The sequence below is a fragment of the Paenibacillus sp. FW126-R14 genome (genome assembly GCF_058789495.1).
The window spans coordinates 1-51,781 of record NZ_JBYTBS010000052.1 but is presented as its reverse complement, the minus strand read 5'-3'; the positions used below and the strand labels follow the sequence as shown (position 1 = coordinate 51,781).

The window sequence follows — 51,781 nt, the reverse complement described above, 5'->3', positions numbered from 1 at the left end:
ATATAAATATATATTAGCAATATTTTTGTTGACTTGCTACTGCATTTCATTTTAAATTAGTAATATGAATTTTAATTCATTATAACTAATATTTTATGGGGGAGAGAACAAAGAATGAATAAAGCAGTAATTGTTTCGGTTATTATGCGTGTGGTGATGGGAATTATATTTATCGTTCACGGGATTACGAAGCTGCAAATGGGACTTGGCAATGTGGACGCATGGTTCAGCTCAATAGGGATTCCTGGATTTGTAGCCTATCTCGTTTTTGCGCTTGAACTTGTTGGGGGCATCATGCTGATCTTGGGATTGTTCACTCGTTATGTATCGGCATTGTTTGTACTCATGCTAATTGGCGCTACGCTTACGACGAAGCTATCCGCCGGACTGCTTGGCAATGACCAAATGCCCGGCTTTGAGCTGGAAATCGGTTTTATACTGATTTCGTTGTATCTGGCCGTTGCCGATAAGTCGCCTTTATCGATTGACCGCTTCATGAAAAAGCGCAGCGCATAATTCTAACTAAGGAGATTCTGTCATGCACTCCATTTTTCAATACGACGTTCATATGCCGCCTATTATAGCCCCGGACAAAAAGTATCCAGTCATCTTTACGCTTCATGGCAAAGGCTCCAACGAACAAAATATGTTCGGTTTGGTTGCCCCGCTGAAGGATGATTTTATCATTATCGGCATTCGCGGCCATTTACCGCTAGGAGCAGGTTATCAATATTATGAGTTGAAAAGTCTGGGCAATCCTATCCGCGAAATGTTTGACCATGCGGTTGAGCAGCTGAGTGCATTCATTCATGATGCCACCGTGAAGTATCCGATCGATCTTGGCAAACGATATTTGCTTGGCTTCAGCCAAGGCGCAATCCTGTCCATGACCCTCGCGCTTACGATGGGAGATCAGTTGAAGGGTATCGTTGCGATGAACGGGTATGTTCCAGAATTTGTGAAGACGGAGTATCCGCTGCGCAGCGTGAAGGACGTATCTGTATTTATCTCGCACGGCGAGTTCGATTCGGTATTTCCGGTTAGAATCGGTCACGAGACAGCGGCGTATTTCAAGGAACAAACGCCCAGCCTGACGTTCAGATTATATCCAACAGACCACGGAGTATCCGTAGAGAATCAGCATGATATTCTAAATTGGCTTAAGCAGGATGCCGATTAGATTTGGACAATGGCGAGAGGAGTAGGGGTTGACATTTCGATCCGTAGTAACTACAATGATTACAACGGTGGTGATGCTAAGTGAAACAGATTAGTAGCAGATTTTCGATTGCTGTCCACATCCTTTCTCTAATCGCCATTAGTTCCAAAGATTGCACCGGCGATTACATTGCAGGCAGTGTGAATACGAATCCTGTCATCATTCGCAGAATTATGGGGATGCTGAAGAAAGCGGGGTTGGTAGACGTTCGTCCGGGAGTAGGGGGCGCTTCCTTGCTGAAGGATCGCGATAAGATCACGCTATTGGATGTGTACCGCGCCGTGGAAGTCATTGAGGACGGTGAACTGTTTAATTTTCACGATGAACCGAATCCGCAGTGCCCGGTTGGCCGGAACATTGAAGCAGCTCTTCGTTCGGAAATGAAGGAAGCTCAAGCTGCGATGGAACAAAGGCTGGCACAAGTGAGTTTAAGCCAGTTGGCAGATCAGTTTGTGGAATAAAAAGCTCTTAGAGCTTTTTTCATGCCTGAGTTGTAACCAAATCAGTTATAACAGTAGGGTAAAAATAAATGAAACTAAATGGAGGAATTACAATGAAAATTTTAGTAACAGGCGCAACAGGGAAATTAGGATCGATTGTCATTGAAACGCTATTGGAAACCGTGCCGGCTGCGAATTTGGCAGTTAGCGTACGTAATCCGGAGAAAGCGGAGAGCCTTCGCGACCGCGGCGTAGACGTACGGTACGGCGACTTTGACCAGCCGGAAACGCTAGACAAAGCGTTCGCAGGTATCGACCGCCTCTTGCTCGTGTCCACGGACGGCGATAACGAGACGCGGATCCGCCAACATGCCGCTGCCGTAGCAGCAGCTAAGAGCGCAAACGTCGGTTTTATCGCGTATACCAGCTTAGGGAACGCGAGCGAGAATACGATTTTTCTTGCGCCGGTGCACCGTGCTACAGAGGAAGCGATCATAAACAGTGGAATTCCGTATGCCTTCCTGCGCAACAACTGGTACTTGGAGAACGAGACCGCAAGCATTCAAGCGGTCCTTGGCGGAGCGCCATGGTTGACATCTGCAGGCTCCGGCAAGGTCGGTTGGGCAGCCCGCCGCGATTATGCACAGGCTGCTGCAGCGGTATTAACTGGCGAAGGCCACGAGAATACCGTGTATGAGCTGTCCGGCAAGCTTACTACGCAGGAAGAGCTGGCTTCGATCCTTGCCGGAATATTAGGCCGGGAAGTTCCCGTTCAACAAGTGGATGACGCCACTTATGCCGGTATTATGGGCAGCGCGGGCGTACCTGAACCGGTCATCCCGATTCTGGTAGGGATTCAGAGTGCAATTCGCGATGGCGCATTGGAAGTCGAGAGCAATGATTTGCAGAGCTTGCTAGGGCGTCCTGCAACGCCGATCGATGAAGCTCTCCGTCAAATCGTAAACGAAATACAGGCATAATTTAAGCTTGCTTAACAATTAAAGAGGTTATTCCAGAAGGTCGAAGTTGACCGGAGGAATAGCCTCTTTATGTTTACCATTTTATTCGCTTGATTAAATGAATAATCTCTTCCTGTTCCTCAACGTTTAGGTGCCAAGTCCGAATTTCATTTATTATTTTATCCATGTTGGTATAGCCTTTGGACAAACCGTTTAAGCGTGCAGCCAAGGTGGCGTTCGTCAGCTCTTCCTCTGCCCGGTATAAAGTCTTTAGTTTGTCGATCGCATCCGGGAACCGTTTCAAATAATATTTCTGATGTCTATCCTCGGCGATATAGAAAGCGGTAAAGGGAGCAACCTCCGTGTCTGGTAGGCCATTACCTTGTTCATCGGAGCTCTTCATAACCTCCCGGATGATACGGAGCTGCTCGGGATCGCGGAACAATACCAAGGATTTATACTGCCTGCCTTTGTAATCATTGATATTGACGGGATTATGAGCGCTCCAGAACACCTGCAGGATGGTCTCCAACTTCACAATATCTGAATCAAAATCCACTTCGACCACCTCGGTGTGATCGCCAAGCTGCCGGTAAGTCGGATTTTCTGTCGTCCCTCCAGCAAAGCCTACACGAGTTCGTAGGATACCGGGTAGTTGTCCGAACAAAGCGTCCGGGCTCCAGAAGCAACCCATACCCATTGTTACACTTTGGATGTTCCTGCTTGTCATCGTGGTCACCTCTTTTTTATTATATCAAAAAGGAGGGAGGAACCACTATTCGACGCTAAAATAGTATGGTATTGTTTTATACATTCCCATATATAAGGAGGTCTTTCCCTTTACATGCTTCGCTGGCTGAAAGAAACCTGTTTTACAAATTTAGAGCTAGAAGCGCAAAAAAATCGACTGCTCTTTTTTTTGCTATGCGGGCCTATTTTTATTATGGCCGAACTGAACATCTCCACGTACTATTCCTTGTTTGATCCAATTAACGGGCGGTTTTTACTCGTTATTCTCGTCTTTTTCGCAATTCTCCTTTCGTTATTATTTGTACCTGCCGCTGAAAAGAATTATAAGTATTATTTTATGACCGGGATGCTTCTCTTTTCCATGTACCAACTGTGGACATTCAACGATAATTCGTTAATCTATCAAATTATGTATATAAATCTAGCGCTCTCGCTTGTCTACCTTAACGGGCAGCTTATTATATATACCGGAGTGACAACGGTTATTTTAACAGCGCTTGGCTTCTTTCTGGGGAAGGATCTTTTCTTTCCGCATATGGACGGCGCAACGGTGAACGGCTCCATTGTCATTGTTATGCAGACAACCGTTGTTTTGTGGGGAGTTACCCAAATCGGCAACCGATTTCATTATTTCATCGATCATAATAACCAAATGAAGATGCTCTTGGAAGACAATGAGAGCCAGATCCTGCTTATCCACGAGCAGAACCGCGCATTAACCGAATATTCGAAGCAGGTGGAGCAGCTGACGATCGTCGAAGAAAGAAACCGGATCTCGCGGGAGCTCCATGACACGATCGGACATACGCTGACTTCCATGATTGCCGGGTTGGAGTTGACCAAACGTGAGATCGGTATGAACCAGCAAGAAGCAGACAAACCTATTGAACGATTGGATACGCTGTTGCATCTCGCGAGAAGAGGCCTGGAGGATATACGCGATCATGTTCATAATGCGGATACGATCGGCCTTAACGAATCGCTGGTTGACCGGATCCGCAGACTGGGCAGCGAGCTATCCGTGAATACCGGCATTATGGTGGAGTTCCACTCAGAAGGAGTCGTTTATCCTCTGCCGCAGGTGCAGCACCTCGCGCTGCTGCGATGCGCACAGGAGTCGCTTACGAACGCGGTTCGTCACGCAGGAGCCAATCGAATTCGCATCGACCTTCGATACCAAGACGATAAGGTCCGCCTTGAAGTCAAGGATAACGGTACTGGGGCTGCGGAAGAGAAGCTCCAACAAGGTTTCGGGATTAAAACGATGAAAGAACGGATTGCCTCGGCGCTTGGAACTGTGGAAGTCGCCTCCGAATTCGGAAACGGTGTCCGGGTAACCTGCGAGATTCCTGTAAGAAAACACGGCGGCGCGAAAAATATCCGGCTGCTCCTTGCCGAGGATCAAGAGTTAATTGCAGAAAGCTTCCGGATTTTGCTCAATATGGAGCCCGATCTGCGGGTTATTGGGGTGGCCGGGGACGGACGCAGCTTGGTGGACCTGTGTGAGCTGGAAGCGCCAGATGTCATCTTACTGGATATACATATGCCAACGATGTGCGGAGTCGAGGCGTTAAGCATCATCAAGCAGCGTTGGCCGGAAATTAAAGTGATTATCCTGACCACGTTTCAGGATACCGATACGGCGGCGGAAGCGATCTCGCTCGGAGCCGAGGGTTATCTACTGAAAAGCGTGCAGCCCAAGCATTTGGCCGAAGCCATTCGGATCGTTAACAGCGGCGGTTCGTTAATCTCGATGGAGACGGCCAGACTGCTGGCCGACACCCGTAAGGAACAACGCCAGGTACTCCAAGACGCACCGAAGCAAGAAGCGCAAGGAATCATTGGGCTGCATGGGCTAACCGAGAAAGAACTTGAAATTATCAGGTATCTCTCGGATGGGATGAAATATAAAGAAATTGCGCAGAAAATGCACTTTTCGGAAAGTACGATTAAAAACTACGTATCCATCATTTATTCAAAGCTAAATGTGGAGAATCGGACGCAAGCCGTTAATAAGGTGCAAAACTTGTTATAACTTCCGAAAGCAAGCGCAAGGCAAGAAATTCGGTAAGTATGCCCGAAAGTTAAGTACTTTTTTCCCTAGTTATCCGCATGATGCTTCTCTATACTTGAGCTAAAATCATGGCGTGTACAGGGGAGTTAATTAGAATGAAAACAATTTTCAGAAATGAAAGCGGAGCGAAGGAAGTTTATATTCAAGCGTACGATAGAACGCTCCAAGAATGGGATGTTCCAGTCGAATCGACATATGTAGATACTTCTTTTGGGAAAACACATATCCTAATTTCAGGACCGGCAAATGCCGAACCACTTTTTCTGTTCCACGGATTTGGATTTAGCTCTACAATGTGGATTGAGAATGTGAAGCCGCTAAGCAGGTACTACCGCATCTATGCCGTGGATTTCATCGGTGATATTAACAAGAGCGAAGCGATTCGGCAGATTGCAAGCAAGGAAGAATGCGCAAGCTGGTTCCGTGAAATCTTGAGCGGCCTTGGCATTGACAAGGCCCATGTCGCAGGGCTGTCCTATGGCGGATTTATTTCGTTGGTTTTGGCCGTGTACGCTCCGCAGCTTATTAATAGAATGGTCGTCATGTGTCCTGCAGCTTCTTTTCAACCGCAGAGCAAGAAATTTTTCATCAAGTGCCTCCTTGCCGGCATCTTCCCGACAACCAAACGATTGAACAATTTAATGGACTATATGATCGGCAAGGGAAATCAGGTGAATGAGATTTTGAAAGACCAATTCATCACAGGCATGCAGAATGCTTTGCCAACCAACAAGTTGTTTCCAAGCTGCATGAAGGATGATGAGCTGAAAGCCATTCAATGCCCGATTCTACTACTGATCGGAGATCAAGATATCCAGTATGATCCTCAGAAAGCGATTGCCCGAGCGAAGCGCCTGGTTCCGCGCATCCAAACGAAATTAATTGCAGATACGGGACACGGGCTGGCCATGGAACGGCCGAAAACGATTAATGCATTGATGATTACATTTTTCAAGACTTCGGCAAATCAAAAATATGGAGCTGTATGATGATAACATTATCGGAACGTCTAGGCGGATTATCATGTGTCATATCCGGAGTGCTTCTTTTTCTCGCGCATGCATTAAACCTTGGGGCAAGTAACGGTATAGGAACCACGCTGGGGCAGACACTAGTCTTGTCCGCTCATCTGCTTCTTGTATTTGCTTTCTTTTGGTTATACTCGGCGTACCGAAGTCAAATCGGCTTCCTCGGTCTGTTGGGCATGATTTTGAGCATTATCGGTACCATTCTTGTTACGGCCATTGTTTTTGTAGAAGTTGCCAGCGTATCCGGCAAGCAAGTGGGCGCTGTTTTTGAGACAAGTGTAACCAGGAACCTGCATACCTTTGGTCCATTGCTATTTGTCCTCGGAATGATCCTTTTCGGGCTTTCGTTTCTTCGGGGAAGGGCAGTTCCTCGCGGTGGCGGGCTGCTTTTGATCGTGGGAACATTGGTTTTTGCAAGCGGGAGTTTGGTTGTGGAAGCTGAAGCTTTAATCTCTACGATTGGTGCTGCCCTAACGGGAGCCGGTTTTGTGTGGTTGGGGATGAGAACGAATAGATCGTCGCACGTATAAAATATACAAATAGATCTGATTTTAACCGGAGTCAGGTTCATATTGCCTTGATTTTCTACGCTTTGTAGAGAATCAAGGCTTTTTTGCGCGAATTGGCACTTTCAGCATACATTCAGTCAGCTTTCATATGCCTATCAGCCAAACTTAATCAACACTTCAGGTTAGCACTCTATACTAGTATCTATCAGCAGCAATCAAATAAATGATACATGAAAGGCGGTAATCGCATGAACGAAGATATGAAAAACACAGACAACACTAATGATATAAAAATAGAAAATAAGCCGCGGAGCACAAAATTGAAATCTACGTTTACAGCTTTTATGGCTGGCGCACTCGTCGTCGGTGGGTTAATGTTCACCTCAGATAAAATGGATCTGTTCGGGTTAAATGCGCAGCCAGTTCAATCAAGCGTTGCTGCAACGTCTAACTCGGGAGGTGCTGATGTCCAAACGGCTTCGTTAAATCCAAACGGGACGAACAGTATCTCATCCATAGCCAAAGCGGCGAGTCCAGCTATTGTCAAAATCGAGACGAAAGTAAAACAGACACAGAGTGGACAGAATAGAAGAAACGCCTTTCAGCAAGGGAATCAAAGCGGGGATACCATTGAGAATGGGATTGGATCAGGCTTTGTTTTCGACTCAAGCGGTTATATTTTAACGAATGAGCATGTGATCGATGGCGCTGATGAAATCAACGTCTATGTACAAGGCTACGACACACCTTTTACGGCAAAACTTCTGGGAAGCAGCTACGATCTAGACTTGGCCGTACTCAAAATTGAAGGAGACAAAGCTTTTCCTGCTCTGAAAATCGGCAATTCCGATAATACGGAAGTAGGGGACTGGCTTGTCGCGATCGGCAACCCGTATGACTTCGATTACTCGGTAACGACAGGCGTATTAAGCGCCAAAGAGCGTGAGATCAGCATCGATGATGAGCAGGGTACGCGCGACTACAAACATTTGCTGCAAACAGATACAGCGATCAATCCGGGCAATTCCGGCGGTCCGCTTTTAAATATGAATGGCGAAGTTATCGGTATCAATACAGCTGTCAACTCTGAAGCGCAAGGCATGGGCTTTGCAATTCCGTCAAGCACCATTAGTTCGGTTGTCGATAAGCTGAAAAATAATGAAACCATTCCAAAAGAGCCAGCACCATATATCGGCGTAGCCTTACAAAATATTTCGAATGATATGCTGGATGACTTAAAAATCAACAGTACAAAAGGTGCCGTAGTGACTGAAGTGAAGCAAGGCACGCCGGCTTTTCAAGCGGGAATTCGTCAGTACGATGTGATTTTGGATGTAAATGGCACTGCGATATCAAGCACGGATGACCTTACCAAAGCTGTGAAAGCCGCGACAGTGGGAGATAAACTGAAAGTAACAATCTCACGTGATGGTGAAACGAAGGATGTTACGGTTGAAGTTGGCGATAAAAACGCAGAGACTAGCTATCAAAGTTAGTAAAAAAGATTGCCTATTATCCTGCCTTCTGGCTGGAGGTAGGCAATCTTTCTGTTTGGATGAACATATCGGAGAGATATATGCCTTTCCTTATGCTACAATTATTCGTAGTGCTCCATTAGATTGTTCAAATGGACCTCTTGTTCATTCTCCGGGTCATTAAGCGGATAGATTCTTGCGGTTTCATTTTGCTCGTCTACATTTTGAATGTAAACCGGGACTCCGTCGCACGTTACATTTGCCATTACTGGCGAAGCAGCAATTTGTTGGGCACGTTGTGTATTCATTTCAATACCTCCATATGTTTCTAACGATACTAATGTTGGCTTTGTATTCGTTTTTTATTCTTCAGAACGGTAACATGACTTAGAAAGGTTGGATATGTTTTGGGCAGCAGTAACATTTATTTAAGGAAGTTTGAGATGAAGGATGCAGGCGAACTTCTTGAACTAAAGCTTAGAAATCGTAATTTTTATGAGCAGTTTGAGCCCATCAGAGATGAATCGCATTTTACGCTAGAAGGGCAGGAAAAGGAGATTGCGATCGGCATTCAAGGGGGAGCCAGCGATCAATCCTATATTTTTGGAATTTTTAAGACAGAGACGGCTGAACTTGCAGGAAGAATAGCACTAACGGGTATTGCGCGAGGTGCTTTTCAGAATGCGTACTTAGGCTATTTTATTGATGAAATACATAACGGTAAAGGCTATGCAACAGAGGCTGTTACTTGGTGTGTGAATTTTGCCTTTAACGAGATAGGATTGCACCGGATTCAAGCTGGGGTGATGCCTAGGAACATTCCATCGATCCGGGTTTTAGAGAAGGCAGGCTTTAGACATGAAGGTTTAGCCCAAAAATATTTGAAAATTAACGGCACATGGGAAGATCACGCATTGTTTGCGATAACTGCTGAGTAACTAGAGGAAGCGTTCAGGCGAAGTGGGAATAATTGATCTGTTGGGGGAGAGATTGTATGGGTTTTATTAGCGTTCTTCTTATTCTTCTGGGATTAATCATGTTGTTTAGACCCTCATTCATATGGACCGTTACGGAGAGCTGGAAGTCTAATGATGCAACTGAGCCATCGGACTTGTATGTATGGTCAACCCGTTTTGGCGGGAGTATAGTTGCACTTGCAGGTTTGGCTGGTGCTATTGCGATTTGGTTTTTGTAACCGGAGTAAACGTTTAATAGACAGAGGTCCCTCAATTGCCGTGATACGGCTTGAGGGATTTTTTGCTAATTCACCCCCTGAAACCGACAAAATTCGACGAATGTGTATAAGAACTAACCATAAGGAGTGAATCACGATGGCGAATACTTACAAACGCTTCATACAAAATCAATTCGAAAAAGTGAAGTCTACCGCATCCGAATTCATTTCTTCAAGAAGTGAAGAAGATGAGGATGAAAGCCTGATAGAACTCAATCCGCAATATTATGCTGAGCTGAAAGAAATCGCCGATATGCAGCATACGACCGTGCAAGCGATCGTCAATGGCATCATTGTCCAATACCTGACAAGCGCCCCGCACGAATTAGCACCCATTTCAGTTGCTCAAAAGGAAGATAACCCGCTTCTGTACTTGGATGGTATTTGCAAACTAAAGAACTAAGGAGTGCTGACATTTGGATAACCACTTGAACATTCAGGAGGCTATTTTTCTGGATGAAACTGCTTTAGCCGCTTTGATGAACCCTGAAAATCCCCGATATTTGAAAGCACGTTCTCTTTTTCTGGATTTGCATGATCTCGAACGTAATTACGTAACGACCAATTCCATTATTTTTGATCTACACGAATGGCTGCGCAATGAATACAGCTATGAGCAGGCGGAATATTTTCTGAATGCGATTGATAAAGCCGTGAGTAAAGGCAAGCTGGCGCTCATCTCTGGCGGCCCCGAAATTGAAGTCGAATCGCGCAGACTGCTTATAGACAGGCCCGAGCTCCGGTTCTCGCTCAGCGAAGCATACACAGCTGTAACCATGTCCTATTACCAGGTAAACCGTATCTTTACTTTCAATCGAAATTTCCTGATGCTTTCCAATTTGGACAAAAATATTCGCCTTATTCCATCCGGTTAAAAGCATTTCCCCAATCGCCTAAAAATACGAAAGGCTGTCTCAAAAGCAGAAAATTCTACTTTTGGGACAGCCTTTTGTGGTTTAAAACTTGTAAATGAGCGCCTCATGCGGACGAAGCTTGAAATTCGCGGCGCCGCTGTCATCTCCGGTTACATCCGGATAATTGGCAAGCATCAGCTCTTTCTTCCGGCCACTGAAACCGTCCGGTAGCGTGAAGGATGTTTCATGGTCGGCGTGATTCAAAATAATCAACCAGATTACGTCCTCTAAGGTTCGTGTGTACATGTAAAGATGCGGATCTCCCGCAGAAAGATCTTTATATTCTCCGTATACCATGACATCATGTTCTTTACGCAGAGCAATTAACCTCTGGTAATATCGGTAAATGGAGTTCGGGTGCTCCAGATCCTGCTTCACATTGATCTCCTTATAGTTCGGATTCAACTTGATCCAAGACGTTCCTGTCGTGAACCCGGCATTCTCCGAGTCGTCCCACTGCATGGGGGTACGGGAGTTATCGCGGCTTAGAGCCTTCAAGCTTTCAAAGACGGCTTGAGGATCTTTGCCGCTGAGAACCTCTTCCTGATAGCGATTCTTCATCGCGATGTCGTCGTAATCTTCAATAGAGGGGAAGCGAACGCCCGTCATTCCGATTTCTTCGCCCTGATAAATATAAGGCATGCCCGGTAACGTATGCAGCATAGTTGCCAGCAGCTTTGCTGACTCTCTGCGATATTGCTTATCGTTTCCATAACGCGTTACCTGACGGGTATGGTCGTGGTTGTTGAGGAATTGCGAATTCCAGCCTTTGCCTTTTAACCCTTCGTACCAACGGGTTTGAATGTCTTTGAATCGCAGCATGTCCCATGTTGGCATCTCGTCCGCCACTTCGAAGTGAAACAGCGTATGCAGCTCGTCTCGATCTTCTCCCACGTATTTCAAGCCTTCTTCAGGGCTAACGAACGCAGCTTCGCCAACTGTCAAAATATCAAAATGACGCAGCACTTGTTCATTCATTTCTTTCAAATAGGTATGTAATCCCGGATTGTTGGTCAAATACCGGATATCCTGCGGATTGTCGGCATCGGGGTAACCCTCCGGCTTAGCCAATAGGGCAATGGCATCCAAGCGGAAGCCGTCGATTCCTTTTTCCAGCCAAAAACGCATCATCGCATAGACCGCTTCGCGTACTTCGGGATTTTCCCAGTTCAAATCGGGCTGCTCTACGGCGAAGGAATGAAAATAATATTGTCCGGTCTGTTCGTCCCATTCCCAAGTAGACGGAGAGAAGTAGGAACGCCAGTTGTTCGGTTCTTGTCCGTCTATTGCATCCTTCCAAATGTACCAATCACGTTTGGCATGATCACGGGAGGAACGAGATTCAACAAACCATGGGTGTTGATCGGAAGTATGGTTTACAACGAGGTCCATAATCAGTTTCATGCCGCGTTGATGGATTTCTTGAAGCAGCGTTTCCCATATTTCCATCGTTCCGGCTTTCGGCATAATACGGTTGTAATCGGAAATATCGTAACCATTATCCTTATCGGGCGATTCATAGGCCGGGTTCAGCCATATAACATCCACACCGAGTTCTTTAATATAGTCGAGTTTCTCGATAAGCCCTTGAAGGTCGCCATAGCCGTCACCATTCGTATCCAAAAAACTGCGCCAATAGACTTGATAAACTACAGATTCCTTCCACCAAGTACGTTTCACTTCCAGCACTCCATTTCTCTAAGTAGATCAATAATCTTATTAAAACAACCGTTTTCTATTATTACTGAAAAGCAGTTGATTTGCAAAAATCATCGAGAACGCCTTAGCGAGTACTCTCGCGCACAGCCAGGAAAATGAAATGTTATGACTTTTCCCCTGTATTTTCGTCCTTCGCTCCCGTTTTCGTGCCTGCCAAATTCCAGTAAGCTAAATCATGTAAACACTTTCATTACAGAGAGAGCTTAAGTAGCGAGCGGATAGGAGGAGAACGGATGGAACCGATAGCTGCCAAGATGACCACCGCCAAACAAACATCGCTGTCGAGGCAGATAAGGAGGATATGGACATACAAATTGCTTTACGTTTTGCTGCTGCCCGCATTGGCTTGGGTTTTCATTTTTGATTACCTGCCGTTATACGGAATCAGCATTGCTTTCATGGACTATAACGCGATACAGGGGTTCTCGGGTAGTCATTGGGTTGGATTAAAATATTTTCAAATGCTGTTTGAATCGGATATGTTCATGAATGCCTTCAAGAACACTCTGCTCATCAGCTTGTACAAAATGATCAGCGGTTTTCTGTGCCCCATCTTGTTAGCGCTTGCACTAAATGAAATTCGTGTCGTATGGTTTAAAAAGTCGCTCCAAACGGCCGTCTACTTGCCGAGGTTTGTATCATGGGTCGTTTACGGTGGGATTATCACGCTGCTGCTTTCGCCCGAAACCGGAGTCATTAACAAGATCATCGAGTTCTTCGGCGGCAATCCGGCTTATCTGCTTGTTGAGCCTGCTTATTTCCGGACTATTCTGGTCGTTACGGATGCGATGAAGGAGATGGGCTGGGCGGCCATTATCTATATGGCAGCTATCGCCGGACTTAACCCGGAGGTCTACGAAGCAGCCACGATGGATGGCGCGACACGGTTTCAGCGAATTTTCCATGTAACGCTCCCTGGTATTACCGGAACCATTATCGTTATCTTCATCCTGAGGGTCGGATATATCATGAGCGCAGGATTGGATCAGGTCATCAACTTGTACAATCCGATGGTCTTTGAAGTCGGTGATATTCTGGATACGTACATTTACCGTGTCGGCATCGAGCAATTTAATTTGAGTCTTGCTGCCGCAGCGGACGTGATCAAGGGTGTTATTGGACTAGTGATGATGCTGGCAGCCAATCAAATTGCCAAGCGAATCAATGATTCCGGTATTTTCTGACGAAGGGAAAGAGATGCGATGAAGCTAACAAGAGGCGAGAGAGCCTTCGTCACAACGAACTACGTAATTCTGACGATCATGACGATTATTATTGTCATTCCTTTCTGGTACGTGATTTCCGTTTCCGTGACACCGTATCATATTTTCAGCGAGCAGAACGGATTGATTTTGTTTCCCAGCTCGTTTAGTTTTGAGTATTATGCGTATTTGTTAAAAGAGGGCTCGCTGATCTTCAAGGCCTACGGCAATACGATCCGGAATACAGCGGGCGGCGTTCTGCTCGCCTTGTTCCTGACAACAACAGCCGCCTACGCGCTTGCAGAGAAAAGACTGCCTGGTAGGCGAATCTTCATGCTCATCTTCGTCTTCACGATGCTGTTCAAAGGCGGCATGATCCCTACCTATATCACCATCAAGCAGTTAGGGCTGTTAAACACCAATTATGTGCTTATTTTGGTCATGGCTTACAGCGCTTTCAACATGATTATTATGAAATCGTTTTTCGAAACCATTCCCGAGAGCCTGCGAGAATCGGCTTCCATGGATGGCGCCTCCGAGTTCAGAATCCTATGGCAGATCGTGCTGCCGCTATCCAAACCGGTAATCGCAACGATCGGACTGCTATACTTGGTTGTCTATTGGAACGATTTCTTCAATGCCATGCTTTATGTGACGGATTGGCACAAAGCGCCAGTGCAACTCATCCTCCGCACGATTATCGCCAGTTCCAGTCTTCCGCCGGAGCTGCTTGAAGCGGCTGGCTCGACGCCTCCGCCGACCATCGGCATCCAAATGGCCGCGATTGTGATCGTGGCGCTGCCGATGCTCATCATCTATCCGTTTATTCAAAAGCACTTCGAGCAAGGAATGTTAATCGGCTCTGTCAAAGGCTAATTGATTTATTCGTTCTTGTCATTCCCATCGGCATGAAAATAAAATATAATTCAAGGAGGTCAATATTTTATGTCAAATCATGGTAGAGTTTGGTCATACAGTGTGCTTTCCACCCTCTTGGCAGGAACCGTAACCCTCGCAGGGTGCAGCAAGGCTGGTGACACGGCACCTTCTGCGGCAGCGCCATCGGCAAATACAGTCGTTTCGGCAGCACCTAAAGTTGAAGAGCCTTACGAACTTAAATGGTTGAAGGCCCAGGATATATCCAAGCCCTATGATCCAACGAAGGATGCCGTCAAACAAGCTGTAGAGAAAAAACTGAACATCAAAATCACGGCGGAGATGGTGGACGTTCAGCAATATAAAACGAAGCTTAATCTCAAAATGTCCAGCGGCGATATTCCCGATGTCGTCCGTATCGATTTCGCCGACGATTTCCAAAAATATGCGCAGCAAGGCGCTTTCGTAGATCTCACGAATCTGATTAATGAGAAAGATACGCCGAATATTCTCAAGGAAGTGCCGAAGGAAGTATTCGAGCAGGCGAAAGTTAACGGTAAAATTTACGGGATTCCTTATCAAGGAGGACCTGGCGCCGGCTATCGCTGGAATGTCGTGATGCGTAAGGACTACGTGGAAGGCATGAGCGCCCAAATCCCAAAAACGCTGGATGAGTACTACAATTTGCTGAAAAAAGTAAAAACAGAGAAACCGGACGTCATCCCGCTCGGCGGCTATACGGCACAGATTGGCCAGCAGAAATATGCGAACAATTCATTTGATCATATTTTTGGCGCATTCGGCGTAACACCAGGCTATTTCACGGAAAAAGACGGCAAATTCAGCAATTATGATATCGATCCGAAAATGAAAGAGGCCCTGCAGTATTTGCAAAAAATGTACGCAGAAGGACTTATCGATAAAGAATTCGCAACGATCAAGGAGGAGCAGCTGCGGGCGAAGCTCTACAGCGGCAAACTGTTCTCATGGATGGGCTGGTGGTCCACACCGAATGACTATGACACGCAGGTGGAAACTAACGAGCTTAAGAAAAGCGGCAAATTAGCTTCCGATGGCAAGCTGCCGGATCAGTCCAACATACCGTTCAAATATTTATCTTTGAACAGCTCGCTAGTCGGCCCCGATGGCAAAGCGGTAGCTCCTGCAGGCGCACCATTTGGCCAAATGCACGCAATCAGCGCGAAGACCAAAGATCCGAAAAAAGTGCTGGCGATCATCGAGAACTCCTTGTCGCTCGAGAATCAAATGCTGACCGTATGGGGCATTGAAGGAGAAGACTATAAGATCGACAATGGCAAGATGAAGGTAGTTACCGATCTGATTGATCCTAAGACGCAGCAAGATAAAAATGGGAACTTCCGCGGTATTCAAAGCTACCTGTTCGCTCCTGGCTTGAAAGGATGGCCACGGTATTTGGAATCGCTGCCGCTGCGTCATTCGCAGGCGTTGGATGTTGCGATTAACAATCCGTTCCAAATCACAGACGCTTCCAACTATTTGGACTCTCCGACGAAAATCGCCAAGCTGGTGGAACTGAACACGCTGCGCGATTCCGTCTTCACACAAATTATTATGGGCGCGGATATCAAGAAATTCGATGAGTTCGCAGACAAATGGAAATCACAGGGCGGCACGCAGATTCTTACCGAGCTGGAAGCCTCCTTTAAGAAGAAATCAGGCAAATAAGTTTTGGAGAGCCCCTCGATCGGCACATGCTGATGAGGGGGCTTTTGCCATCCTAAGAGGGAAAGAGGGTGATCTTCATGGTGAGTCGCTTCCGCAAACGCAGCGGTCATGCCAGGTTATTATCACGGCTCAGTTTACCGATTTTCGTGTTGATCGTAACCTTTATCGCCCTGTTTGCCACAGCCGCCAGCTATATCCTCATCCGGGTGCAGAACGACCATACCTTGAAGATGGCCGAGCAATCAACGAAATTTGTTTACCGCAACATCGAATATCAAATTAACACGATGAACAATGTAGCTGCATTTCTGATGAGTAATCAATCGATTGAAAATTTACTTATGAACACGTATGAGAAGCCCTTCGAAGCGGTTAGCGATCTATATACGCTGGAAGCGAATTTGCAAAATCTTTCTTTGTTGTCTCTTCTGAACGATTTCGGCACCGGCAATAACGTGCAGCAGTCGTATGTCGTTTCTGTTGCACTAGAACCGGGGAGCGGACTCTATGCCATGGCGACGGAACATTTTTCCCCGATAACCGGGATTTATAAAAATAATGATTTACAGCAACAGAAATGGTTTCAAAGTCTGAGTCGCGGAGATAGACAGATCGTATGGTGGAGCCAGAAGTCGGATGCCGATACGGCCATGATCTATTCGGCACGCAAAAAAACGAGCCTCAAAGACGGCCGCAACGTGGGTACGGTCATTGTTGGTGCGGATACGGGCAGTATCAGGGGGATCTTCGACAATGCAAAACTGGATGAAGGCTTTCACCTGCTGCTGGATGAATCGAACCGGGTCATCTATAGTGAGCGTTACAATTTTCTCGAGGACGTTAGCGAACTTTCGTATGTCCGCACACTCGCCGATGCTCAGGGAACAATCATATCGAAGGTCGACGGGGAGAATCACCGGGTCATGTTCGAAACGTTGGATAACGGGTGGAAGCTGCTTTCCGTCGTTCCGGAGAGCCATTTCAGCAGATATACCTTGGCGATCTCGCTTATCGGTGCTGCCACGGCTGCGGCTGCGCTGCTTATTGCCGGTTTCTGGCTCCGGCAAATCGTTGTCCGGGTGACGGTGCCGATTACCAAGCTCGTTACCGCCATCCAACGCCCGGAAGTGGTGGAATTTAAAGAGCCGCTGCCTTATCAGAACACGGGCATTTATGAAATCGATGAGCTGAATCAGAAATTCGCAGCGATGCTCGTAACGATTCATGGCCTCATCGAGAAATCGTTTACCGAAGAGGTTGAACGCCGCCAGCTTCAACTGGAGCTGCTGCATGCGCAGATTAATCCTCATTTTTTATATAATACGCTGGACCTTATTAATTGCCGGGCAATCATGTCGGGGGATCAGGAGACGAGCCAGATCGTTCGCTCCTTGGCTAACGTATTTCGCTATGGACTGAACCGGGGGGAAACCTGGATTTCACTAGATGAGGAGATCAAACAAGTTGAAGCGTATCTCCATATTCAACAAATGATGATGGATGATTTAGACGTCGATGTGGACTTGCCGAGCGATCTCTTGCATGTGAACATCGTTCACTTGATTTTGCAACCGCTTGCGGAAAATGCCGTCATTCACGGGTTCGCCGATCGCAAAAAAGGTTGCCGGATTGCGATTTCAGCCCGCTTGGAGCGGGAAGGGCTCGTGCTGAGCGTGGAAGATAACGGCCGGGGCTGCGATGCAGAGTTAATGAACCGCCTGCTTCGTCAGCAGTCGGCAAGAGATATGGGCGAATTGAACGAGGCAGGAAGCGGCTATGGCACCCTGAACGTTCACCGGAGAATTCAACTGCATGGCGGAGAACATTATGGCTTGAGGTATATAGACGTAGGCGAAGGTTCGGGGACCCGAGTCGAAATTGTTTTGCCTTACTACGGGAAGCAGCCGGGAAGAAGAAAGGATGTTGCGAATGTTTAAGCTGCTCATTGCCGAAGATGTGAAGATTGTTCGTGAAACGTTGAAGCACGCGATCGACTGGCAGGCACTAGATATAACGCTGCTCGGTGCCGTAGAGAATGGTGAGGAAGTGCTGGCGTGGCTTGAACGCGAGGAGCCGGACCTGCTCTTGACCGATATCGGGATGCCGAAGATGAACGGACTGGAGTTAATTGAGGCGGTTAGAATACGCAATCCCGATATTCGCTGCATCATTTTATCCGGGCTGAATGAGTTTGATCATGCGCGTCAAGCGATTAAGCTGCAAGTGCTGGATTATGTGCTGAAGCCGATCGATCCGCGTGAAATTGAGAGAGTGCTGTCGCAAGCCGTTGAAGTGCTGCGCAAAGAAAGAGAAGAGCGTCAAACATTGAAGCTGGCCGAGCAAACGGCCAAAGATCAGCTTCCGAATTTGTCGGAAGCGCTGCCCCGTGGGGAATGGACCGGCAGTTTGAAAAAGAAAAAGTTGGTTGAGCAAGCCATCCAATTTGTGAAAGAATCCTATATGCGCAAGGAACTGGCGCTGTCTGATGTGGCGGCATCCGTCGGTCTGAGCGATAAATATTTGAATATGCTATTTAAAGAAGTCACGGGAATGACCATTAATCATTCGATCATTCGTCTCCGGATGCAGGAAGCAGCCCGGCTGTTGAAGGATCCCGCCGTCAAAATCTATGAAATCTGCGATTGGATCGGGTACACCGATCAGGATCATTTCAGGGAAAGCTTCAAGAAACAATACGGGTTGACGCCGACCGAGTACCGCAATAAGTTTTTGTAGCACAAAAAGTTGAGGCGGCTAAATAATACGGACAACATGTTCTGTATATATATTAGCTAAGAAGTATAGAGGCGTTGCGAGATCAATTGGATATAAAGGAGGGGGGGACGATCCTACATTCGATTGGGAAAAGCATTCCCAGAAAGGAAACATGGGAGAAAGTCACAGGGCTTGCCAAATATATGAATGATGTCTCAGGACCGGAATTATTACATGTCAAAATTGCCCTTAGCCCGCATGCTCATGCGAAAATAAAATCCATTGATGCGTCCGAAGCCATGAAACTTCCGGGTGTAAAAGCGGTCATAACAGGTCAAGATGAGCCGATTTTGACTGGATCGCCCCTGGCAGACCGTCCGCCACTGGCCATTGACAAAGTGAGATATTTCGGCGAGCCCGTCGCCTTAGTCGTTGCGGAGCAAGAATATGTAGCAGAAATGGCGGCTCTCCGAATTAAAGTGGAATACGAACTTTTACCGGTCGTCCTTTCTCCGAGCGACGCTTATCAGAACAGCGCTCCGCTCATCCATGAGCATCTTGCCGAGTACAAGCGACAAGAAGAAGCTTTCCCGGAGCCGGGAACGAATATCGCGAACCGGACCAAGATACGCAAGGGCAACATGGCAGAAGGATGGAAGAATAGCGTTCATACGATTGAAGTTAAGGTCACAATCCCCCAAACGGATCACGCAGCGATGGAGATGCGCTGCTGTACTACGCAGATTTTACCGGACGGAAGAGTGATCATCCATTCCGCCTCACAATCGCCTTTTGTTATCCGAAGAACGATCAGCCAATCCTTTCATATCCCGCTTCATAAAGTGATCGTTCACACGCCTCTGGTTGGAGGTAGTTTCGGTGGGAAATCGGCGATTCAGCTCGAATTACTTGCTTTTATGGCTTCCCGCGCGGTTGGTGGAAAAGCTGTAAAATTGGTGAATTCCCGGGAGGCGGACATGATCTCTTCACCCGTCCATATCGGACTGGATGCGACAATTAAACTTGGCTGCACGCGTGAAGGGAGATTGATGGCGGCCGAAATATTATATCTGTATGATGGCGGAGCGTATTCGGATCGGGGGGCGGTTATGAGCCGGGCGGGAGCGGTCGATTGTACGGGACCTTATCGCGTTGAGAACGTTCAGTGCGACTCCTTATGCATGTATACGAACCATCCGTATTCCACTTCCTTTCGAGGATTCGGCCACCCAGAACTGACGTTCGCTATTGAAAGAGCAATGGATTTACTGGCTGGTCGGGTTGGCATGGATCTTCTAGAGTTTCGGTTCAATAACGCAATAGGACCAGGAGATACGTCTCCGACACAAACATTACTCGATAGAAGTAATTTGGGCGATCTGCCCATGTGCATTGCCAAATTGAAAACATTACTCCAATGGGATGCTCGTCCAATGCGTGAAACCGATGGCCATCTCGTCAAGGCGGTGGGGGTATGCTGTTTCTGGAAAAATTCCGATACGCCAACAGATGCCGGAGCGGGAGCCGTTGTCGCATTTAATCCGGATGGGAGCCTTAATCTGCTCTGCGGCGCAGTAGAAATCGGTCAAGGCAGCAGGACGTCTCTGACCCAACTGTTAGCCGAGAAGCTGCGTATGGATGACCGGATGATACATATCTCTACAGATGTCAACACGGAGAAGGATCCCTATTATTGGAAAACAGTAGCAAGCCGCAGCACGTTTCTAGTTGGCAATGCGATTCTACATGCGGCTGACGATGCCATCGCACAGCTAAAAAACATAGCTGCAATCGTCTTGGAATGCTCGGCAACAGACTTGGAAGTCGGAGCGGGCAAGGTTTATAGGAAAGATCGCCCTCATAAAGGGATAGCTATTGAAAAAATCGCTAACGGCTACACATTTCCAAATGGAAATGCGATTGGCGGTCAAGTTATCGGCCGCGGGAGCTATGCCATGCGTAATTTAACCTTATTAGACCCTCAAACCGGCAAAGGAAATCCGGGTCCGGAATGGACAGTCGGCGCGCAAGCGGTAGAAGTGGAGTTAGATACAAGAGCGTATACCTATAAAATCATTAAAGCGGCAACCGTCATCGATGCCGGCAAAGTTATCAATCCGGGAATGGCCCGCAGCCAAATAACAGGGGCGATGAGTATGGGCTTAAGTTTTGCCAGCCGGGAAGCTTTTGTATTTAATGATAAAGGCGCCGTATTAAATCCGCAATTTAGAACCTACAAATTGCTTCGTTATGGTGAGCAGCCAACGTACATCGTTGATTTCGTCGAGACGCCTCATTTGGAAGCGCCTTACGGGTTGCGCGGGATCGGAGAGCACGCCTTGATCGGCATGCCGGCCGCATTGGCGAACAGCTTAACCATCGCTGCTGGCGTAGAGCTCAATCATCTGCCATTGACACCCGAGATGATCTGGGGGACGATCCATGATACCGTTTGACTTTGAATACTACAAACCCTCTTCTGTAGAGCAGGCTGTGGAATTTTTTCAGTATTTGCAAAAACAAGGGAAGAAACCGATCTACTACGCCGGAGGTACGGAGATCATTACGTGGGCACGAACAAACGCCATTCATCCGGGAGCAGTCATCGATTTGAAGGCTATTCCGGAGTGCAATGCAATGGCTCTGCGGAAAGATCAGCTGGTTCTCGGAGCCTGTGTCACATTATCGGCTTTGTCTAGGGCGAACCTGTTCCCTCTCCTCAGCGAAACAGCGCAGGGAGTCGCCGACCAAACAGCCCGGAATAAGATCACGCTCGGAGGAAACATTTGCGGCAAAATTCATTATCGTGAGGCTGTACTCCCGCTTCTGCTGGCCAACAGCCGTATGGTTATTGCAGGCATGTATGGAAGAAGAGAAGTTTCGATTCACCATGTTTTCTTGCAACAAATGAGATTGGAAAACGGGGAGTTTCTTGTCCAAACATTAACAGACCGAGCCTACTTATCACTGCCGTACGTTCATGATAAGAAACGGCAAATAGGCAACGTCGGATATCCTCTCGTCACATTATCTGCTCTTAAAATAGATAACGAGATCCATACGGCATACAGCGGCGTCTGCGCATTCCCTTTTCGATCTCTTGAGATCGACCGGGTGTTGAACGACTCCCAAGTACCATTGACAGCAAGAATTGCACAAGCGGTACGTAAGCTTCCTGGCCCTTTCCTGCATAATACAGAAGGTTCCGCTTCTTATCGGGAATTCGTACTTAAACAAACGATGGCAGACGCGGTATATTTATTGCAAAGTAGGTGAAGCATGTCATCTCGACACATGGCTGTTTATCCAGTCGAATTTGAAATTAACGGAGATAACCGAGCGATTCAAGTGCGGGCTGCAGATGTACTGCTATATACACTTCGAGACAAGCTCGGACTCACAGGGAGTAAACCCGGTTGCGGTAACGGAGACTGCGGGGCCTGTACAATATGGGTCAACCGCCAGCCCCTGAAATCGTGTCTAATGCTCACCGTGGAAGCTAGTGGAAAACAAATCACAACGATTGAGGGTCTAAAGGACTCCCCCATCCAACAGGCATTTGTTCAAAATCAAGCGTTCCAATGCGGTTACTGCACTCCTGGTTTTATTATGAACTGTGAAGGCTTGCTGAGACTTCACCCTCATGCTGATGAAGAGACCATTCGGGTTTGGCTGGAATCCAACATTTGCAGGTGTACGTCCTACGAAGAAATTCATCGTGCCGTTAAGGACGTTTTTAAATTTGAAAATCGTGACTAACTTGTTCTGCGTTCATATATAAGGCAACCGGGTACTGATTCTTCTCCATATCATCAGGCACTTTCATTTGCGGATGTGGCCCGTTTGAAACTAAGCCATACCGTTCCGGGTCAGCCAATCCTTCTTTCCATACCTCGATAAGTTCCGCTAATGTGTTCAAATGATCGGCCCACACTCGCTCATTCTCTTGTGCAAAATTGCCGCTTTCGGACCACATCGCCAAAATACGTATCATATCGCCGAGCTTGGCATATCCGGAACGAAGCGGGTTCATCTGCTGGTTCAGTTTTTTCAACGTATTGCGTTTAGTGGCGCCTAGCGGATTATAACGCAGACTTTGCTCCGCTTTATCCAATTCGTTCGTCGTTTGATGAAGCTCCTGAAATAAGGTTTGCAATTGATATTGCAAATCCTGTGTTTTAGCTGTGGAACAGCCCTCTGTAACCCATTGCGCGGTATTGGTATAATGATTGGCTAGATGGTCTGCGAAATGGATCATCTTTTTTTTGGCTTTGTTTACAGAATCGGGAGGGAATATCATGACATGGATCAAGAGCGCTACAATCGCGCCAATAACGGTATCGCGTATCCGATCAAGGGGATAGCTCGGCATCTTGCTTTGAAAGTACATGACCAATAAAATACTGAGAGAAAATTGGACAATTGTGGCATGCTCCAATTTCAGCCACGTTAAGAGAAGAGTGCCGATAAGAAGAAGGAGTCCTATACTCCAGCCGTTTAAGCCGACATAAGGAGCTATAGAAGCAGTGATAAGAACGCCGGCTATCGTTCCCGCGACGCGCTGCCATGCGAATTGTATAGATTTATCAACGGTTAATTGGATACACAAAATGACTGTCAGTGGAGCCAAGTAAGGATGCTTGGACCCAGCCCATTCGGAAAGCTCCCAAGACAGTGCAGCAGCTAATGGGGTTTTCCATACATCCCCTTTGTATTTAATAAAATCTATCATTTTATTCGTCACTTGTTAGGCTCCATCTTCATTTTAAAATTATTCTCGTAGTATGCGAATCCAACTTTACATTTATTACTAAAAACTAAATTTCCTGATTCTTTTGCTCATGTAGGAATCGAGATCTAGATATGCAAAGAATAAAACTTTATAATTAAAACCAATTCATATTCAAGCAGCTCTAAGAAAGTTGTTATAAGGAGGCGTTTCCAATTTCAGCAGAGATACGCGCGAATGAGCTTGTAATTTTGAAAACGATCGCAGAAACACTGAACCAAGCCAATGAATTGGAATCGGTGCTATCCCTTGTCTTAGCCAAGCTTCTGGAATTAACGAATTTAAAAGCCGGTTGGATATTCCAAGTCAGTAAAGACCCCGATCTGGGGCACTCTTGCTTATCGGCAGAAGGAATTCCGGAGGCGCTCGCCCGTGACGATATGGCGCCTCTTAAGGCCAAATCCTGCTGGTGCATCGATCGGTTTCGAGATGGAAGGCTGAAACATGCCGTTAATATTTTAAGCTGTGAACGCTTGGAAGAAGAAATGCTGATCGCGGTTGGCGATACGGAAGGCATCAGCCACCATGCAACGATCCCGCTGTGGGCCGGACAAGAAATGTTCGGTATTATGAATGTGGCTTCTCCGGGGAAAAAGCATTTTCACGAGGAAGAGCTTGCGCTGCTCCAATCGGTCGCTTTTCAAATCGGGACGGCGATTGAGCGGACCATGCTGTACCGCCAGCAGCAGAAGCGCGCTGTCCATTTTGCGAAGCTCGGGGAAATTACAAGATCGCTAGGCCGCTTGTTGGCGACTGAAAAGATTGCAGGCGAGTCGGTCCAACGATATGGCGAAGCCTTCGATATTCCGCTTGTGACGGTATTCATTCAAGAGGGTGACAAGATGTCACCGCGTATGGAATTTATGGATGGCAAATTGTATTCGTGCTGCAGCTCCTATACGATGCGCAGCTTAGGACCTATTGGCCAAGCCTTTCTGAAACAGGAGACGATCAGGTTCGAACGGTCAATTGCGGACAATGCCATTTCGAGAAAAAAGGGGCTCTACCCGGAGATCCGCTCCGGTGTTGCCGTTCCCATTATTTTGAGAGAGGAACCGATCGGCGTTTTTTTCATTGGCAGCTTGAAGAAACAATACTTCGATACGGTTGATGCTGAAGTCGCGAGAGCGTTTACTGACCACATTGCTCTAGCCTACGAGAATGCGAGAGTATACGAGCAGCGCCGTGATTTGGCACGCAGCGAAGAGCGGAATCGGTTGGCCAGAGATCTTCACGATTCCGTCAGCCAAATGCTGTTCTCGCTTAATTTGACATCGCGGGGTCTTGAGAGCATGATTGGCGATGCGGAGCCGCTCGTGAAGGAAGCGCTGACAGATATTCGGCAGTTATCGCAGAATTCACTCACCGAGATGCGCTCTCTCATTCTCCAGTTAAGACCGGCCGGATTGGAGCATGGACTGTTAACCGGTCTCACGCAGTATGGCCGCCAAATTGGCTTGACAATTACAACGCAAGTAGAAGGTATGAGAGAACTCCCGCGTATGGTGGAAGAAGCGTTATGGCGCATCGGGCAAGAGGCGCTTAACAATGTGATTAAGCATGCGCGGGCCAAAAACGCGCTCATCTCCCTTTGCACCACGCCGGATCACGTTTATTTTGAAGTGAAAGACGAGGGTATCGGCTTTACGAAAGAGCGGCGCACGCGGCAAGTGAAATTCGGCATGCACACAATGCGGGAACGGGCTGAAGCGCTTGGCGGCTCGTTTGGCGTACAAAGCCATAAAGGAAAAGGGACGACCATTCAAATCTCATTTCCGTTGTCTATAATGAAGAATGCATAAGATGGGGGAGAATCGATGTCAATCCGAGTGTTACTTGTCGATGATCATGCTGTAGTCCTGAGAGGATTGCAGTATTTTCTAGGCACTCAAGCCGGTATCGAATTGATCGGGGAAGCCGCGAATGGCGAGGAAGCGTTGCAAAAAGTAAAGGAGCTCAGCCCTGACGTCGTTGTGATGGATCTCATCATGCCTGTCATGAATGGCATAGAAGCGACGAAGCAGATCAAACAATTATATCCGAACGTGAAGGTCATTGTGCTTACGACGTTCTCCGATCAAGACCATGTGCTGCCGGCCATTCGGGCTGGCGCTAACGGCTACCTGCTCAAAGATGTGCAGCCAGAGGAGCTTGTGCTTGCGATTCGCGGCGCCCACTCGGGGCAGGCGCAGCTGCATCCGCGAATTACGGATCAGTTGATGGCTCACTTGGCAGCGCCAGCGCCTGTCGAAGCCAATGAAGCTTGCTTAGAGAGCCTGACCGTTCGTGAACGCGAAGTGCTTGTGCTGTTAGCGGAAGGCAGGAGCAACAAAGAAATTGCGGCAAGGTGCCACATTACCGAGAAAACGGTCAAAACCCATGTCAGTCACGTGCTTAGCAAGCTCGGACTGTCCGATCGGACGCAGGCGGCCATTTATGCCGTTAAGAAGGGGTTGAGTTCTTAAACATATTGGCTAAGTGCAGCCCCGGAGGGGACCTTCTACGACTTTGGTCGTAGGACCTCTTCGGGGCTGCTGTCAGACCATTTGCGTAGCGGTAAATCATTCATGGCGCCGACGTTAGGACGCTTTTTCAGTGCTAAGATAGTTCTATAAATAAGAACGTCTAGCACGAAAGGGATGATTGGATATGTGGGAAAATCCGATTACTGTTGAACAATTTATAACATCCAGACAATGCGGAATAATGAAAGATAGTTTGTACGTAAATCTAAGAAAATGGCTGATGCGGACAAATTGATCTTTTATGGAGGTGAATTCCACTGAATTTGACAGAAACAGGTATTATTTTATTTTGTGAACATTATGAAAGTACACTTGATTTCTACGTCGAGAAAATGGGTTTGCCGGTAAGACGCAAAGGTCCTGAGTTAACTGTTTTAGATTTTGGCGGGAGTTATCTAATGATTGAGTCCAATGGGGTTGCATCGGACAGAGAAAAAACCAGAGCTGAAAACCCTATTGTTTTGAGGTTTAACGTCAAAAAGTTTGATGATGCGGTAAAAGAACTTAACGATCGTGGTACGAATGTTGAAATCAAAGCATTTGATTGGGGGACAATCGGGGTCATTATCGATCCGGAAGGAAACCGAATTGAATTGATTGAATGGTAGTCAGTCCTCTGTGAATGAGGGAGGAGAACTACAGGGCGCTATTATACTAAAAACAACCGTTATGGCATTCTGATGGGAACTATGATCCGCTAATCCATCATTCCGAGCAGCTAGTTAGATCAGAGAGGTGAAATTAGACCCTGTAGTTACCCTCGAGCGCTGAATTTTTGCTTTTTGCTGAAATAAGGGAATAAAGTTCCCTCAATCATGCGGAACCTGCGAGGCATGAGAATTTGAAATGTATCTGGAGTAGTGAAGAGAACCGTCAGGATGTTTCCTGACGGTCTTTTTATTTGCAATCGTGCGACCATCCCACTCAAAATATGCTTTAATGTCATAAAAACGCGAAAAAATCGCTTAAAAAACAAATAATGTGTCGATTTTTCATAAATTTGGTAGTACTATCGTAGTAGGAGAGTTACCGCTAACTATCGAAAGGATGGAAATCATGAGACGGAAATTATTAAAGATTAGTTTGTCAACGATGTTATGTGTCGGCTGTTTAGTTCCTGGCTCCGCTTTGGCAAGCACGGCTTCTATTGGTGATGCGCAAATGACGGTGATGAATCAAGCTAATGACGCACTGTTGTCGGCCATAACCGGACCTGCATCTGTGAGAGCCAGTCAACATTTCAAGGTCGTCTTTGGGCTTGCTAATGTGAAGAGCCCCGCGTACGCTCAGGATTTGAAATTTCAATATCAGGCGGATCTATATACGTTTGTTCAAGCGAAGTCGCTCATTGACGGCGTGTCGATCGTCGCTTCCGAGAACGTTGCTCCCGGGCAACTACGTCTCTTAGTAGCGAGTCAAGGCGCCGAACATCCGGTTTCGGGCAGTGCAGATGTCGTTGAACTGGAGTTCGCCTCTAAGCCGCTTTCACAAACCGCTTCCGGGTCAATAACGGCAAAATCGGTCAGCTTGGGTGATGGTGACGGGAAAGAATACCAGGCAAACGGTTCTAAGGTGGACGTACAGGTAGTTGTCCAAAGTTCTGGCGGAGGCTCCGACGACAACAACAACAACAACAACAACAACAACAATGGTGCAAGCACGGACAAAGAAACAGGTAAAGATAAAGATAAAGATAAAAGCAAAGATAAAGAAAAAATCATCGTTCAGCTAGACAAGGGGCAGACGAAAGCGGATGTTTCGTTGTCTCAAGTGTCCGGAAGCACGCTACAGATTAAAAACGGGCAAGTGGCGATTACAATCGGCAAAAGCATCATAGACAGCATTCTGGGACAAGCAGGAAATGTAGATGGAGCTTCCATACAGGTACAAATGGTCCCCGTTGCAGACAGCAATTCAGCAACTACGCCGGCAGTCGATCACTCCGCCAAAGTGAAAATAGCAGGGCAGGTGTACGAACTCAGCATCACGTTGAAAAAGGCGGACAGCAGCGAAGTGAAATTGACCAAGTTTGCAGAAGGCCTTGAGCTGTCTTTGCCAGTCGAATCGGATGTTAAGAATAAAAATCTGCTTGGGATCTACTATTTGAACGAAACAACGAATCAATGGGAGTACATCGGCGGCAAGTTTGATAAAGAATCGAATACGATCAACGTCAAGCTTTCTCATTTGAGCAAATATGCGGTTTTACAATATAACAAAGAGTACAAAGACGTACCAGCCGGTCATTGGGCGTATGATGTTTTGCAGTCTCTTTCCGCAAAGCATCTCATTAATGGCATAACCGAAAGTGAATTTAACCCGAACGGCTTAACGACACGGGCAGAGTTCACTTCGCTTCTGGTGCGAGCACTTGGGTTGCAGCCTCAAAGCAAAAGCTCCTCCTTTACCGATGTTACTGCTAATGACTGGTATGCGGGGGATGTGGCAGCGGCTACTGCGGCCGGATTAGTTACCGGGGTTACGGACAATACCTTCGCCCCGAACTTGCACCTGACTCGTGAGCAGATGGCGGTTTTGCTTGTGAGAGCCTACGAGTATAAGAACGGGAAAGCTACTCACGCAAGTAACGATCAGCACAATTATGTGGATTCGGCGAACGTTTCGGTGTGGGCGCAAGAAGCCGTTAACAAAGCTTCCGCGATCAAATTGCTGCAGGGAAGAAGCGGCGGTCAATTTGACCCGCAGTCTGAAACCTTACGCGTGGAAGCAGCGCAGGTCATCATGAATCTGATTGAGACGGACAATTAACGGAGTAACACTTCCGCTTCACCTACAATAAGATGTGTCTAGAGAACATTTTAAAGAGGTGAGGGAATGGGCGTTGTTAAAGCCAGAGACCAGGATATTAACATGCTGGCAAGGTTGCTTAGAGCCGAAGCTGTTGGCGAAGGTGAGCTAGGTATGCTTCTTGTCGGGAACGTCGGCATTAACCGAATAAGAGCGAATTGCTCCGATTTCAAAGGGATCCGGACAATTCCCCAAATGATCAACCAACCGCATGCCTTCGAAGCGCTGCTTCATGGGATGTACTATCAAAACGCTAGAGAGAAGGAACGCCGTCTGGCGCGACGGGCCGTGAATGGCGAGCGGCATTGGCCGGCCAAATTCTCCCTTTGGTATTTTCGACCGGGAACGGCCCAAGCTCCTCAGCCATGCCCGCCTACCTGGTACAATCAGCCGCACGTAGGGAGATATAAGCTTCACTGCTTTTATGAACCGACCGCGCAAGAGTGTGAAAATGTATATAATACGTTTTAATGATCGGAACGATCGTACAAAGCCGCACATGTTGCGGCTTTTTTCTTTTTTAAGAACGCTTAGGAGTGATATAATTTGTTTCGTATTGCAAAATTGTACATATTGAAGGAGTGCCATCATGCTTAGTTATAAGAACACCACATCGGAAATTTCAAATAGTGGAATTGATACAGCTATTATATCCGTAGGAGCGACGGAGCAGTTTGGACCGTATTTACCCATGCATTTGGATACGCTGATCGCAGAGCTATACGCTAATGCTTACGGAAAAGAACTAAATGCTTACGTGTTGCCTACACTTCCGTTTAATACCTCCGAAGAACATGCCAATTTCAAAGGAACTGTAACCGTAAGTCCTAATATTTTAACAGCTATGCTGGAAGAAATGATCATGAACCTGATGAGGCAAGGTTTTAAGAAGTTTTTAGTTTGCACGGGACATGGGGGCTCTTACTGGGAGGCTGCTTTCGTCAAGCATATGAATTACAAATACCCTCAAATGATCCTAATCACCTCAAATCATCATAATCATCTTGCATGGGAACATGCAGTTGAAACAGCAGGGTTACAAGGCTTAAACGAAATGCATGGCGGGCTGCTGTCCGTTTGTACAGCTCTGTGGCTTTGCCCTGAACTGGTTAAAATGAATTCAATGGGCTCGGATATCCCTTCGGAAAACCGTCTTTATGCAGATTACTTAGGATGGGACAAATTGACTAAGGACGGGTGTTGGGGAAAGTTTGAAGAAGGATGTTATTCGCAAGAAGAACTAGCTGAGAAAGGAAAAATATTTTGGACCACATTTATTCATAAAAGAGCGGAAGGTTTGAAACAAATCCTAGAAGAGGGATATCACCGAAAAACTCAAGCTTGAGTTTGGATGGCTCATTAACGGTATGGTCTGTCATCGTCAACTCTCAACGCTAAATTTATGTTATGAATTCTAACATATGTGATTGGTTTTGGTCATTTAAACAAAATATCACCCTAGATATTGCCCGTTAAAATAACGCGGTAGTAAGATGTTAGTAGTGATTATGTAATATTAATTAACACTACTATGATTCTTAACTAACTGAATGAAGTGTGAGGGGATCCTGATGATGACATCTGAAAACCAAAAAACGAACGTAGAAATCCAACTTCCCCGAGACTGTACGTTCACTCCGCAGGATTGGCATGTGTTGGCTCAATATTGGTATCCAATTGCTTTAGCAAGCGAAGTCACAGAAAAGCCGATCGGTGTAAAACTGTTGGATATGAAACTCGTATGCTACCGCAGCAACGATAAAGTGGTTATAGCTCGTGATCTTTGTTTTCATCGAGGGGCTCCACTTAGCAAGGGCTGGGTTGAGAACGGGGAAATAGTTTGTCCTTATCACGGATTCCGTTATAACTGCGAAGGCAAGTGCACCTCCGTTCCTGCGCATCCCGATGCTAAAATTTCGCCGAAATTAAAATTAATTGTCTATCCGGCAGTTGAAAAATATGGCTTGATATGGACATCCCTTGCATCCAGCGAAGAGCAAATACCAGACTTTCCAGGGTGGGATGATCCCGAATATCTAAACGTGTTGCCGCCGAGCTTCGACATTGCCGGTTCGGCCGGGCGTCAGATGGAAGGCTTTTTGGATGTATCGCACTTTGCTTATGTGCATACAGAAACATTCGGAGACCGCAATAATACGGAAGTTCCGGAATATAAAGTCAAGCGGGTAGGGAATGAATTGCTTGCCGAGTACTGGAGTACGGTTAGCAATTACGGAAAAGGTCAGGAAAATCCTGCACCTGAGGGATTTAACTGGCTGCGAGAATTTCGTGTATTTCCTCCGTTTGCCGCTTCGCTAACCGTTTATTTTCCGAACGACGGGCAGCTGAGGATTTTGAATTGTGCCTCTCCGGTATCTGCCCGTTATACACGATTATTCTGTCCGATTTCACGTAATTTCGATAAAAATGCTCCAGTGGAAGATACGATCAAGTTTAATTTACAAGTGTTTCAAGAGGACCGCGAAATGGTCGAAGCACAGACACCGGAAGATTTACCGCTTGACCTGCAGGCCGAAGCCCATATTCCAGCCGATCGCACATCGATTGCTTATCGGCAGCTTCTGAGTGAGATAGGCCTTGGAAGAACGTATACGACATAATGAAGATTTTAAAGAAGCTGCCGTGAATCAGGCAGCTTTTTTTATTTCGAGGAGAGTCATGCTTGGAAAGGCGCTGGTGAGTTCATAGTTATAAAATTCCATGTTTCAGTATCATTCATCCATTCAAGATCTGGGTGGAATTGATATAATTCTATTAAATGAAAGAAAGTTGAGAGAAAGCGTTGGTGAGCAGTTATGTCTAAAATTGAGTTCGGTATTGTGGGCAGCGGATGGAGAGCCCATTTTTATTTGCGGATTGCGAAAGCTTTGCCACAGTGGTTTGCCATCCGTGCGATGCTTATCCGAAATGAGGAACGAGCCAAGGAGATTGAGGATGAGTGGGGGGTAAAAACTTACCGTGACATGGAGTCCTTCGCTTCCAGCGGCCCTCTCGCGTTCGCGGTCGTTTCGGTAACAAGGGAAGCGGCTCCTTCGTGTATTTTGCAATTGGCGGAGAGGGGAATTCCCGTATTGACGGAAACGCCGCCGGCCAAAGAAATAGCCGACATGATCTCTTTGCATGCTTCGCTAGGCAAGCTGCAGGAGCGCGTACAGGTGGCCGAGCAATACTTGTACCAACCGCTGCATGTTGCACGGATTGCTTTCGCCAGATCGGGCAAACTCGGGGACATTTCGCATGTCCAAGTATCGGCCGCTCACGGCTATCACGGCATTAGCCTGATCCGGCAGCTGCTAGGGATTGGCTTTGAGAACGCCGTAATCCGGGGGCAGCGGTTTACGTCCCGAATCGTGAAAGGGCCGGGACGAGAAGGGCTTCCGGAGAACGAAGTGATCGGCGATTCGGTGCAGGATATCGTTACACTGAGCTTCGGCAATAAGCTCGCCTTGTTTGATTTTACAGGTGATCAGTATCATTCCTGGATTCGCAAAAATCGCATCGTCATTCGCGGAAGCCACGGAGAAGTGACGGACGAAACGTTCCGATACTTGCGGGATTATCGGACGCCCGTCTACGGCACATTTCAAAGAGTCGATACCGGTCACAACGGCAACTTGGAAGGATATTACCATCGGGGGATTGCAGCTAACGACGATTGGCTGTATGAGAATCCGTTCGTTCCCGGGCGTCTGTCGGACGATGAGTTGGCCATTGCGACGAGTCTGATGAAGATGGCCGATTATGTGCAGGGCGGACCCCCATGCTATGGGCTGGAAGAGGCGCTGCAGGATCACTATTTGGCACTCATGATGCAGGCTGCTATCGAATCGGGAGAAGAAGTCACGACAGCAACCCAACCTTGGGCAGGATTCATCTAACGGACGGAGAGGGTCTCTCGCGCTCCTACATACTAGACAAGAACCTAGCCGCTGGCTGGGTTTTATTTTTTTGGGCAAAAAAAATTTTAAAAAACTGTAAAGGCAGTTGTAGGATTATCTAAGATTTTGTAGGTGCTTCTTATAATCAAGTTCATCAAGTGTAATGTAACATAACACAAATGTCTTAAAAAATGAAAAGGGAGCAATGGTTGCAAGGATATTTATGCCTTAGAGGGGAGGCTCCATGATTTCATTCCAGCAGGTGGATAAGCATTACGGTGACTTTCATGTACTGAAGGGAATAAATCTTGAAATTAGCCAAGGTGAAGTAGTCGTTGTAATTGGTCCTTCCGGTTCCGGGAAAAGCACGCTGCTTCGGTGCATCAATCGTTTGGAAGCGATTACAGGCGGGAACTTGGATGTAGGCCATGTGAAGGTAAACGATAAAAAGACGGATATTAACAAGCTGCGCAGGGACATCGGTATGGTCTTCCAGCATTTTAACCTGTATCCGCATAAGAAGGTGATCGACAATATTACGCTCGCACCGATGAAGGTGTTGGGGATGAGTAAATCCGAAGCTGAAACGATCGCCAAGTATTACTTGAAGAAAGTCGGGATTGAAGAAAAAGCGAACCAGTATCCTTCCCAGTTATCCGGCGGTCAGCAGCAGCGTGTTGCGATCGCAAGAGGACTTGCCATGAAGCCCAAAATTATGCTGTTTGATGAGCCTACATCGGCACTCGATCCTGAAATGGTCGGCGAGGTGTTGGATGTTATGAAGACGCTGGCTCATGAAGGGATGACGATGGTTGTCGTCACGCATGAAATGGGCTTTGCCAAAGAGGTAGCCGACCGGGTGGTGTTTATGGATAAGGGACAAATTCTCGAAGTGGCCTCGCCTGCAGAGTTTTTCACCAATCCGAAGGAAGTAAGAGCGAGGCAGTTTCTTAACCGTGTGCTGAATCATTCCAATGTTGAGAGGAGTTTTGTAGTATGAGAGTTAAAAAGTTAATGACGTTAAGCTTATCGGTTGTTGCTTTATCCGCAGTTTTGTTATCGGCTTGCACCAGTGACAAGAGTGCCCCCGTTAACGGGGGCAGTGCATCTGCCGCACCTCCGGATAAGAAACCGGCCGCAGGCGCAACCATTTTGGATGAAATCAAAAGCCGTGGCAAAATGGTGGTCGGAGTTAAATACGACACGAAATTGTTCGGCTTGAAGGATCCGGCAAGCGGCAAGGTCGAAGGCTTTGACGTAGATATTGCAAAAGCGCTCGCAAAGCAAATTTTGGGAGACGAAAACAAAATCGAACTGTTGGAAGTTACCTCCAAAACGCGGATTCCGATGTTGAACAACAAGGAAATCGATATGATCGTAGCCACCATGACGATTACGGAAGAGCGGAGACAGCAAGTTGAATTCTCCGAGGTCTATTTTAAAGCGGGTCAATCCCTGCTAGTGAAAAAAGGCAGCCCCATCAAAGGCATTGAGGATGTAAAAAAAGGTACGAAGGTGCTTGCAGTAAAAGGCTCGACCTCTGTCGACAACGTAAAAAAAGCCGTACCGGACGTGAACGTTCTTGAATTCGACAACTATCAGGATGCTTTTAGCGCTCTGAAGGCTGGTCAAGGCGATACGTTAACAACGGATAATGCGATCCTTTACGGAATGGCCGCTCAAGACTCCAATTATGAAGTAGTGGGTCAGCCGTTTACCGACGAGCCTTACGGCATTGCCATCAAGAAAGAAGAGAAAGCTCTTCTGAACGCCGTGAACGAAGGACTGAAGACGCTTCATTCCAACGGCGAATACGACAAAATTTATGGGAAATGGATCGGGACACCGCCATCCAAATAAGAGAGGGTGATGTGGATGCCCAGCTTTAAAATCTTTACGGATTACTTTGATACTTATATGCAAGGTTTCCTCAATACCATTTATGCGAGTTTGATCGCGCTCGTTGGAAGCTTCCTGATCGGAACGATCGTTGCTATTTTCCGAATCACCAACAACAGGCCCTTGCAATGGCTCGGAACGGTGTACGTTGAGTTTATACGCAACATTCCGCTTATGCTGGTTGTTTTCATTTTCTTCTATGGCCTGCCTTCGATCGGCGTTACACTAAGCGGCTTCGTAAGCGGGACCATCGGTCTTATGGTGTACACGGCAGCATTTGTCGCGGAGGCGATACGAGCCGGCATTATGGCTGTACCGAAGGGCCAGACGGAAGCTGCAAGAGCATCAGGCTTAACCTATACACAAACCATGATACACGTTGTCCTGCCGCAGGCCATCAAAATCGTAATTCCGCCCCTCAGCAACCAATTTATTAACTTAGTGAAAAACTCATCGATTCTAGGGGCTTTTGCCGGACTGGATCTGATGTATTTTGCAGATCGGGTGGCGAGCAAAACCTATGCGACTTTTGATACGTATATTTTTGTCGCCTTGCTTTACCTGGTTCTGACCCTCCCTTTGAGCTATATGGCCTTGCAGCTAGAACGCAAATTGGCGAAAACCGGATAGAGGAGTGGACACATGGATATTGCAAGCGCGTTTTCCAGTCATAACTTGTTGTTTATCTTTGAAGGTCTCTACATTACGCTGAAAATTGCTATTATTGCCATTATATTCAGCTTTCTTATCGGCGTTATTATGGGGACGCTCCGATATATGAAGATACCGGTGCTATCCCCGGTCATTGGTGTCCTCGTTGAATTGATCCGCAATTTACCGTTATTGCTGATTCTTTTTTTCACCCGGTTTGCGCTGCCGGACATTGGGATCAAACTCGGTGTGGAGAGCTCGGCGGTTGTCGGCTTGGTGGTATTTGAAGCTGCAATGATTTCCGAGGTCGTCCGCAGCGGCTTGAATTCGATTGACCGGGGGCAGATTGAAGCGTCGCGTTCATCGGGATTGACGTATGTGCAGACGCTGTGGCATATCATTCTTCCTCAAGGACTCCGCCGGATGATTCCGCCGATGGTCAGCCAGTTTATTTCTTTATTAAAGGATACCTCGCTTGCAATCGTCATCTCTTTGCCAGATCTGATGCATCACGCGAAAATTGTCATCGGTCAAAACTATAACTATACGATACCTATTCTGGCTTTGGTGGCACTTTTGTATTTCATTGTGAATTATTCGCTGTCGCTTGCGGCGAAACGGATGGAGAGCAAGATGATCTAAGAGCAGGAATGCAGGCAAAGCTGACTTCTTTTTCAAAAGAGAGGTCGGCTGTTTCTTTTAAAAGTGATTAAGTATTTATTAAGTTTTCCAAATCAAGTAAAATCAAGGATAAGCAAATTCATCAACTCGCCTATATGGCTGGCTGTCAAGGAGCGGATCATTGGTGGAATGGATGCAGCACCGTTTCAAAAGCGAAAGCATGCGGATCATCTTTATTGCCATACTTGTAGCTATAGCGGGTGAGTTCAAAGTGACTCCTTTTAACGGGGAGTTGTTTCGAATCGGGCTCGGGAGCAGCACATTTCTGCTGCTTCTGCTCTTGATGCGGCAGCTGCCTGTCATGAAAACGGGGATGATTGTAGCTGCGACGGTACTGATTTTTCGCATGCTTAGCGATCTGGTAACGATGGATCAATTTGATTGGTTGGTGAGCTCCCGCAAGCATTGCTCTTCCATGCTTTATTACATGGTTTTCGCGCTTGGGATGCGCTTGATCCAGCAGAGGTTGGAGAAGCTGCACCCGCTTGTTCTCGGGGTTTGTATTTCGGTCATCGATTTTGTATCTAACGAATCGGAATTATTGGCCCGAAGCTTCGTCTTCCATCAGCCGTTCATCCCTTCCGGGCAATGGATGCTGATTGCTGTAATCGCCGTCATTCGCAGTTATTTTACGATTGGGCTGTACAGTAGCATTACCGTCAGTCAGATGCGGATTCTTCATGCCGAGCAGCAAAAGAGGATGGAGCAAATGCTAAGTATCGGCAGCGGCTTGTATGGAGAGGTTTTTTATATTAAAAAGTCGATGGATACCATCGAACAAATTACGGCCAAAAGCTACAATCTATACTGTCAGCTGCAATCTTCAGGCGGCAAGGAATTCAGCAGGCCGTTCTTGGAAATCACACAGCAGATTCATGAGGTCAAGAAGGATTCGCAGCGGATACTGGCGGGTCTTATGAAGCTGTCCGACCGCGAAACCGCTTCGGAATTAACATTGTCGGAAGTTGTACAGTTTGTCGTAAAGTCTAATTACGAGTACAGTGAGATGTTAAATAAGGAAGTCCGGATGCTGGATGAGATGTTGACGGACTATACCACCTCGCACTACATTCCTCTTTTAACCGTACTCGGAAATTTGGTGTCCAACGCGGTGGAATCCATCGTTCGGCAAGGTCTGATTGTCATCAAGGTTTTTGAATACCGGTCTGAAACGGTGCTGGTCGTAACCGATACGGGCCCGGGAATTGACGAGCACGATAAGGACATGATTTTCAAGCCGGGATTTACGACCAAATTTAACCAGGAAGGCGTCGCGGCAACGGGAATCGGGCTTTCCCATGTTTGGGATATTGTATCCTCCTATGGCGGGGAAATACGTCTGGAGTCGAATAACAAGGCGCTTGAAACAAGCTTTATCGTACGATTTCCAACCGTTGCCCTGAAGAAAGGAGTCTCCTAATAGTGCTTACTTATTGTATAGTCGATGATGATGCCGTCAGCAGACGCATGCTGCAAACGATTGTTGAGAATAGTGAGCTTGGCGAGGTTGTATCGACAGCAGGGAGCGGCGTGGAAGGTACCCAGATGGTGCTGCAAACACGTCCCGATGTGGTGCTGATTGATTTGCTCATGCCGGATCAAGACGGAATTGAGACGATCGTCGGGCTGAAACGAGAAGGCTATCAAGGCAAGTACGTGATGATTTCCCAGATCGAGAATAAAGATATGATTGGCAAAGCCTACCAGGCTGGTGTCGAGTTTTATATTCAAAAACCGATCAACAGAGTGGAAGTGGCAGCGGTATTAAAGAAAGTGTGCGAGCAGTGGAAAATCAATCAATATTTGAGGGAAATCAAGGATTCGCTCGCGAAGCTCGATGTTTTCAACCGGGACGCTGGCCCTACGCGCAAAAAGCCCACCGTCCGCGAGACGGTGCAGCCGATCCTTATGGATTTGGGCATACTAGGCGATGCAGGTAGCAGAGATATTGTTGATATTATCGAGCACTTGATTCAGCATAGTAAAGTGGAGGCGCTTCCTCCGTTGAAAGAACTGTATGAGGCGGCGGCCAGGGTACATAAGTCGGATAGTTTGGAAGTGGAGCGAGAGGTAAAAGCGGTGGAGCAGCGGATCCGTCGGGCTATCATGGCGGCATTGGCCCAAGTGGCCAGTATCGGGCTGAGCGATTATGGCAATCCGAAGTTTGAGCACTATGCACCCTTGTACTTCGATTTTCAAGATATTCGTCTCAAAATGAAGGAAATCGATGAGGACCGCATGCAGGATAAGGGGAAAGTGAATATTAAAAAGTTCCTTCAGGTGCTTTATTTGCAGACGCTTGATAAGATGAACGAAAATTAGTTGAATGGAGACAAGATTATACCAATAGATGATTTTCGTGTGAAGGTTATGATACGACGTGTATCTAGTTTTTGAATCCTGGAAAGCCTTGATCAACAAGGCTTTTTTTTATTGAAATCTGCCACTTCAGGGGGTTAAAAGTTTTATAAAAATAATGTAAAGGTATGTTGTAGGATTATCTAAGTTTTTGTAGGTGTTTCTTATAATAAAAAATATCAAGCGAAATAAAGCATGATAGTGAGTAATGAAAGAAGTAGGGATAGTTTTGTAAGTTTTATGTTACAAAATGTATCCAGCCATTGTTTGGCCAGGATGATTTGCGCTTTCTACAACAAATGGAATGCGCTTACATTTTAATTATCCAGTTGAGGAGGAAGGAAATGAAAATTTTAAAAAGCAAGCCGTTCAAAGTACTGAATGCATCCGTGCTCGCCTTCACACTTGCCGCAGGGTTGGCCGTTACGTCCGCTGCTGCGGAAACAGGTTATTGGCCGACAGCCAATCCTACCACACCAAGCAATCCGGGGGTAAGCCAAACGTATTACCCGAGTCCGGTTCCAGCCGGAGTTACTGCGAAAGAGTTTTTCAACACGCCGGCATTCAGCTCTGCAGACAGACTTCAATTTACAACACAAGAAGAGATGATGGCGTTTATCCAAAATATTGCCCAAACGAATCCCAACGCGCATCTTGAAATTTACGGAAAGTCCCCTCAAGGAAGAGACCTGCCTCTGCTGTTATTTACCAAGGATACGCCTGAACAGGTGAGAAAGGAAAAGAAAAAACCATTGATTTGGATTCAAAACCAAATCCATGGGAATGAGGCATCCGCAACCGAAGCAGGCTTGCTTATCGCGAAGTGGATCACAGAAGGAAAATTCGGTGACATTCTCGACAAAATTAATATCATTATCGTTCCACGTGTTAACCCCGACGGATCATTCTTATTCCAACGCGGGGTGACGCTACCTACAAACGGTACTGACGCCAACCGCGATTTTATTAAACTGGAGACACCTGAAATTCAGGCGCTGAATCAAGCAAGCAGCAAATACATGCCGGATGTTTACCTGGATACGCATGAATACAACACGGCAGTCGCATCTCGCAGCTCTTCGTTCCGCGGTCCGGACAGTCCGATCAGCAGTACGGATTTCGCATGGTCTTATCACGATCTCGAAATTACATCAGGCAAGAACTTGAATATTAACAACAGCATTCGCGACATGTCGCATAACGATGTTCTCCCTAAAGTTCGCGAGATCTTAAGCGGTAAAGGCATCAGAAGCACGGATTATTTCACGACGGCTTCCTCTGGAACCGCTACGAAGAAAGCGGTGTTGACCGAAGGCAGCACGGATTCCCGTATTGGCCGTAATGCGAATGGAATGAAACAGGCGCTATCGTATCTGATTGAGTCTAGAGGAATCACAATCGGCAGGTACGATTACGAGCGCCGGGTGTTTGCAACAGCATCTGCTGCTGCCGCATTTATCGATGTAACCGCTAATAATGCGGATCGGATTAAGCAGGCAACAACACAAGCTCGTGAAGACCTGATTAATAAAGGTAAAACGTACGATCCGAATAATAAAGTTGTCATAGACAGTATGAATCCGCAGGAAGAGCGTTTATTTAAAGTGATCCGCGATTCCAAATTAGACGTAGTCGAAGTGCCGATTATTTGGGAAAGCGCGACAAAAGCGGTACCAACATTGGAAAGAGCGCGTCCGACTGCTTACATTTTGCCGGAAACGGAAGAGACTGCTGTTGCTGTGAAGAAGCTTGAGACGATCGGTCTGAAAGTTGAAAAGCTGACCAAAGAAGTTCAAACTTCAGTCGAAGCTTATACCGTAACGTCTGTAAAAAATATTTCCGGTACAGATCCGATTGAGAAAGAAGTAAAGACGAGTGTAAGCGAAGCGACGAAAACGATTCCTGCCGGCAGCTATGTGATCAACATGGATCAAGTGCTTTCCTCATTTGCTGTCATGGGACTTGAGCCTGAGTCTCCTGAAAGTTATGCGACATACGGCTTTATCGCTTCTACAGTAGGAAAGGAGCTTCCGATCTATCGCTATATCAAAAACGATCGCTTACCGACTGCCTTGCCTCCGTCTGTAAAAATTAACGTCAACGATCCAGTTCTGATCGGAGCGGATATTTCGGTCGGCTTAAGCCTCAGCAATCTGCCTGCTAACGTAAATGCAGAGCAAATTAAAGCTCAATTCGATTCGAATTTGTTTGAGTTTGTTTCCGCAAGCGCTGCAAATGACAAATCAACCATCATTGCAGAGCCAGTCGTTAATGGCGGTACTGTTCATTTGCTCGTAGCAAATCTAAAAGGTTCGATCAGTGGCGATCAAGACATCGTGAACCTGGTGTTCAGAGCAAAAGCTGCAGGAGCCGGCAATCTCCAAATAAGTGCAGAAGTCGGTATCGGTACGGATGGAACCGAAGTTAGCGCCGGATCAGCATCGCAAACGGTAAACATCGTCACTGTTATTTACGGCGATGGAGACCTGAACCAAAACGGAAGATACGATATCGGCGACCTTGCTATGGTTGCTTACTACTATGGCGCTAAAGCAGGCGACGCTAATTGGGATGATGCGAAGAAGGTCGACGTCAACAAAGACGGCAAAATCGATATCGATGATCTTGCATTCGTGGCTTCTAAAATTCTTCAGAACTAATTTGATAATGGTGGAGAGAGGCAGTCAATTGGCTGTCTCTCTTGCTCGTATTTTTGAGTTACAGCGGGCGGAATGCTTCGATTGGAAAGGATTGACAACAGGCATCTATGTGTATACAATATGAATGAATCATTCATATCGAGGTGTGACGTGGCTGACGCAAGACTTCATAGCATCTATTTTCATGCAGGCAGGCTTTTCAATACAAAACGGTACGCGAATACGAAAGTATCAGAAATTGCTACCGCGGCTGGTGTTGCCACCGGTACGATCTACAATTTGTTTACAAGCAAAAAGGCTATTCTCACCTTTGTCATTCGCGCGGCAGTGGAGAAAGACTATCTCGACTCCGATATTTCGCTGCCGGTCGATGAGGCCGACATGAACCATTTGAATGAGCTTTGCGTGAAGCTCTATGACCGGATCTTCAACGATATTTTGCACATCGCGGACGCGAACGGATCGATCACCAAGCACTTCAAGCAGATGGTATCGGATATTTTCGATATGAGTGCTGACATCCTTCTTGCAACCGGAAATATCGAAACGAACGCGAATATTCTTCGCGAATTGGCAAACGCCTTTTTCCCCGCGAAGGATAGGTTCTTCCAAGTTTTCGAGCATAACTTGACGATCTACATGGAAGCCGGCGAAATCCGGAAATTGGATTACCCGCGCGTCCACGTGCAATGCATCAATGATATTTTGACATGGTGGGCAATGAATGCCAACATCGTAATGCCCGAAATCTCGGTGCCACGCGATGCAGCCCGTGAAATCGCCGTCGATCTTGTGACGAGAGCTTACTTAATCGACTGCAAGTGACATAACGACAATGTTCTGGCACGCTTCGGCGTGCCAAACTTAATGAATATTAATGGATGAATTATTCATTCATCGAAAAGGGGGTGTGGGAATAAAGGGCCGTTAAGAGAATCAAATCGACAGCGATACCGGTATTACGGCATCAAACTCAGCACGCACGCCTTAGCGTGCTAAATTTTGTGAATGAAAATGAATGAATTATTCATTCAATGAGGAGATGGGTACATGAGTGTAGACAGTATGCCGGATACGCATGAAGCAACCCCAAGCACAATACAAGTCATGCGGCGTTATTTGTCAGTCAATGCGAAACACACCTCAGTTCTTACATCAACGATCCTATTCTCCGTGTTAACATCTGCCATATTATGCATCATGACGCAGTGCCTTCGTGCAATCATTGATGATTATGGCGCAACGGGCACAATCATAAACAAGCAGACGGCACTTCTCTTATTATCGCTCGCGATGTTTATTCCATCTCAATATTTGCAGCAATTTCTCGGAATCAAATACGGTGAGCTGTGTGAGCGTACAATGCGCGACAAAACGTTTGCAGTCGTGACCCGGATTGACAAACAGACCCTTGATTCCCAACGGATAGGTGACATCCTAACTCGCGCGAATAGCGATCTAGGCCAAATCAACGGGGCTTTGCTAAATTATTACTCGGTGCGGCTACCGCAGCAAATTATCGGCCTCGTGGCGCTTATCGCATCTCTCCTAATAAGCTGGCAATTAACGCTATTTTCGCTAGCCATTGTGCCGGTTATCGCATTGTTGCAAATAAAAATCTCGGCTCCGTTAACTCGTTTCGTCATACAGTGGCAGCAAGCGGCCGGTGAATCACTGTCCATTGCGAATAACTTGATGGGCGGCTACGAAGTCGCAAAGGCGTACAATTTGGGCGAACGATTGCGTCACCGGTACGACGCAGTGGTGGATCGAGCAGCCATTAGCGGAATTAATGCCAACCGTGCGACAATATTGCTCTCCCCGTTGGGTAAGGTATTGTTCTTCCTACCGCAAATCATCATCTGCGGATTCGGCGTGTATTTGGCAAGCATCCATCACATCACTTCCGGCGGCGTCATGTCGGTTATTATATTGAGTGTTTTCATCGGAAACCCGATCGGAGACTTTTCATCCGTCTTAGCAAATTTCAAAACAGCGCGCGGTTGCGCCTCCCGCGTATTCGAGCTGTGGGATCTGTTGCCTGAACCAACGGGCGGAACGGAAATGAAGCCGAAAGGAGACGCTATCCTGTTCGATAACGTTGTGTTCTCGTACCCGGATAAGCCGCCCGTTTTAAACGGGTTATCCTTCTCCGTCAAGCAAGGCGAGCATATTGCGCTCGTCGGCGCAAGCGGTTCGGGCAAGTCAACCGCGATTAAACTGCTCATGGCGTTATACCGTAAGCATGGAGGCGAAATTTCGCTATTCGGCCATGCCGTAGAGGCGTGGTCGACGGACTCGCTTCGCGAACATATCTCCTATGTGGGGCAGGATACGTATCTGTTTGCCGGAAGCATAGAGGACAATGTGGCATTAGGAAATCCAGGCGCTACGAACGCTCATATACAAGCCGCGATCGACGCCGCGCTGCTAAACGATGTCGATGTGAAACGTGAAATTGGCGAACGTGGGCTTCGTCTTTCCGGTGGACAGCGGCAACGGGTCGCGATTGCCCGCGCGATCGTGAAGGACGCTCCGCTTCTCTTGCTTGACGAACCTACCTCCGCGCTTGATACACAAAGGGAAGCACTGGTTTCGGAAGCGCTTCGGCGACTCATGCGTGGACGCACCACGATCGTTATTGCGCATCGGTTGTCTGCCCTTCGTAATATCGACCGTGTATTATGCCTGCAAGACGGTCGAATTGCGGAAAATGGTACGCATGAACAACTGATGACGTTACAGGGCGTATATTATCGACTCTATAAATCGCAGGAGGCGGACACATGAAATCAGCGATTGACAGTATCCGGCACACCTTTCGAATGATGGCATGGTCTTGGCGGTTTATCTGGTCTTGGCGAACGCGTTTTCTTCTATGCTCCATGCTCAGCATTCTGCAAAACGCATGGATGTCGATCACCTCCGCCTATTTAATCGGACAAACGACGGCGCACGCCGCAACGGGCAATTTTGCAGCGATGCTGGAAACGATCGGCATTGTTGCCATCACAGTGGTCGTAGGTATCATCGTCATTACTGCTGTAAATTTCCATACGTCACGAATACATGTCCTTGGCCTTGCACAGATACGCAAAGCGCTGTTTGCAAAATTGACCGCGATGCCCGCAGCGGAAGCGGATCGGCAGCTGTCCGGCGATTTGGCCGCTCGCATGAGCATGGATGCGGAACGCACGGCCGTCTTTTTCGGTTCCATGATGACCGGCGATCGCAGTTTACTCGCCATTCCTGTCAGCATCCTGATATCCACGGTCATTTGTATCGTGATGCAGCCTGCCATCGGCATGATGAATCTCGTATTTGTATTCATTAGCATCTATGCGAACCTAACGTGCATTCGCAAAGAATATACGTGCAATACGAAACGAACGGGCATTATGTCGACCCTGACGCAGCGAATGATCGACATGATCGCAGGTAGCATCGTCGTGCGTATGTTTGGGCTTGCTTCGCATTTACGGGAACAATACGAGACCGATTCCGGTACTGCTTATACTTATGCGATGCGAGGCGCTAAGTATAACGCTATGCGCTCATCGTCGAGTTCTGCCATACAATGGAGCGCGATCGTTTTTACGCTTGTCACGGGGAGCGTGTTCGTTCATATGGGCATGACCGATTTAGGAACCGTGGTGTTCATCGTGCTTATGCAGTCGCAAATCAATAATGACGTGCTGTTGATGACCAACTCGTACCATCAGCTGCAATACGCAACGATTGCCGCGGTGCGCGTTAAGGAAATACTTGACCGTCCCGAAGAGCGAATGCGAGAAAATACGGCAAAGGCGGACGCAAACGCGGAGCATGCGATCGATATGAGATGCGTCACGGTGTCGTACGATACCGATTTTCCCGTTATTAACAATATGTCATTGCAAGTCAAAAACGGCGAAAAGCTGGCAATTGTCGGCGGCAGCGGCGGAGGCAAGACGACGCTGGTACGCTATCTGATGGAGCTCGCGGAAGCTGACAGTGGGGACATTCAATTATTCGGGCAACCGCGCGGGCGGTATTCACAGGAAGCGGTAAGAGGGCTTATCACGTATGTACCTCAAAACTGTTATCTATTTGACGGTACGATTAGAGAAAATATCGCATGGGGCAATACAAAAGCAACCGATGACAGCATTTGGCATGCCGTTCATGAAGCAGGTTTGGCGGAATTGATCCATCAGTTACCTGACGGTTGGGATACGCGTGTCGGCAAACATGGTGTACAATTGTCCGGCGGTCAGCGCCAGCGTATCGCCATAGCACGCGCAATGGTGAAAGATGCGCCGCTGTTGCTACTTGATGAAGCTACATCCGCGCTGGACGGCGAATCGGAGGAACTCGTTCAACAAGCCTTGGAACGGCTAATGGAGGGACGCACCGCGATTGTGATCGCGCATCGTTTATCGACGATCCGCAACGCAGACCGAATAATCGTCATAGAGAACGGAGAAGCTGTGGAAGAAGGGAACCATGATCGTTTGCTGGCGAGCTCCGGGAGATACGCACAGCTCTATCGATTGCAATATGCGTAAGACAAACGAAGTCCGCGGAAAAACGCGGGCTTTTTTTAGTTATTGATTCCGAGGATTCCGGTGGAGCGGCATGTCGAACGACAAGAAAATAGCCGATTCAAACCCGCATAAAGAGCGCGGGTATTTGTTTTCAATCGGTCAAGTTCTTGTCGCGCATGAAAGACAAGAACTTAACCCTTTTGTGGACGGGCGACAAGAACTTGACCCTTTTGTCGAGGGAAATAATTATCCCCGCGATGATCTACTCCCGATCGCTGAAGTAATGGGCAGGAAAGTTTAACCATTTGGCGAATGCTATTAACAGAATCAACTTTCCGAATTGATAGCAAACAATCCGTAACGATGGGAGAGAAATCCATGATTCACCGTTTTTTCAAGGACGATGTTGGTTACGAGAATTGGTTCGCGAAGAATCCAGAAGGCTTAGTGTTAAACGTGTATGAAGAGAATGCGACATCGGACAAGATGCACTTGGCTAGCTGCTTTTATCTTCGATCAGAGTGCGATGAGGGTCGTCGAACTAACTCATACGAAAAGGTTTGCTCTGACAACCTTGAGGAATTGTCGGATGAAGCAACCAAGATCGGCATGAAACGCAATAAAGTTTGGGCATTCTGATGTTTTCTTAACACTTAACCCATCGCATTAATTCATTAAACTAACGCAGTTAATAAAGTCAGTCACAAGTCGAATAGTAATATCTCGTTGCAGTAATCCCAATAGAAGGAGAAAATAATTTGAGTTACGATCTTACTATCCACTTAAAGGATATAAATGATAGCATTATACCAGAATGGTTGTCTGAAATTAGAAAACTTAATATAGACGCAGAAATACATCCTGCTTTCTCATTCAATCATCATTCAGGTCTTCTTCCATTCAAGGTCATCATATACGATTGTCCGAACAGAAGTCTGAATAATATCGCATTAATGACAGGCTTTGAATTGTTTGTTAATCGTATTGAAAAAAAGAGTAAAAAGGAAACCTTTATCTCAAGGTTATTTGGCAAACAAAAACCATTGAGTTCAATTGAGAGGAAACTAAGAGAAGCGGACGTTGAAATAAGCATTTACATAAGTACTCAGGATAGCTTTGAATTTAGGATGGGATGGTATTCAGCGGCTACGCTCGCTTCTTTATGTAATGGTGTCTTAACTGATTTACAGGAAGGTATTCAATTAGAAGGAAAGCAATTAATTAGACACGCAATTGATGTTGTTTTGGAAGATGAGAGGCTAATTAATGAAGGCGACTGGAAAGTACATGAATTTAAAGAATGGTTAGGTTAAAAATAGGATTAAGATAATTGAGCTAACGGGACACGATAGTATAAGCAAAATGACAGTCTTGTAGAGAAAATTTTAGTTCGGTCCATTAACGGGTGAAAATGTGTTTTCCAAGTGTAAAGGAGGAATCATTCATGATAACTTTGATTCGTGCAGTATTATTACTGTTAATCAGTGCCCAAATTTTAATGGCTTGTTCAAAAGATACCACTACGACCACAAAAACTATTAATTATGTGAATGAGAAGTATAAATTCTCCCTTACGTTACCATCCAAATGGAAAGACAATTATGATGTTGTTGAACTCAAGCATGAAGATATTATGGCGTTCAGATTCCTTACAAAGGTTGGAAAAGGCGAATTATTTAGAGTTGAGGTTTGGCCTAAAGATCAATGGGAAACCAATGGGATCGAACTAGCTAAAATTATTCACATTTCTAAAATTGGTGAGCTAGGTGATACTGTTTATGCATTTGACACCCCAACGGATGTGCAATACGATCCCAATAATCAGAAAGATAAAGAACAATACACATTGTTGGTAAGAGATGTCGAGCAGATAAAAGTTAGTTTTGAGGTTAAGAAATAATCCTTGAAATTCTTCTATCAGGCTGTATTTAATATGTAGGCTGATACGGCGATTGATCAGTAGCCCAATTATGCTAATGGGTAACGATAGTTGAGGAGCCGCTTTGGCAATTCTTTTTTGATTCCATTGAAGTAAAAGGAAGATTGAAATGAAATAGTTCAGGGGGATTTCAATTTGAATTTAATAGAATGGTTGGAAGATTGGTATTTATCACAGTGTGATGGAGATTGGGAACATTGTTATGGACTGAAAATCGGAACGCTTGATAATCCTGGTTGGAGTGTCAAAATAAACATTCAAGAAACTACTTTAGAAAACAAACCATTTGAAGGTTTGGTCAAAGAAAGAACCGAGCATGATTGGATACATTGTAGGTTGAAAGAAGGGTACTTTGAAGGGTTTGGTGGTCCTAAAAATTTAAGGGAAATTCTTTTAATCTTCAAAGATTGGGTAGAATTGAACTAACGTAGAACTATAGCTCAGGAGCTGCATTGAAGCAGCTCTTTTTTGATTCCATTAAAGTAAACGGGCAGTTATGCGTAACTTCCAGGGAATGTAAACATCTAAATAACGTAAGGAACGAGGAGGCAGACAATTCATGGGAGGAACGAATGTATGGGATGCGGAGTGGGAGGTTAACGAAGAGCAGGCGCGGACGCTGATCGGCAGACAATTCCCTCAGCTGTCATCGAAGCAAGTGAAGCGATTGGGCTGGGGCTGGGACAATACGGTTTTTCTCATCGGTGACGAGTACGTGTTCCGGTTTCCAAGAAGAACGATTGCAGTTGGCTTGATTCGTATGGAAGGGAAGCTGCTGCCGAAGCTGGAGGCATATATGACCATCCCCTATCCGAAACCGTTGTTTTATGGCGAAGCAAGTGACGAATACCCGGCACCATTTCTTGGCTATGCCTACGTGCCAGGAGATTATTTCCCAATCGGTTTGACGGAAGAACGCCGGGCTTTATCGGCAGAGACGCTGGCGAAATTTTTGCGGAGATTGCATGAGTTTCCGGTGCAGGCGGCGCTGAATTGCGGAGTTCAGCAAGATCATCGAAACTTGACGGACATAGCATCGCGCAAAGTGAAATTGGAGGGCTTTCTATCGAAGGTGGTTGAACACTTGTCGCCGGAGGAGTCCGGCGTGATCGAAGCGTATATTAGCAGGCTGCAAAAGGACCGTGTCGAAGCGGTGAATGCAGTGCTACATGGCGATCTTCATTTCAAAAATATGCTTGTGAATGAGAACGGGATCGTTTCCGGCATAATTGATTGGGGCGATCTGAGCGTAGGCCATCCGGCTTGCGATTTGAGCGTTGCGTATAGCTTTTTACCACCTTACGCTCGCGGCGTGTTTTTCGAAACGTACGGAGGAGCGGACGAGGAAACGAAGCTGCTGGCGCGGCTGATCGCGGTATACATCCCCATACTGATCTTAATGCAAGCGGTCGATGACGGGAATGAAGCGATTGTGGCAGAGGCGAAATCCAACATCATGCGGGCAATGTCGGATTAGGCTCATTATTTCGTTGCGGCTATGGGGCTATGGCTATCGGCACCATTTTGTCGTTTAAAGGCCGCGATAAGGTACGATCCGCCTTCTCTGATGCCGCTTTATGTTGAGGAACACGAAATTCACCAGAGTAAGTCGTTGCGCTAACGAAGAACGATAGCGCGGCGATGGAACCGATCTGTCGCTTGTTTTAGTTTATCATGACCTATGCACTTCGGTTAATCTATGGTAGTTTTCCCTGTGATAAAATCAAGGAAGATAACGAAGCGATTCGTAGTCTTTACATAGGAGGTTTTTCGTGGATAACCGATATGACGAACTCTATAAAAAGGCGCAAGCCTGCGGCCAGGAGCATATACTCAGGCTTTACCCGTCGCTTTCCGAAGCTTCGAAGAACAAGCTGCTGGATCAGATGGAACAGCTGGATTTTGCCGCGCTCCTCGAGCTTTTTCATCATATGAAGCAGCCATCGGTAAGCACCGACGGCATTTCGCCTTTGGAAGCTTACGATTCGGAGGATTACAGCGAGGAGGAGCGGAAGCAAATGACCGAGACCGGCTGGGACCGGCTTCGTCAAGGCAAGGTCGCAGCGCTTGTCGTCGCCGGAGGGCAGGGAAGTCGCCTGGGGCATGAAGGACCGAAAGGGACGTATAACATCGGGCTGCTGTCAGGAAAGTCGCTGTTCCAGCTGCAGGCCGAGCGCTTGCTCAACTTGTCCCGGAGAGCCGGCCGTTCCATCCCCTGGTACATTATGACCAGCCCGGAGAATCATCAGGATACGGTGCGATATTTCCAGGCATCAGAGTATTTCGGTTATGCCCTGGACGACATTTTCTTCTTCCGGCAAAATGTCCTGCCGGCACTGGATTCCGTAGGGCGCGTCCTGCTCTCCGCTAAGGACGAAATCGGCCTTACCCCCAGCGGAAACGGCGACGTCTTTGCTTCCATGAAGCGGTCCGGAGCCTTGGACGACCTGAAACGTCGGGGAGTGGAGTGGCTTTTCTATTACAATGTCGATAATGCCTTGATCCGAGTCGCCGATCCGCTGTTTATAGGGGCTGCTGCGCATCATAACCATCCGATTGCCACCAAAGTCGCGGAAAAAGCCTACCCCGAGGAAAAAGTCGGCATTCTTTGCCTGAAGGACGGTAGACCCGCCGTCGTGGAATACATGGACGTGCCTAAAGAGCTAATATACGAAACCGATAGCTCTGGCCACTTGACCTACGGGCTGGCCAACCTTTCAATCCATCTGTTTCGCACAGATTTTATCGAACGGCATACGGATACGAATATTCCTTATCACGCCGCCCATAAAGCAGTCAAATACATAGACGATCAGGGCCATCCGGTCCAGCCAGATTCGCTCAACGCTTTTAAATTTGAAAAATTTATCTTTGATTTCTTCCCGCTCGCCGAACGCATGACGGTATTGAAAATACGAAGAGAGGAAGAGTTCGCCCCTGTCAAAAACAAGGAGGGCAAGGACAGCCCGGCGACAGCTCGCCGACTTGTGCAGGATTTGTATAAGCGGTGGCTCCTGGAGGCAGGCGTAGCCTCCTCCGTGCTGGAAGGCCGGGATATCGAAATTTCCCCGTTGGTTTCTTATGCGGGGGAGGGACTGACTCCGGAAGTTTTGAAAGCTCTTCTTGACGCACAGTTTAACTGAATGGTTAGCATTATTGATTGCAAAATGGATGGCTTTATCGGTTGCCGGCCTATAAATTTTTTATTGTTGAAGCAACGGAGACATGATAGTAAAGGAGCTTACCTCGCGGCAGCTCCTCTTTTTGTTCATTCAAGTAACGGGCAGTTTAACGCAACTTTGGTCTACTTCATGCTTTCAATCATATAGAGAAACCCAAAAAACCTACTATCTGGAATATCGACTTATCGGAGGCCTAACCTGAACAACACATGGCAAAAATAATAAAAAGGAGATAAAACAATGAGACGTTCCATTCTTATCTTTTTGATATTGTTCATTACCTTTTTAACAAGCTGTTCAACGAAAGCAGATAATCGCTTTAATGATAATGATATTAAGATTAGTTTGTTAAATCAGGAGATAAATGATGAATATAGAACTTATTCAATTGAAGTAAAGAATACAGGTATATTAGAGATTAATTATTTGAATTTCTATTTGTATTATCCTGTAATCTTGGCAAACGGCTCTAAAGGAAATCCTTTTAAAATTGAAGGAAAGTCTGACAGAAGTAAATCAATAAAACTTAAATCAGGAGAGAAGATTACATACAGTATTTTTGCACCGATAAAAGAGGTGTTTGGAAATTCAACTTTATTAGATTTTGATAATCCAAATGTTGAGCTGAATGGATTAGTACAACAAGGGAAAGAGGATATTCCATTTGGAATGAGTGGAGGATATTTAAATATGAAGTAATTTTGTTCGTAACTCGAAGAGGAGTGAGACTTATATAAAACTCCGTATTCACGAATCAGGTCCATTCGGCTCATTTATTAAGTTAACGGTGAACGATAGTTCAATAACGCAGCCTGCCGCTGTTCTACTGGCCGCCTTCATCGTGCCGATCGCATATAGGGCATGTATCGATCTATTTGGAAAAACCGGTGGAATTCGGCAACGAGTTCGAATAGCCGCGTATAACCTTACAGGATGGAAAGGAGGCGTTCGCGTTGGGTGGTTTTCTACTCGTGTTGCTTGGGCTTTTCAATGCGTTGTTTCCGTATCCGGCGTGGTACCTTTCAGTCGGCTGGCGCATCAAG

Annotated in this window: 50 protein-coding genes; 46 read left to right on the top strand and 4 right to left on the bottom strand. The window is 46.7% G+C overall.

Annotated features, from left to right (window positions below; all coding sequences use genetic code 11):
- The first annotated feature begins 114 nt into the window (after nt 1–114).
- The 4 genes from AC3WRW_RS25820 (at nt 115) to AC3WRW_RS25805 (ending at nt 2,639) form a co-directional block, all read left to right on the top strand.
- The gene (locus AC3WRW_RS25820; RefSeq protein WP_492549106.1) at nt 115–516 is read left to right on the top strand and encodes a DoxX family protein; all 402 of its coding nucleotides are present in this window, start codon (nt 115–117) and stop codon (nt 514–516) included.
- 22 nt (nt 517–538) lie between these two features.
- On the top strand, nt 539–1,180 hold the full coding sequence (locus tag AC3WRW_RS25815; RefSeq protein WP_492549105.1) for an alpha/beta hydrolase: 642 nt from the start codon (nt 539–541) through the stop codon (nt 1,178–1,180).
- Between the two features lie 80 nt (nt 1,181–1,260).
- Nucleotides 1,261–1,680, top strand: coding sequence for an Rrf2 family transcriptional regulator (locus tag AC3WRW_RS25810; protein ID WP_492549104.1), 420 nt, complete (start codon nt 1,261–1,263; stop codon nt 1,678–1,680).
- A gap of 92 nt (nt 1,681–1,772) precedes the next feature.
- The gene (locus tag AC3WRW_RS25805; RefSeq protein WP_492549103.1) at nt 1,773–2,639 is read left to right on the top strand and encodes an SDR family oxidoreductase; all 867 of its coding nucleotides are present in this window, start codon (nt 1,773–1,775) and stop codon (nt 2,637–2,639) included.
- Between the two features lie 73 nt (nt 2,640–2,712).
- On the opposite strand, the gene AC3WRW_RS25800 is transcribed toward AC3WRW_RS25805, so the two are convergent.
- Entirely contained in the window at nt 2,713–3,348 is a 636-nt protein-coding gene (locus AC3WRW_RS25800) for a peptide-methionine (S)-S-oxide reductase MsrA (protein ID WP_492549102.1), read from the bottom strand.
- A 114-nt stretch (nt 3,349–3,462) separates the two neighbouring features.
- Between AC3WRW_RS25800 and AC3WRW_RS25795 the strand changes: the two genes are divergently transcribed.
- The 4 genes from AC3WRW_RS25795 to AC3WRW_RS25780 all read left to right on the top strand — a co-directional run bounded on the left by AC3WRW_RS25795 (nt 3,463) and on the right by AC3WRW_RS25780 (nt 8,475).
- Complete coding sequence (locus AC3WRW_RS25795) at nt 3,463–5,403, top strand: DUF4077 domain-containing protein (RefSeq protein WP_492549101.1); 1,941 nt, start codon at nt 3,463–3,465, stop codon at nt 5,401–5,403.
- A 134-nt stretch (nt 5,404–5,537) separates the two neighbouring features.
- Nucleotides 5,538–6,431 carry an alpha/beta fold hydrolase gene (locus AC3WRW_RS25790; protein ID WP_492549100.1) on the top strand — a complete coding sequence of 298 codons (894 nt, stop codon included), beginning with the start codon at nt 5,538–5,540 and terminating at the stop codon, nt 6,429–6,431.
- Entirely contained in the window at nt 6,431–7,000 is a 570-nt protein-coding gene (locus tag AC3WRW_RS25785) for a hypothetical protein (protein ID WP_492549099.1), read from the top strand. The genes AC3WRW_RS25790 and AC3WRW_RS25785 overlap by 1 nt, the downstream gene beginning before the upstream one ends.
- 299 nt (nt 7,001–7,299) lie before the next feature.
- Nucleotides 7,300–8,475 carry a S1C family serine protease gene (locus tag AC3WRW_RS25780; protein WP_492549098.1) on the top strand — a complete coding sequence of 392 codons (1,176 nt, stop codon included), beginning with the start codon at nt 7,300–7,302 and terminating at the stop codon, nt 8,473–8,475.
- 101 nt (nt 8,476–8,576) lie between these two features.
- Here AC3WRW_RS25780 and AC3WRW_RS25775 read toward each other — a convergent pair whose 3' ends face one another.
- Nucleotides 8,577–8,762 (bottom strand): small acid-soluble spore protein H, encoded by a 186-nt coding sequence (locus AC3WRW_RS25775; RefSeq protein WP_492549097.1) that lies wholly within the window; start codon nt 8,760–8,762, stop codon nt 8,577–8,579.
- A gap of 99 nt (nt 8,763–8,861) precedes the next feature.
- Between AC3WRW_RS25775 and AC3WRW_RS25770 the strand changes: the two genes are divergently transcribed.
- From AC3WRW_RS25770 to AC3WRW_RS25755, 4 genes are all read left to right on the top strand, one after another.
- Nucleotides 8,862–9,392, top strand: a complete 531-nt coding sequence (locus AC3WRW_RS25770; RefSeq protein ID WP_492549096.1) for a GNAT family N-acetyltransferase — start codon at nt 8,862–8,864, stop codon at nt 9,390–9,392.
- Between the two features lie 56 nt (nt 9,393–9,448).
- Nucleotides 9,449–9,649 (top strand): DUF6199 family natural product biosynthesis protein, encoded by a 201-nt coding sequence (locus tag AC3WRW_RS25765; protein ID WP_492549095.1) that lies wholly within the window; start codon nt 9,449–9,451, stop codon nt 9,647–9,649.
- Between the two features lie 136 nt (nt 9,650–9,785).
- Complete coding sequence (locus AC3WRW_RS25760) at nt 9,786–10,091, top strand: hypothetical protein (RefSeq protein ID WP_492549094.1); 306 nt, start codon at nt 9,786–9,788, stop codon at nt 10,089–10,091.
- A 13-nt stretch (nt 10,092–10,104) separates the two neighbouring features.
- Nucleotides 10,105–10,563: a type II toxin-antitoxin system VapC family toxin gene (locus AC3WRW_RS25755; protein WP_492549093.1), complete on the top strand. Its 459-nt coding sequence runs from the start codon at nt 10,105–10,107 to the stop codon at nt 10,561–10,563.
- A gap of 81 nt (nt 10,564–10,644) precedes the next feature.
- Here the strand turns inward: AC3WRW_RS25755 and AC3WRW_RS25750 are convergent, their stop codons facing one another.
- On the bottom strand, nt 10,645–12,282 hold the full coding sequence (locus tag AC3WRW_RS25750) for a glycoside hydrolase family 13 protein (RefSeq protein ID WP_492549092.1): 1,638 nt from the start codon (nt 12,280–12,282) through the stop codon (nt 10,645–10,647).
- Nucleotides 12,283–12,554: 272 nt separating this feature from the next.
- Here AC3WRW_RS25750 and AC3WRW_RS25745 point away from each other — a divergent pair, with 272 nt between their 5' ends.
- From AC3WRW_RS25745 to AC3WRW_RS25710, 8 genes are all read left to right on the top strand, one after another.
- Nucleotides 12,555–13,505, top strand: a complete 951-nt coding sequence (locus AC3WRW_RS25745; RefSeq protein ID WP_492549091.1) for an ABC transporter permease — start codon at nt 12,555–12,557, stop codon at nt 13,503–13,505.
- Nucleotides 13,506–13,523: 18 nt separating this feature from the next.
- Nucleotides 13,524–14,399 carry a carbohydrate ABC transporter permease gene (locus AC3WRW_RS25740; protein ID WP_492549090.1) on the top strand — a complete coding sequence of 292 codons (876 nt, stop codon included), beginning with the start codon at nt 13,524–13,526 and terminating at the stop codon, nt 14,397–14,399.
- A gap of 69 nt (nt 14,400–14,468) precedes the next feature.
- Entirely contained in the window at nt 14,469–16,106 is a 1,638-nt protein-coding gene (locus tag AC3WRW_RS25735; RefSeq protein WP_492549089.1) for an extracellular solute-binding protein, read from the top strand.
- Between the two features lie 77 nt (nt 16,107–16,183).
- Entirely contained in the window at nt 16,184–18,043 is a 1,860-nt protein-coding gene (locus AC3WRW_RS25730; protein WP_492549088.1) for a cache domain-containing sensor histidine kinase, read from the top strand.
- Nucleotides 18,027–18,842, top strand: a complete 816-nt coding sequence (locus AC3WRW_RS25725) for a response regulator transcription factor (RefSeq protein ID WP_492549087.1) — start codon at nt 18,027–18,029, stop codon at nt 18,840–18,842. Before AC3WRW_RS25730 ends, AC3WRW_RS25725 begins: the two co-directional genes overlap by 17 nt.
- A gap of 74 nt (nt 18,843–18,916) precedes the next feature.
- The gene (locus tag AC3WRW_RS25720) at nt 18,917–21,277 is read left to right on the top strand and encodes a xanthine dehydrogenase family protein molybdopterin-binding subunit (RefSeq protein ID WP_492549086.1); all 2,361 of its coding nucleotides are present in this window, start codon (nt 18,917–18,919) and stop codon (nt 21,275–21,277) included.
- Nucleotides 21,264–22,097, top strand: coding sequence for an FAD binding domain-containing protein (locus tag AC3WRW_RS25715; protein ID WP_492549085.1), 834 nt, complete (start codon nt 21,264–21,266; stop codon nt 22,095–22,097). Before AC3WRW_RS25720 ends, AC3WRW_RS25715 begins: the two co-directional genes overlap by 14 nt.
- Before the next feature lie 18 nt (nt 22,098–22,115).
- Nucleotides 22,116–22,580: a (2Fe-2S)-binding protein gene (locus tag AC3WRW_RS25710; RefSeq protein ID WP_492549084.1), complete on the top strand. Its 465-nt coding sequence runs from the start codon at nt 22,116–22,118 to the stop codon at nt 22,578–22,580.
- On the opposite strand, the gene AC3WRW_RS25705 is transcribed toward AC3WRW_RS25710, so the two are convergent.
- Nucleotides 22,558–23,565, bottom strand: coding sequence for an FUSC family protein (locus AC3WRW_RS25705; protein ID WP_492549083.1), 1,008 nt, complete (start codon nt 23,563–23,565; stop codon nt 22,558–22,560). The two genes, AC3WRW_RS25710 and AC3WRW_RS25705, sit on opposite strands and share 23 nt — an antisense overlap.
- 236 nt (nt 23,566–23,801) lie before the next feature.
- On the opposite strand from AC3WRW_RS25705, the gene AC3WRW_RS25700 reads away from it, so the two are divergent.
- The 26 genes from AC3WRW_RS25700 (at nt 23,802) to AC3WRW_RS25575 (ending at nt 51,437) form a co-directional block, all read left to right on the top strand.
- A complete protein-coding gene (locus AC3WRW_RS25700) occupies nt 23,802–25,412 on the top strand; it encodes a GAF domain-containing sensor histidine kinase (protein ID WP_492549082.1) in 1,611 nt (536 codons plus the stop codon).
- Between the two features lie 15 nt (nt 25,413–25,427).
- On the top strand, nt 25,428–26,075 hold the full coding sequence (locus tag AC3WRW_RS25695) for a response regulator (protein WP_492549081.1): 648 nt from the start codon (nt 25,428–25,430) through the stop codon (nt 26,073–26,075).
- A gap of 323 nt (nt 26,076–26,398) precedes the next feature.
- A complete protein-coding gene (locus AC3WRW_RS25690; protein ID WP_492549080.1) occupies nt 26,399–26,743 on the top strand; it encodes a VOC family protein in 345 nt (114 codons plus the stop codon).
- 448 nt (nt 26,744–27,191) lie between these two features.
- Nucleotides 27,192–28,904 carry an S-layer homology domain-containing protein gene (locus tag AC3WRW_RS25685; protein ID WP_492549079.1) on the top strand — a complete coding sequence of 571 codons (1,713 nt, stop codon included), beginning with the start codon at nt 27,192–27,194 and terminating at the stop codon, nt 28,902–28,904.
- A 66-nt stretch (nt 28,905–28,970) separates the two neighbouring features.
- Nucleotides 28,971–29,414: a cell wall hydrolase gene (locus AC3WRW_RS25680; RefSeq protein WP_492549078.1), complete on the top strand. Its 444-nt coding sequence runs from the start codon at nt 28,971–28,973 to the stop codon at nt 29,412–29,414.
- A gap of 118 nt (nt 29,415–29,532) precedes the next feature.
- Nucleotides 29,533–30,288 carry a creatininase family protein gene (locus tag AC3WRW_RS25675; RefSeq protein WP_492549077.1) on the top strand — a complete coding sequence of 252 codons (756 nt, stop codon included), beginning with the start codon at nt 29,533–29,535 and terminating at the stop codon, nt 30,286–30,288.
- Between the two features lie 229 nt (nt 30,289–30,517).
- Nucleotides 30,518–31,564: a Rieske 2Fe-2S domain-containing protein gene (locus tag AC3WRW_RS25670; RefSeq protein WP_492549076.1), complete on the top strand. Its 1,047-nt coding sequence runs from the start codon at nt 30,518–30,520 to the stop codon at nt 31,562–31,564.
- Between the two features lie 195 nt (nt 31,565–31,759).
- The gene (locus tag AC3WRW_RS25665) at nt 31,760–32,842 is read left to right on the top strand and encodes a Gfo/Idh/MocA family protein (RefSeq protein ID WP_492549075.1); all 1,083 of its coding nucleotides are present in this window, start codon (nt 31,760–31,762) and stop codon (nt 32,840–32,842) included.
- 244 nt (nt 32,843–33,086) lie between these two features.
- On the top strand, nt 33,087–33,842 hold the full coding sequence (locus tag AC3WRW_RS25660) for an amino acid ABC transporter ATP-binding protein (RefSeq protein ID WP_492549074.1): 756 nt from the start codon (nt 33,087–33,089) through the stop codon (nt 33,840–33,842).
- Nucleotides 33,839–34,702, top strand: coding sequence for a transporter substrate-binding domain-containing protein (locus AC3WRW_RS25655; protein WP_492549073.1), 864 nt, complete (start codon nt 33,839–33,841; stop codon nt 34,700–34,702). Before AC3WRW_RS25660 ends, AC3WRW_RS25655 begins: the two co-directional genes overlap by 4 nt.
- 15 nt (nt 34,703–34,717) lie before the next feature.
- A complete protein-coding gene (locus tag AC3WRW_RS25650) occupies nt 34,718–35,371 on the top strand; it encodes an amino acid ABC transporter permease (protein WP_492549072.1) in 654 nt (217 codons plus the stop codon).
- Nucleotides 35,372–35,383: 12 nt separating this feature from the next.
- On the top strand, nt 35,384–36,034 hold the full coding sequence (locus AC3WRW_RS25645) for an amino acid ABC transporter permease (protein ID WP_492549071.1): 651 nt from the start codon (nt 35,384–35,386) through the stop codon (nt 36,032–36,034).
- Between the two features lie 172 nt (nt 36,035–36,206).
- Nucleotides 36,207–37,493, top strand: coding sequence for a sensor histidine kinase (locus tag AC3WRW_RS25640; protein WP_492549107.1), 1,287 nt, complete (start codon nt 36,207–36,209; stop codon nt 37,491–37,493).
- Nucleotides 37,494–37,495: 2 nt separating this feature from the next.
- On the top strand, nt 37,496–38,395 hold the full coding sequence (locus tag AC3WRW_RS25635) for a response regulator (protein ID WP_492549070.1): 900 nt from the start codon (nt 37,496–37,498) through the stop codon (nt 38,393–38,395).
- A gap of 380 nt (nt 38,396–38,775) precedes the next feature.
- Nucleotides 38,776–41,091, top strand: coding sequence for a M14 family zinc carboxypeptidase (locus AC3WRW_RS25630; RefSeq protein WP_492549069.1), 2,316 nt, complete (start codon nt 38,776–38,778; stop codon nt 41,089–41,091).
- Nucleotides 41,092–41,211: 120 nt separating this feature from the next.
- Entirely contained in the window at nt 41,212–41,916 is a 705-nt protein-coding gene (locus AC3WRW_RS25625; protein WP_492549068.1) for a TetR/AcrR family transcriptional regulator, read from the top strand.
- Between the two features lie 225 nt (nt 41,917–42,141).
- Nucleotides 42,142–43,881 carry an ABC transporter ATP-binding protein gene (locus AC3WRW_RS25620; RefSeq protein WP_492549067.1) on the top strand — a complete coding sequence of 580 codons (1,740 nt, stop codon included), beginning with the start codon at nt 42,142–42,144 and terminating at the stop codon, nt 43,879–43,881.
- Nucleotides 43,878–45,638, top strand: a complete 1,761-nt coding sequence (locus AC3WRW_RS25615) for an ABC transporter ATP-binding protein (RefSeq protein ID WP_492549066.1) — start codon at nt 43,878–43,880, stop codon at nt 45,636–45,638. Before AC3WRW_RS25620 ends, AC3WRW_RS25615 begins: the two co-directional genes overlap by 4 nt.
- Nucleotides 45,639–45,708: 70 nt before the next feature.
- A complete protein-coding gene (locus tag AC3WRW_RS25610; protein WP_492549065.1) occupies nt 45,709–45,918 on the top strand; it encodes a hypothetical protein in 210 nt (69 codons plus the stop codon).
- 11 nt (nt 45,919–45,929) lie between these two features.
- On the top strand, nt 45,930–46,256 hold the full coding sequence (locus tag AC3WRW_RS25605) for a hypothetical protein (RefSeq protein ID WP_492549064.1): 327 nt from the start codon (nt 45,930–45,932) through the stop codon (nt 46,254–46,256).
- A 119-nt stretch (nt 46,257–46,375) separates the two neighbouring features.
- Nucleotides 46,376–46,930, top strand: coding sequence for a hypothetical protein (locus AC3WRW_RS25600; RefSeq protein WP_492549063.1), 555 nt, complete (start codon nt 46,376–46,378; stop codon nt 46,928–46,930).
- 131 nt (nt 46,931–47,061) lie between these two features.
- Nucleotides 47,062–47,517: a methyltransferase gene (locus AC3WRW_RS25595; protein WP_492549062.1), complete on the top strand. Its 456-nt coding sequence runs from the start codon at nt 47,062–47,064 to the stop codon at nt 47,515–47,517.
- Between the two features lie 174 nt (nt 47,518–47,691).
- Nucleotides 47,692–47,982, top strand: coding sequence for an immunity 53 family protein (locus AC3WRW_RS25590; RefSeq protein ID WP_492549061.1), 291 nt, complete (start codon nt 47,692–47,694; stop codon nt 47,980–47,982).
- A 133-nt stretch (nt 47,983–48,115) separates the two neighbouring features.
- On the top strand, nt 48,116–49,033 hold the full coding sequence (locus AC3WRW_RS25585) for a phosphotransferase (protein ID WP_492549060.1): 918 nt from the start codon (nt 48,116–48,118) through the stop codon (nt 49,031–49,033).
- Between the two features lie 295 nt (nt 49,034–49,328).
- On the top strand, nt 49,329–50,699 hold the full coding sequence (locus AC3WRW_RS25580; RefSeq protein ID WP_492549059.1) for a UTP--glucose-1-phosphate uridylyltransferase: 1,371 nt from the start codon (nt 49,329–49,331) through the stop codon (nt 50,697–50,699).
- A 279-nt stretch (nt 50,700–50,978) separates the two neighbouring features.
- Complete coding sequence (locus AC3WRW_RS25575; protein ID WP_492549058.1) at nt 50,979–51,437, top strand: hypothetical protein; 459 nt, start codon at nt 50,979–50,981, stop codon at nt 51,435–51,437.
- Nucleotides 51,438–51,781 lie beyond the last annotated feature (344 nt).

What these genes read in the sequence shown, in the direction of transcription:
- AC3WRW_RS25650 (WP_492549072.1), top strand. Translation starts at nt 34,718, where the DNA reads ATGCCCAGCTTTAAAATCTTTACGGATTACTTTGATACTTATATGCAA.
- AC3WRW_RS25620 (WP_492549067.1), top strand. Translation starts at nt 42,142, where the DNA reads ATGAGTGTAGACAGTATGCCGGATACGCATGAAGCAACCCCAAGCACA.
- AC3WRW_RS25710 (WP_492549084.1), top strand. Translation starts at nt 22,116, where the DNA reads ATGGCTGTTTATCCAGTCGAATTTGAAATTAACGGAGATAACCGAGCG.
- AC3WRW_RS25805 (WP_492549103.1), top strand. Translation starts at nt 1,773, where the DNA reads ATGAAAATTTTAGTAACAGGCGCAACAGGGAAATTAGGATCGATTGTC.
- AC3WRW_RS25745 (WP_492549091.1), top strand. Translation starts at nt 12,555, where the DNA reads ATGGAACCGATAGCTGCCAAGATGACCACCGCCAAACAAACATCGCTG.
- AC3WRW_RS25695 (WP_492549081.1), top strand. Translation starts at nt 25,428, where the DNA reads ATGTCAATCCGAGTGTTACTTGTCGATGATCATGCTGTAGTCCTGAGA.
- AC3WRW_RS25645 (WP_492549071.1), top strand. Translation starts at nt 35,384, where the DNA reads ATGGATATTGCAAGCGCGTTTTCCAGTCATAACTTGTTGTTTATCTTT.
- AC3WRW_RS25730 (WP_492549088.1), top strand. Translation starts at nt 16,184, where the DNA reads ATGGTGAGTCGCTTCCGCAAACGCAGCGGTCATGCCAGGTTATTATCA.
- AC3WRW_RS25715 (WP_492549085.1), top strand. Translation starts at nt 21,264, where the DNA reads ATGATACCGTTTGACTTTGAATACTACAAACCCTCTTCTGTAGAGCAG.
- AC3WRW_RS25625 (WP_492549068.1), top strand. Translation starts at nt 41,212, where the DNA reads ATGAATGAATCATTCATATCGAGGTGTGACGTGGCTGACGCAAGACTT.
- AC3WRW_RS25685 (WP_492549079.1), top strand. Translation starts at nt 27,192, where the DNA reads ATGAGACGGAAATTATTAAAGATTAGTTTGTCAACGATGTTATGTGTC.
- AC3WRW_RS25665 (WP_492549075.1), top strand. Translation starts at nt 31,760, where the DNA reads ATGTCTAAAATTGAGTTCGGTATTGTGGGCAGCGGATGGAGAGCCCAT.
- AC3WRW_RS25725 (WP_492549087.1), top strand. Translation starts at nt 18,027, where the DNA reads ATGTTGCGAATGTTTAAGCTGCTCATTGCCGAAGATGTGAAGATTGTT.
- AC3WRW_RS25670 (WP_492549076.1), top strand. Translation starts at nt 30,518, where the DNA reads ATGACATCTGAAAACCAAAAAACGAACGTAGAAATCCAACTTCCCCGA.
- AC3WRW_RS25605 (WP_492549064.1), top strand. Translation starts at nt 45,930, where the DNA reads ATGCTATTAACAGAATCAACTTTCCGAATTGATAGCAAACAATCCGTA.
- AC3WRW_RS25740 (WP_492549090.1), top strand. Translation starts at nt 13,524, where the DNA reads ATGAAGCTAACAAGAGGCGAGAGAGCCTTCGTCACAACGAACTACGTA.
- AC3WRW_RS25790 (WP_492549100.1), top strand. Translation starts at nt 5,538, where the DNA reads ATGAAAACAATTTTCAGAAATGAAAGCGGAGCGAAGGAAGTTTATATT.
- AC3WRW_RS25610 (WP_492549065.1), top strand. Translation starts at nt 45,709, where the DNA reads ATGTCGAACGACAAGAAAATAGCCGATTCAAACCCGCATAAAGAGCGC.
- AC3WRW_RS25655 (WP_492549073.1), top strand. Translation starts at nt 33,839, where the DNA reads ATGAGAGTTAAAAAGTTAATGACGTTAAGCTTATCGGTTGTTGCTTTA.
- AC3WRW_RS25585 (WP_492549060.1), top strand. Translation starts at nt 48,116, where the DNA reads ATGGGAGGAACGAATGTATGGGATGCGGAGTGGGAGGTTAACGAAGAG.
- AC3WRW_RS25765 (WP_492549095.1), top strand. Translation starts at nt 9,449, where the DNA reads ATGGGTTTTATTAGCGTTCTTCTTATTCTTCTGGGATTAATCATGTTG.
- AC3WRW_RS25800 (WP_492549102.1), bottom strand. Translation starts at nt 3,348, where the DNA reads ATGACAAGCAGGAACATCCAAAGTGTAACAATGGGTATGGGTTGCTTC.
- AC3WRW_RS25785 (WP_492549099.1), top strand. Translation starts at nt 6,431, where the DNA reads ATGATAACATTATCGGAACGTCTAGGCGGATTATCATGTGTCATATCC.
- AC3WRW_RS25820 (WP_492549106.1), top strand. Translation starts at nt 115, where the DNA reads ATGAATAAAGCAGTAATTGTTTCGGTTATTATGCGTGTGGTGATGGGA.
- AC3WRW_RS25595 (WP_492549062.1), top strand. Translation starts at nt 47,062, where the DNA reads ATGATAACTTTGATTCGTGCAGTATTATTACTGTTAATCAGTGCCCAA.
- AC3WRW_RS25660 (WP_492549074.1), top strand. Translation starts at nt 33,087, where the DNA reads ATGATTTCATTCCAGCAGGTGGATAAGCATTACGGTGACTTTCATGTA.
- AC3WRW_RS25575 (WP_492549058.1), top strand. Translation starts at nt 50,979, where the DNA reads ATGAGACGTTCCATTCTTATCTTTTTGATATTGTTCATTACCTTTTTA.
- AC3WRW_RS25615 (WP_492549066.1), top strand. Translation starts at nt 43,878, where the DNA reads ATGAAATCAGCGATTGACAGTATCCGGCACACCTTTCGAATGATGGCA.
- AC3WRW_RS25795 (WP_492549101.1), top strand. Translation starts at nt 3,463, where the DNA reads ATGCTTCGCTGGCTGAAAGAAACCTGTTTTACAAATTTAGAGCTAGAA.
- AC3WRW_RS25815 (WP_492549105.1), top strand. Translation starts at nt 539, where the DNA reads ATGCACTCCATTTTTCAATACGACGTTCATATGCCGCCTATTATAGCC.
- AC3WRW_RS25675 (WP_492549077.1), top strand. Translation starts at nt 29,533, where the DNA reads ATGCTTAGTTATAAGAACACCACATCGGAAATTTCAAATAGTGGAATT.
- AC3WRW_RS25760 (WP_492549094.1), top strand. Translation starts at nt 9,786, where the DNA reads ATGGCGAATACTTACAAACGCTTCATACAAAATCAATTCGAAAAAGTG.
- AC3WRW_RS25735 (WP_492549089.1), top strand. Translation starts at nt 14,469, where the DNA reads ATGTCAAATCATGGTAGAGTTTGGTCATACAGTGTGCTTTCCACCCTC.
- AC3WRW_RS25640 (WP_492549107.1), top strand. Translation starts at nt 36,207, where the DNA reads ATGCAGCACCGTTTCAAAAGCGAAAGCATGCGGATCATCTTTATTGCC.
- AC3WRW_RS25630 (WP_492549069.1), top strand. Translation starts at nt 38,776, where the DNA reads ATGAAAATTTTAAAAAGCAAGCCGTTCAAAGTACTGAATGCATCCGTG.
- AC3WRW_RS25680 (WP_492549078.1), top strand. Translation starts at nt 28,971, where the DNA reads ATGGGCGTTGTTAAAGCCAGAGACCAGGATATTAACATGCTGGCAAGG.
- AC3WRW_RS25775 (WP_492549097.1), bottom strand. Translation starts at nt 8,762, where the DNA reads ATGAATACACAACGTGCCCAACAAATTGCTGCTTCGCCAGTAATGGCA.